Source organism: Synechococcus sp. CB0205 (assembly GCF_000179255.1).
In the GTDB taxonomy this organism is placed as follows: Bacteria; Cyanobacteriota; Cyanobacteriia; order PCC-6307; family Cyanobiaceae; genus Vulcanococcus.
Window position 1 is genome coordinate 55,932 of sequence record NZ_ADXM01000022.1, and the last position, 53,700, is coordinate 109,631.

A 53,700-nucleotide genomic window follows, 5' to 3' on the forward strand; every position below is an offset into this window, starting at 1 on the left:
CCGGTGTTCGTCGTGCAAATCAGCGGTAGGCCGCAGGCCAGGGCCTGCATCTGCACCATCGCCATCCCTTCCTCGATGGAGGCCATCACAAAGCAGTGCGCTGCGGCGTAGTGCTCCACCAGTTCGGCCTGGGGAAGGTGACCGAGGCATCGCACCTGATGGTTTTGCTGCTTCAGCAGACCCTCCAGTTCGGGGGTCTCGCCGCCCACCAGGGTCAAGGTGCCGTTAGCAAGGTTCGCTTGCCTAAACCCCTCAAGCAGATCGGGGATTCCCTTACGTACGGACAGTGAACCCGCGTAGATCACCCTCAAACCACTCACTTCAGGTGGGCGGGGGGCTTGCTCCGTAGCCTTGAAACGGCTGAGGTCGACCCCCAGGGCGTTGCGAAAGAGGCGCTTTGCGGGCCAGCCCCGCTCCAGAAAGCTGCGCTTCACGAACAGGCTCGGAACCGCAACCTGACTGCAGAGCTCGTACTCCCGTAGCTCCATATCTTCGATCCGCGGGTGGGTGGCTGCCCACTTCAGGCCCAGGCGGCGATGTTCTTCGTTCAGCAGCCGGCTCTGCTCAAGGATGTGCGCGGAGGATCTCTCCAGCACTGTTGGGATCCCCCGTTGCTTTGCCCAGGCGAGGCTTGGTTCGCTCCACTGGGACCAGCCGTGGATTAACTCGCTGCCTTCCAGGTGCTTGACCGCCCTTCGGGCAAACCAGCGGTGCACATGCCACTGGCAGCGCATCATCAAGCTCTCGCCGCCAAGCTTGTAGATCGCTTTCACCACCCAGAAGGTCAGCGGCAAGCTGACGACGTTGTCGTTGGGGATTCCCCAGCGCTTTACAAACCAGCGGGGGTAATTGGTGATGAGGCGGTGCAGGTGACCGGCTTGTTGTAGCTCCCGGGCCAGATCAAAGGCATGCCAGCGCCCCCCCACGACGATGGTGATCTTCATGGCTTTGCCTGGCTCCACTCCAGGATCGTCCGCAGCCTGGCGCCGTAGGTGTGCTGTGGCCTGCGCACAGTCTGTGCGCCTCCTTGCCGCAACTGCTCTTGCCGTTCTGGATCCCTGAGCAGAGCCTCGACCCGTGCTCTCAGTTCTGTTGGGTCCTTGAAGAAGCCGCTATCGGGGTAGTTCTGCAGGAGGGCCCGGTGTTCGCTTGTGTCTTGGTAGAGGCCGCAGCCTCCGATGGCCCCGATCTCATAGGAGCGATCCGTCGAGAGGTCACCATTGGCCTGACGTAGTAACCCCAGAACGACCCGGGCTGAACCCATCGCCTTGCAGTAGTCCTCCCCCACCACAGCTGGCCCCTTCTCCCAGCCCGGTGTGCTCAAGCCTTCCCAGCTGCTGCCGTGGATGCGGCGGCGCAGCCCCGGCAGATCAGCCAAGGCCTCGAGCCAGGGCAGGCGTTCTGCAGCGCCTGTACCCACAAACAGCACATCGGCCGCTTCGGGATCGGTGAAGTCGATCGGGTGATGCAGTTCAGGGTCGTAGGCAAAAGGGAGCCAACTGGTGCTCAGGGTGCCCGCCGCTTCTAGCCGCTGCCGCAGCGCTTCTTTGGTGCTGAAGATGTGGTCGTAGTCCTTCAGGTTGCGCAGAAAGCAGCGGCGCCGGTGAATCGGATTCCAGGGATCGTCCGTGAGGTAATTCACGATCCGTCCTCCTGATGCGCGAATGGCTTGGAACACCTGCGGTGCTAGGGGCAAGATGCCCGTGACCAGCACCAGCCTGGGTTTGTGCTGCTCGATCAGTGCGATCAGCTTCCGCTGGAAGCCCCACCACTCCCAGCTGCGCCGATCCGCCAGGCGGTAGAAGACTTTCCCGCGCAACCGCCCCATGCTCGGCGAGAAGGCCGGCGCCGGGGATGTGTAGGCCACTAATAGGTCGCGCTTGGGATCCAGGCCGGCCTGCTGGGCCCCCCGCAGAAACTTGCTGCCCAGCGCCTCCGGGACGCTGGTGTCGGCAATGAGGAGTAGGGGCAGTCGTTTGGCCATCACTGTTCCCAGCGCTCTCGAACCAAATAGAGCGGCCTGGCTTTCACCTCTTCGAAGACCCGGCCGAGGTATTCCCCCAGCATCCCAAGGCCAATGAGTTGAACGCCCCCGAGGAACAGCACGGCGGTCATCAACGAGGCATAGCCAGGGAGATCGATGCCAAAGACTAATGTGCGCAGCACCATCCAGCCGCCGTAGAGCAGCGCCAGGAATGCAATGGCTACGCCACTGCCACTGAGCACCTGGAGGGGCACTCGGCTGAAGGAGGTAATGCCATCGAGGGCGAAGTTCCAGAGCTTCCAGTAGTTCCAGTTGCTTTTGCCGCCCTGGCGGGCATCACGGTCGTAGCTGATGGCGCTTTGGCGGAATCCCACCCAGGCGAACAAGCCCTTCATGAAGCGGCTTCGTTCCGGCAGCTGCAGTAAGGCCTCGACCACGCAGCGATCCATCAGACGGAAGTCGCCGGTGTCTGCGGGGATCGCGGTGCTGCTGAGCCGTCCCATCAGCCGATAAAACCCAAAAGCCGTCAAGCGTTTGGTGTTGCTCTCGCCCGCCCGCCGCCGCCGCACGGCATAGACCACATCAAAGCCTTGCCGCCATTGCTCGAGCATGGCGCCGATCAGCTCGGGGGGGTCCTGCAGGTCGGCATCGAGGGGCACCACCACATCGCCACGGCTGGCCTGCAGGCCAGCGGTCAGGGCCGCCTCCTTGCCAAAGTTGCGCGAGAGGCTGAGCACCGTCGCTTTCAATTGAGGGCGTTGCTCCAGCTGGGAGCGCACCACCTCGAGTGACTCATCGCGGCTGCCGTCATCCACCAACACCAGCTCCCAGGGCAGACCCAGGGCCCCCAGTTGCTGCTCCAGTTCCGCAAACAAGACTGGCAGAGTTGCTGCCTCGTTCAAAAAGGGAACTACCGCGCTGATCAGCGGCCGAGGGGGGCGGGCTGCGGCGGTGTTCATGGCCGGGATCGTACGGGCCCTGATCGCAGCTGGCCGTAGCTCAAGGCCACCTGGGAGCGGCCGGCCGGGAGCTTGATGCTGATCCAACCTTGGCCATCTCGCCCTCCCGCCGGCAGCGGAGCGCTCCAGCCTTGGCCGCGGTTGACCTGGACCCGCCAGCTGGGGTGGGCCCACTGCATGATTCGTAGCCGGCCGGCGCTGGTGGCGTTCACCTGAAGTACCCGGCTGCGGGGCGTGCGTTCCAGCAGTGTCACCCTTCCTTGCCCAGACCATTCAGCCCAACGTGTTTGCGGCCAGGCCGGCAGCCAAAAAATGGCCAGCCGCTTGTTCCAGGACGCCTCAGGCACCTCGGCAGGGCTGTAATCCGGTACACCGCTCAAGGCAATGCGGCCATCGGGCAGGGCCACAAAGCGTTTGGCCAGCTCCCCCTCCTTTGGCAGCCCAGCCACGCCTGCTGAGCAGGGTGTCAGGGGATCACAGCTCAGCAAGGTGCGCAGGGCCATCCGCTCGCTGGCGCTCGGGGCATGGCCCCAGAGATTGCTGCGAAAGCGCCAGAGCCCATCGAACCAGCATCCAGCCGCCGCCAGGCCGGTCACTGCGAGGGCCGCAGATCGGGTTCGGTTGGTGCGCTGGGGTTGCTCGCTGGCCGATGCGAACCAGAGCAGGGCACCAAACCAGCCCAGGCTGAGCCAGCGCCAGGGAAATTGAATGCGCTGTAGCGCTGGGAGCCAGTGATAGATCGGTGCGCTGATCGAGAGGCTCATCAGCAGAGAGACGAGCGCTAATAGAGCACCCCAGCGGGCCAGAGAGGAGGTGCCCCGCCAGCCAAGCCAGCGCCAGAGCAGCAGCAGGGCAATCGCCACCGCTTGGATCCAGAGCAGCGCCGCAAAGCTTCGGTATCCCAGATCGATGTCCGCAAAAAATTCCCCTGGCAACAGGCCCGCAGGGATGGGGGGGCGAACCGATGGCAGAGCCTGAAGCGCTGGCAACCAAAAGGGCATCGCCAGTCCGGCCCCCAGGGCGCCGCTCCAGAGCCAGGTTTTGCGCCTAAGCAGCAAGCCCGCTAGCCCCCAAGCCACCCCGGTCAACAGGGCGGCGTTCCAGTTGCTCAAGGCGATGCCGGCCAGCGCAAGACCCGCGAGCGGCCAGCCCCAGGGCCGCCGTTGCTGCAGCCCTAAAAACCCCAAGGCCAGCCACCAGAGCAGGGCTTGAGCCAGGGCTTCCGGCCAGGCCCCGCGCACATAAATGTTGATAAGGAGGTAGGGATTCAGGCTGGCGGCGATCAGCAGCGCCCAGCGCCAGCGTGACTTCTGTAGCCAGTGGATGGCGAGTGCAGCGACCCCGCCGTTGTGCAGCAGCAGGAGGAGCAGAAGGCCTGTGGCTAGGGCGTCATCGGGGGGAAGCCCCAGCAGTAGTGGCAGCCCCACGAACCAGCGAAACAGGGGTGGGTAGATCAGTAGTGCACTGCTCCCCGCACCGGCCCAGGGCAGATCACTCCAGGTGGGCCAGAGCCAGCCCTGCTGCAGTTGTTTGACCCAGCCCACCGCCCAACCCAGGTGCAAAAAACCGTCTGGGGTGTCCAAGGGGACGCCGGCCAGCCCCAGCGGCAGCCAGATCAGCACGGCCAGTGCCACCGCTGCCCCCATCAGGCCCCTGCAGCGCATGTGCTTTCGGCAGACCCTGCCATTGTGGGGCCTATGCGGCTTGCCTTTTTCCTCGACAACCGGGGCATCGCCGAGCGGGGTGGTCTCAGCGATCCACGGCTGGGTAATCCCGGCATCGGGGGCACCGAGTTTGCCTTCCTGGCCGTCGTGGCTCAGCTCGCAGCAGAGGGTCCGCTGCAGCCGCTGCTGTTGTTGACGGCTACCCAGTCAATCGAGGGCATCCCTACCTCCTGCACGGCAGTGGTCGATTCCTTGGCGACTGCTGTTCAGACCGCAGGGGACGGCGGCCGCCAGGCTTTGGTGTTTCGCCCTGGTTTTACCGATCGGTCCGATTGGCAGGCGCTTGAAACCAGTCCTTTGCCACTGATCGCCTGGTTACACAACCTGGGCTGCCATGACCAGTCCCGCTACGAGGCTCTGCCGGCCCTGTGGTGTTGGGTACTGGTCAGCGGCGCCCAATTGGATTTTTTCCGACACAGCCGGCTGGCCCAAAGGGCGGTCGTTATCCCGAACCCCGTGGCGGTGCCGCCGGCCTGGCGCCAACCCCGGAGTTTGGAGCAGGCCGCGGCGGCTAAGGACCTGGCCTATGTGGGAGCGATCACGCCCTTTAAGGCCTTTGATCGGCTGGCGCAGCAGTGGCCGCGCATCGCCCGCGCCTGCCCGGAGGCCCAGCTGCGGGTCTTTGGTGGAGCGGATCTCTATGGCGGCGCCCGCTCAACCAGTCTGAGTGCCTACGAACGGCACTGCTTGGCCCTGTTGGAGCGGGGCGGCTATGGCGATCGGGTCTCCTTTGAAGGCCGCAGCGGCCTGGAGCGTTACGACGCTTTTGATCAGGTCGCAGTTGGGGTGGTCAACCCCAGTGGCCGCGATGAAACCTTCTGCCTGAGTGCCGCTGAGTTCAACGCCTGCGGCATCCCCGTGGTGGCGCCGCGCCGCCATGCCCTGGCCCAAACCGTTCTGGACGGTCAAAGCGGTTTGCTGGCCAGCAGCGATCAGCAGTTGGCGGATCACTGCATTGCGTTGCTGCAGGAGCCCAGCTGGGCTTGGGAGCTTGGGCAGGGCGGACAGCACAGCTGCCAGGAGCGCTTTGCTGTCCAAGCCGTCGCTGCCGTTTGGCAGGACTTGATGCAGCAACTGGTTTCTGGTGAGGAGCCCGCTCCTCCAGAACCCTCCACGTCTTGGGCCCATGAGCAACGCTTGTTGCGTCAGGTCTGGGGTCAGGGCTTGAGCATCCCGGGCTGGCCCAGTTGGCCCACTCTCAAGAGCTGGCTGAAAGGGGGGCAGGCGCCCCTGGGCCCCAAGGCCGTGGGGGTGCTGGCGGGCCTGATGGCCCTGTTGGTCTGGGCGCTGTTGGTGTTCGGCAAGTACGGAGGCAATCCCACCGGCCTGGCTCGGGTGGGTGATCAGCTGCCGATTTCGCCCCGGTTGGCGGATCAACCCGTGGTGCGCTTGGCGGGAAAGCGCGGCAACGACGGCCAGCAATTTCTCAGTCTCGCCCTGGATCCATGGCAACTGGATGCAGGCAGCAGTCAGGCCTTGGACAATCCGATCTATCGGGGTAAACGCCTGCTCTATCCGCTGTTGGCTTATTTGAGCGGACTGGGGCAACCCCAGCTGATCGTCTGGACCCTGGGCCTGCTGAACGTGGTCTGTATGGGTTGTGCGGCGGCCTTGGTGGCGGCCTGGGCCCAGCTGCAGCAGCGTTCAGCGGGCTGGGGGTTGGCGGTCTTGGCTTTGCCGGGCTACTGGATCACCCTCAGCTTGACCACTGCTGATTTGCTGGCGACGACCCTGCTGCTCGCTGCTGCCCTGACAGCCCGTCAGGCGCGTCTGCTGCCCCACTGGCTCAGTTTGATCGCCGCCAGTCTGACCCGGGAGACCGGTCTAATCGCCTGGGCTGCGAGTGGTTTGACAGCGTTGCGGGAGCGGCGCTGGCGTTGGCTATTGCCGCTGGCGGTGGTGCCGCTGCCGCTGCTGCTCTGGTCTGGCAACTTGACGAGACGGTTTGCTGCCGTGCCCGATGGGGCCCTGGCCCGCGTTCACTTCGGCTTCCCGTTGGAGGGTGCCCTTCAGAAAGGTCTGCAGCTCCTGGGACTGAGGCCGCTGGCCGACCTCCAACCCGGCGGTTTGGAGCGGCTGTTTGACGCCGGTTGCTTTGGCCTTTGGTTGGGCACCCTTGGGGTGCTGGTACTCGCGGCCTGGCGCGGCTGGGGCGGCCGTTGGTTGCGCCTGGCTTCGGCCCTTTATTTGCTCCCGGCGCTCTGCACCTCGACCCAGATCCTGGCGCGCTTCCCCGATTACACCCGGGTCTGGATTGATCTGGCCAGCCTGGCGCTGCTGGCCTTGCTGGCTTCTCGCAGTTGGCTTCTCAAGCTCTGGCTGGCCCTCTCCGCTTTGATGTCGGCGGGGTATTGGCTGGGTTATCTGCTGCTGGCGCCATGAGCTTTGCGGTTCCGGTGTTGCTGATCGCCTTCAACCGCCCGGGGCCCACGGCCCGGGTGCTTGAAGTGCTGAGAGAACTCCAGCCCGAGCGGCTCTATGTGGCTTGCGATGGCCCCCGCGCGACGCGTGCCGGCGAAGACGAGCGCTGCGCTGCGGTTCGCGCCTTGTTAGCGCCGGCGCCTGAGGGGGGCATCGATTGGCCCTGCCAGCTGGAGCGCCTGTTTCAACCGAGCAATCTGGGCTGCCGCTCCGGGGTGACCGCTGCGCTGGATTGGTTTTTTGAGCGCGAGAGCGAGGGGATTGTTCTTGAGGACGACATCCTGGTTGATCCCAGTTTTTTCCCCTACTGCCAGGAGCTGCTGGAGCACTACCGCCATGACACCCGGGTGGGGGCCATTGCAGCCAACAACCATCAGCGCCGGCCCCCGGCCGATGGCAGCAGCTATCGCTTCTCGATCTACAGCCACTGCTGGGGCTGGGCCAGCTGGCGCCGGGCCTGGCAGTGCTACGACCGCGATCTCACAGGCTGGCCGGTGTTTCGGGAGGGCGGCTGGCTCGAGCAGCTGGGGGGCCGCGCCTTCGCTCATAAATGGGGCGGCTGGCTCGAGGCCCTCGCCCAAGGTCAGATCGACACCTGGGACATGATCTGGCAGCTCAGCTGCTGGCAGCAGGGGTTCTTGACCGTGATCCCGGCGCTGGAGTTAGCCGAGAACATTGGCTTTGATGCCGATGCCACCCACACCCTCGATGAGCGTTCCCCCTTGGGACCCCGGGGCACGGTGTCTGTTCCGCTGCGCCATCCAACCGTGATCCAGGCGGACCGGCGCCGGGACGCCGACACCTTTGCGCGCCTGTATCGGCGCAGTCGCCGGGCTGAACTGCTGCGCAAGGGCCGCAAAGCCCTGCGGCTGCTGGGGGTGCGCTGAGATGCGCGTGTTGCACCTTTCCACCTACGACGGCGGCCAGGGGGCAGCCCGCGCCAGCTATCGCCTGCACCAGGCCCTGCGGGCCTCGGGCATCGAGAGCCGCATGCGCGTGGCCCGCGCTAGCCGCGGCGACAGTTGGGTGGATGCGCCCCGATCTAAGCCCCGTCAGGCCCTGGCGCTCTTGCGCAGCACTGCGAGCTGGTGGTTGAGAAAGCCCCAGCGTTCCGCCAATCCGATCACCCATTCGGTGGCTGCCCTGCCATCGCGGTTGGACCTGGAACTCAACCGCCGGCCCCAGGAGCTGCTGCATCTCCATTGGCTGCAGGATGAATTCCTCTCGGTTGAGGCCATCGGTCGGCTGCGGGGACCGGTGCTTTGGACGCTCCATGACTGTTGGCCTTTTTGCGGGGCCGAGCACTATCCCCATGGCCTGGGGGATCAGCGCTTTGCCCAGGGGTACGGCGCGGCGACCAGGCCCAGGGATCACCGCGGCCTGGATCTCGATCGCTGGACCTGGCAGCGCAAACGCCGGGCCTGGCGGTCCCTGTTGCCGCAGCTCCAGCTGATTGCCCCCAGTCACTGGATGGCGCAGCAGGCGGCTGCCTCAGCACTGCTGGCGGGTGTGCCCTGCCGGGTGATCCCCAACGCCTTGCCGGAGGTTTTCCGCCCCTATCCCCGTGCCCAGGTGCGGCGTTGGCTGGGTTGGCCCCAGCACAAGCGCCTGGTGCTCTTTGGCGCCATGGATGGTGTGGCTGATCCGCGCAAGGGCTTTGATTTGCTCGTGGAGGCTCTCGAGCAGTTCAAGCAGCTGGATCCAGGGCTGAGCAAGCACTGCTGCGCTGTCGTGCTGGGCCAGAGCACGCCTGCCGTGCCTAGGGCCCTGCCCTTGCCGGTGCACTACGCCGGTCGCTTGGACGATGACCTGAGCCTGGCCCTGGCCTACGCGGCCGCAGATCTGGTGGTGGTGCCGTCACGCCTCGACAACCTGCCCCAGTCCGCTAGTGAACCGCTGGCCTGCGGCACCCCCGTCGTGGCCTTCCATCAGGGGGGGCTGCCAGATCTGGTGCAGCACCGCCGCAATGGCTGGCTGGCGGCGCCTGAAGACGCCCGCGATCTGGCCCTGGGCCTGCAGTGGGCCTTGGCGCAGCCCGAGGGGTCGCTGCCCCTGGAGATCTGCCAGGCCTGGCGGCCCGAGGCGGTGGCGCGGGCTCACCGGGATCTCTACGCCGAGGTCCTGCAGCGATGAGTTGGCAGTGGCGCCACAGCATCAAGCAGCGGGGTCGCCGTGTCGCCCACCGACTTGAGTGTTGGCGCTATCCGCAGGTGTTTGCAGGGCAGCTCAGTGAGGAGCAGGCGGGTCTTTGGATCGCCGAGGCCATCCGTGAGCAGCGGCCTGTGTTGGTGGGCCGGCTGGGTTCGGTGGAAGCGCGTTTGTTGGCCGAAGCCCAGAGCCCTGGAGCAGCGCCCTTCAGCCGTGTCAGCCTGCGGGAAGCCCACCGCAACGCCGGGATTTTTCCGGTGGAGCCTGGAGCCTTGCGCGCGGCGGCCCTGCGGTTGCAGAGCGCCCTAGAGCGGGTGGATTTGTTGGCCCTCTGGGACAGCCCCCACCAAGCGGCGTTGGTGGCTGGCCTGGAGCCGCTGCCCCAGCGCTGCAGCCTGGCGGCCCTGGAGCCCTGGTGGTGGGCACAGCCCTGGAGTGCGGCCTTGGCAGGTAAGCGGGTGCTGGTGGTGCATCCCTTTGCGCGCACGATTCAGCAGCAATGGCACCGGCGCGATCAGCTGTTCGCTGATCCGGCGGTGCTGCCGGAGTTTGAGTTGATCACCCTTGTGCCCCCTCAGACCCTGGCTGGAGCCACCCAGGGCTACGCCAGCTGGAGTGCAGCGCTCGATCAGCTGCAACGGCAGGTGGCAGCGCTGACCTTTGATGTGGCCTTGCTGGGTTGCGGGGGCTATGGCCTGCCCCTGGCCGCCGCCATCGCTGACTCCGGCCGCGTGGCTGTTCATGTCGGCGGAGCCCTGCAACTGCTGTTTGGCATCCGTGGTCGCCGCTGGGAGGCCAGCCCGCGTTTTCAGCAGCTGATGAACTCCAGCTGGGCTCGCCCCTCCTTGGCGGAAACCCCTGCTGGTGCCGATCAGGTGGACGGGAGGTGTTACTGGTGAAGCGGCTTGGCGACTGGGCCCGCTGGCTCTGGCTGAAGGCGGCGGATACACGCTTGCTGGGTTACCACCATCCCCTCTCGCCCGTGGGGTTTGCGCCGTTACCTGCGGCCCGGGTTGGGCAGACCGTGCTGGATCTCGATCGCTTGACCCTGGCGGCACCCGCCCCGGCGCTCTTGGTCAGCCATCCCTACCGCAGCTCTGCGGTTCCCCACTACCCGAGCATCGAGACCTGGACCCTGCGCGGCGGCAGTAGCCGAGCTCAGGCCGCGGCGCCCCGCACGATCCAGTTCCACACGATCCGCAAGCAGCTGGGCAAAACGAAGCGCCCTTTAGAGGGGCCCTACGCGGTCTTCCCCCACAGCACGAGCCATTTCGGCCATTGGGTAGGGGATTGCCTTGGGGCGATCCTCTGGTTTGCCCGTGAGCCGCGCGTCACCGCCGGCGGCCGCCGCCTGCTCGTCACAGCACCCTCCCCTGAGTGGGCGGCCTTGCTGGAGCAGCTCTGTCCACCGGGGAGCGTGGAGTTGTTCACTCCTGAGCAGCTTTTAGAGGTGAACTGGCAACTCACCGATGCGTTGCTGTTGCCGCGCCTGAGTCCCTGGCAGAACCTCAGCCTGGCCAGGGACCTGTTGGCCCCGGCTGTCGCCGTTGGTGAGAGTTCCATCCGGGGGGAGCGATTGTTTCTTTGTTCGCTGCGGGACGAGCGCATCGTCAACCTGCCGGAGGTGCTCCGTTGCTTTGAGCGCCATCACGTCACGGTGCTCAATCCCCTGGAGATGGCGCCCCTGGCCTTGCTGCGGCGCCTGCGCCAGGCCGGCGAGCTTTGGTGTGAGCACGGTTCGATGGCGTTGAACCCCTTGGTCTGCCGCAGCGAGCCTTATCACCTGCTGGAGCTGGATCCCCGCTGCGCCGCTGGCTATGACCCGGCTCAGGCGGTGCTGGGGGGTGGCCTCTACAACGGGTTCCAACGGGGATTACAGCGGCCGTTCCCTTGCCCACCGGCGGTGGAGTCCGCCCGACTCGATCGGCTGCTGCATCCTTATCAACGCCAGCTGCGGGTTGATCTGCAGGCCCTGGAGCAGGCCCTGAGCTGATGGAAGCCCTTCTCTTTGGCCTGATCGGCCTGCATCTGCCCAAGTCCTTCACGCTCCTCTACGCGGCCTTGGCCCTACTGGCTTGGCGCACCCGTAAGGCCCCTCCCTTGGCGCCCCAACTGCGCTGGTGCCTCGGCGCTCTGCTGCTGTTCTCCATCAGCTACAGCGCCATCTCCGTGCACTACGGGCTCTGGCAGCTGGGGGGGCGGGATCTGTTGGATCTGGTCTCGATGGTTCTGCTGCCAGCTGGCTGCGTCTGGATTGGTGCCCGCGCCGCGGCGGTGCTCTCCTGGCGGCAGAGGAGCTGGCTCTGGCTGGCCTACGGCCTTGGTGCCCTGGCCTACGTCTGGATCGTGTTGCTTCACGCGCGGGTCTTCTGCCCCGATGGGGCTTGGCTCGATTTGTGGCTGCTCCGGCGAGACAGCACCATCGCTGCACCTTGGGGTTCAGATCCTCTCGTCAATGTGCGCTCGGTGGAGCAGAACGCGGTCTTGGCCTGCGCCTGGTTGTTACCCGGGCTCTGGATGCTGCGCCGATTTGCGTTGGCTTGGCTGCTCAGCGCTGCTGGGGTGCTCGGGTGGGCCGCCATGGTCTGCTTCAGCGGGCGGTTGGGTTGGTTGGTGCTCGCCCTCGGAGTTCTGCCCGTCGCCGTGGGCTGGATGCGATCCCGGCGGCGCCAGCAGGTCCTGAGCTTGGGATGTCTCGCCGGAATGACGGCTTTAGCCCTGGCGGTGTGGCGTTTCCCCCGGCTTGGGCTACGCCTCTATGACGAACGTTTCGATCGCTTTGCGGGTTTTGTCCCTGTCGTGCGTCAGTTCCCCTGGGGCGGCAACCGGTTGCACTTCCAAGGCACTGCGTTGGTTTTCGATGCCAGCCAGGGGGAGTTGATGCACAACGTCTTTCTGGATCTCTATGTCCGGGTGGGTTGGCTGCCGCTGTTGCTGTTGCTGCTCGCACTTGTTCCGTTGCTGCTGCGCGCGCTCGCGTGTCTGGGGCTTGTGCTCAGGCAGGAGAAGCTGCAGCTCGATGGCTGTATTGCGGCCGGCTTCCTGGTTTGCCTGAGTGTGCAGTGGTTGTTCCAGCCTCTGCTCTATGGGGATGGCTTGCTCTTCTACGTAGGCTTCCTGGTTATTGGCACTCTCGCGGGAGAGCCGTCGTTGAAAGGTGATGAGCCATGACTTTCTGTCCAGAAGCCGTTGATTGCCGCGGGCGGGTTGCGCTGATCACTGGGATCACCGGCCAAGACGGCAGCTATCTGGCGGACCTGCTGCTGGAGAAGGGTTATGTGGTGCACGGGATTAAGCGCCGCGCCAGCAGTTTCAACACCAGCCGCATCGACCACCTCTATCAGGACCCCCATGAGGCCGACCCGCGTCTGGTGTTGCACTACGGGGACCTGACGGACAGCACCAACCTGATTCGGATCATTGAGCAGGTGCAGCCCGATGAGATCTACAACTTGGGTGCACAGAGCCATGTGGCAGTGAGCTTTGAGGCGCCGGAATACACCGCCAACAGCGATGCCCTCGGCACCCTGCGCATCGTGGAGGCGGTGCGGATGCTCGGCCTCACCCAGAAGACCCGCATCTACCAGGCCAGTACCAGTGAGCTCTACGGCTTGGTTCAGGAAATCCCCCAAAAGGAGACCACGCCGTTCTATCCCCGCAGTCCTTACGCAGTGGCCAAGTTGTATGGCTACTGGATCACGGTGAATTACCGCGAGGCCTATGGCATGTACGCCTGCAATGGCGTGCTGTTTAACCACGAGTCGCCGCGGCGTGGTGAGACGTTCGTGACCCGCAAGATCACCCGTGGTCTGGCGCGCATTGATGCGGGCCTGGATCAGTGCCTCTACATGGGCAATCTTGATTCCTTGCGGGATTGGGGGCACGCCCGTGATTACGTCGAGATGCAGTGGAGGATGCTTCAGCAGCAGACTCCCGAAGACTTCGTGATCGCCACGGGCCGCCAGGAGAGCGTGCGCCGCTTCATTGAGCTCACCGCCCAGCAACTGGGCTGGGGTGCCATGCAGTGGGAAGGCAGCGGCATCGCTGAGGTCGGCCGACGCGCCGATACCGGTGCCGTGGTTGTCCGCATCGACCCCCGCTACTTCCGTCCTGCGGAGGTGGAGACGCTTCTGGGCGATCCCGCCAAGGCCAAAGAGAAGCTGGGCTGGACGCCGACCACAACTTTGGAAGAGTTGGTGGCCGAGATGGTCGCAGCCGACAAGGAAGAGGCGGCCAAGGAAGCGCTACTGCGTCGTAAGGGCTATCAAGTTGTTGGTTCGATGGAAAATCCACCCACCAATCCAGCTGCGATCAAGCCATGAGTGCGCTGATCGCGCCGGACGATCTCATCTTTGTGGCCGGGCACCGCGGCATGGCGGGCAGCGCCATCTGCAGGGCTTTGCAGAGGGCGGGCTACGGCAACGTGTTGACGGCCGATCGCGCCGCTCTTGATCTTGAGGACCCGGCCGCTGTTGCGGCCTGGTTCAGCGCGCAGCGCCCCACGGTGGTGGTCCTGGCCGCCGCGAAGGTGGGGGGCATCCAGGCCAATAACAGCTATCCGGCGGACTTTTTGCTCGCCAATCTCAAGATCCAGAACAACGTGATTGAGGGTGCCTGGCGCTCGGGGGTGCGACGTCTGCTCTTTCTCGGCAGCAGTTGTATCTACCCGAAGTTTGCGGACCAGCCGATTCGCGAGGAAGCGCTGCTCACCGGCGCTCTTGAGCCGACCAACGAGTGGTACGCCATCGCCAAGATCACCGGAATCAAGTTAGGTCAAGCCCTGCGCAAGCAGCACGGTTTTGATGCCATCAGCCTGATGCCCACCAATCTCTATGGGCCCGGCGACAACTATCACCCCACCAACAGCCATGTGTTGCCTGCCCTGATTCGCCGCTTCCACGAGGCCGCCGAGCGGGGCGACGCCAGTGTGACCTGTTGGGGCAGTGGTGCTCCCTTGCGGGAGTTTCTGCATGTGGATGATCTGGGTGAAGCTTGTGTCTTTGCCCTCGAGCACTGGGACCCTGCGGCCCCTGAGGCCCCGATGGATGACACTGGGGGGCCCTTGCCGTTTCTGAATGTCGGCACCGGCGTTGACCTCACGATCCGTGACTTGGCCGAAGCCGTGGCGCAGGCGACGGGTTTTCAAGGAGAGATTGTATGGGACCGCTCTAAACCCGATGGCACACCCAAAAAACAGCTGGATGTGAGCCGGCTGGATCAGCTGGGCTGGCGGGCGCGGATTTCCTTGTCTGAAGGGCTCAGAAGCACAGTGGCCTTGTTCCGCCAGCAGCTTCAGGACAATCTGGTCCGTCTCTAATGCCCGCTTCCATCAGGCGCAATCTGGTGACCGGAGGAGCCGGTTTTGTCGGCTCCCACCTGGTGGACCGCTTGATGCAGGCCGGAGAAGAGGTGATCTGCCTCGATAACTACTTCACGGGCCGCAAGCAGAACATCGAGCCGTGGCTGGGGCATCCTCGTTTTGAGCTGATTCGCCATGACGTCACTGACCCGATTCGCTTGGAGGTGGACCGGATCTGGCATCTGGCCTGCCCCGCCTCGCCGGTGCACTATCAGCACAACCCGATCAAAACGGCCAAGACCAGTTTCCTGGGCACTTACAACATGCTCGGTCTGGCCCGCCGTGTCGGTGCTCGCCTCCTGCTGGCCAGCACGTCAGAGGTGTACGGCGATCCGGAGGTGCATCCCCAACCGGAGAGCTACCGGGGTTGCGTGAATACCATCGGCATCCGCAGTTGCTACGACGAGGGCAAGCGCATCGCCGAAACCCTCTGCTTCGACTACCAGCGCATGCATGGGGTGGAGATTCGCGTGGTGCGCATCTTCAATACCTACGGGCCGCGCATGTTGCCCGACGACGGCCGGGTGGTCAGCAATTTCATCGTTCAGGCGTTGCGTGGTGATCCGCTCACGCTGTATGGCGATGGCTCCCAGACCCGTTCCTTCTGCTTTGTCGACGATTTAGTCGAGGGCATCATCCGTCTGATGAATGGAGCGCACCCCGGACCCATCAACATCGGCAACCCAGGCGAGTTCACCATCCGTCAGCTGGCTGAATTGGTCCGCGCCAAGATCAACCCGTCCCTGGAGCTGATCTGTAAGCCCCTGCCTCAGGATGATCCGCTCCAGCGCCAACCGGTGATCAACTTGGCGCAGCAGGAGTTGGGGTGGCAGCCCACAATTGCTCTTGACCGGGGACTTGATGCAACCATTGCCTACTTCAAGGAGGCATTGGCGTGAGCATCCGCACCATCTGCTGCATTGGCGCTGGCTACGTGGGTGGCCCGACCATGGCGGTGATCGCGGATCGCTGTCCCGAGATCCAGGTCACGGTGGTCGACCTGAACCAGGCCCGTATCGATGCCTGGAACGACCCGGACCTCTCCAAGCTGCCCGTCTACGAGCCGGGGCTCGATGCCGTTGTCGGTCGCTGCCGTGGACGGAACCTCCATTTCACAACGGCTGTCGACGCGGCGATTGCGGCTGCCGACATGGTCTTCCTGTCGGTCAACACCCCCACCAAAACCAAGGGCGTCGGCGCCGGACAAGCCAGTGATCTGCGCTGGATTGAAGCCTCCGCCCGGCAAGTGGCGGCCTGCGCCCAGGGTCACACGATCGTGGTGGAGAAGAGCACCCTGCCGGTGCGCACCGCTGAAACGGTCAAGGCCATCCTGAATGCGGCCCAAGGGGAGGTCGCCGGCGCAGGTGCACCCAAGACCTTTTCGGTGCTCTCCAACCCTGAGTTCTTGGCCGAGGGCACGGCAATCCCCGATCTGGAAGCCCCGGATCGCGTCTTGATAGGCGGGGAAGACGCCGCCTCGATCGACGCCCTGGCGAGCGTCTATGGCCACTGGGTTCCCCAGGAGCGCATCCTGCGCACCAACCTCTGGAGCTCTGAGCTCTCGAAACTGACCGCCAACGCGTTCCTGGCGCAGCGCATCAGTTCGATCAACTCCATTGCGGCGCTCTGTGAGGCCACGGGCGCGGACGTCAATGAGGTTGCCCATGCCATTGGTGCCGATAGCCGTATCGGCGCTAAGTTTCTCAAGGCTGGCCCTGGCTTTGGTGGCAGCTGCTTCCAGAAGGACATCCTCAACCTGGTGTATCTCTGCGGGCACTACGGCCTCCACGACGTGGCGGCCTACTGGCAGAGCGTGGTGGAGCTCAACATTTGGCAGCAGCAACGCATCGCCCAGCTGGTCGTGCAGAAGTTGTTCGGCACCGTGACCGGTAAGCGCATCGCCGTGCTCGGGTTTGCCTTCAAGGCCGACACCAATGACACACGCGAAGCGCCCGCGATTCGCATTTGCCAAGACCTGTTGGAAGAGGGAGCTCAGCTGGCCATCTACGACCCCAAGGTGCCCGAAAGCCAGATCACCTCTGACCTGGGTTGCCACCCCCTCATCTCTCCAATGGGCAGTCCCCTCAGTGGCGACGGCGTGTGGCATCGCGTGACCACGCCTACCGAGGCCGTGGCTCAGGCCGACGCCGTCCTGATCCTGACGGAGTGGGCGAGTTTCGCGGAGCTCAACTGGCAGGAACTGGCTGGGCAGATGCGCAAGCCGGCTTGGTTGTTTGATGCACGCTCGATTGCGGACCTGTCGGCTGCACAGGCAGCTGGACTGCAGGTTTGGCGGGTTGGTTGCGGCTGAACTTGATTAATCGAAATCCCCCTTAAATAAGAACCCCAACTCATTGTGAGTAGGGGCTCTAAATGAATGACTAGTTTCCGTAGAGATTCAGACGAATCAGGCGGAACCCACACCGGTGTAGGAGCCGTAGAAGAAGAGGCCCACCACAAAGATCACGGCCATTCCGCCAGCGGTCGCGACAAGCCAGAGGGGAAGCACACCTTCAGTCCAACGGGATTTCCAGGCCACTGCAGGGCGACCGTCTGGAAGACGGTCGGGAATTCTTCCGTCAGGAAGACCGGATTTCTTGCCGCTCATCTCAGATCCTCCTGATCAGTTGAAGAAGTAGCTGGAGAACAGAATCCCGCAGGTGAAGACGAACAGCAGGCCCAGGTACAGGCTTGTGCGGTTCAGTTCAACCGGCAGGTTGTTCGGGTTGGGGGAGCGTTGCATGGTGTCAGCGGCGAACGAACTGCATGGCAGCCAGGGCGCCCAGGAAAAAGACCGTGGGGATGCCAAGGGCGTGGACTGCAAGCCACCGGACCGTGAAGATCGGGTAGTTGCGAGGGGTGGTGCTAGCTGGAACTTGGGTCATGGCTTATTTCAGGCGCTGGTCGAGCGAAGACTTGGCGTCATAGCGCTGGCTCACCACAGGAGCCTTGGCGTCCTGAGCCTGGAAGTAAGCGTCCGGGCGGGGGTGCCGAAGGCGTCGTAGGCCAGTCCGGTGTTCACGAACAGGAACCCAGCCAGGAAGATCGAAGGCAGGGTCACGGCATGGATCACCCAGTACCGGATGCTCGTGATGATTTCAAAGAACGGGCGTTCACCCGTTGAGCCGGCAGCCATGAGCAGCGAGCGTTCAGTCTGTGGATCTTAAGGGGAAGGCTTGGGCCGCCGATGCCGGGCGGCCCGCTTGGTTACAGAGCGTTGTTAGCCCACCCAGCGCAGCAGGGATCCCCGCTCACCAAGCACAAAACCCTTGCCATCACTGAAAAAGGCGATGTGGCTGAAGTTCGTCGGTTGCTTTTCGCCCACCGGATCCTTCTGCCAGCTCTGGCCGTTGTCGCTGCTCACAAGCAAGGTGCCGCTGCCACCGCCAGCCCAGATCGTGCCGCTTGGATCCCAGGCCATGTCCAGGTAGCCGTAGCCATTGGTGATTGGCACCACCGGCTTGCTCCACTCCTCAGGAGTCGATGCGTCCTCGTTGAAGCGCAGTTGGGCGCCGCGGGCCAGCATCCAGAGGTTGCCATTGGGTTGGAAGCCCATGGATTGCAGGCGCTGGCTGCTTTCTCGCTGGTGCGGGGTCCAGCGGGGCTCCCCTGGAGACCAGGTGGCAAAGAAGTTGCCCAGGCTGCTGACGCTGATGTAGTTGCCCTCCGGGCTGCGGCGTAGGTCGCGCACAGCGCCGACGGCGTCTTCGACTTGGGCCTGCCAGGAGCCGCCCGCGTCGTTGGTGCGGTAGACGGCGCCCACGTTGGTTGCCAATTCAGCGCTGCGCTTGCCCAGGGCCGTCACCATGTAGGGCTCACCGGGAAGCTTGGTGTCGAGGAAGAGGCGGCTCCAGTTCTGACCAGCGTCTTCGCTGTGGAGAAGTAGGCCGGGTTGACCGACGATCCAGCCCTCGTCGCCTGAGAAATCGACGCTGATCAAGCGGAAGTTTTCCTCTTCGGGCAAATCCAGGGCCATCTCGGTCCAGGAGGCACCGGCGTCATTGGTCTCCAGGATCAGCCGGTTGCTGCCCACCAGGAAGCCGTGGCTGCTGTCTGTGAAGGCCAGATCCAGGGGGTTGGATTTGGTGTGGATGTCCACGGGCTGCCACGGGCTGCTCTGGGCCGTGGGCAGGCTGGTGCTGACGCAGCCCGTCAGCACCACAGCGGCGAGCAACGCGCAGAGAGAAGAGAGCAGGCGTTTCATCGATCGATCTCAGCGCAGGGAATAGAGAGAAAGGAAGAAGGCAATGGCCAGGGCAAAGCCGCCGAAGATCAGCACGTTTTTCTGCCCGGGCGTGAGCGTGTTCACTCCAAGCCCGTAGCCGAGATTTTCCTCGAAGCCGCTGGGCTTGTTGCGGGGGCCGATGTCCTTGAAGGCCAGGGTCTTGCTGCGGCAGACCGGGCAGCGGAAGCTCACCGGATCCAGGGCGCTGAAGGGGGTGCCGGGCTCGATCGCCAGCTTTTTCACACCCTCGCCCGGGTCATAGACGAAGCCGCAGCTTCGGCACTCGAAGCGGTGTGTATCGGGATCATCGACCGGTGCCTCAGTCGCCTCGGGCAGCTCTTGGACCTCGTCAGGAAGGGTCTCCTCGCTCATGGGGTGCCCACAGACAGTCTCGAACTGTAAGTAGCCCCCAATCCCATCTGGGATTGCAGCGTGTCAGGCAGTGCCCAGAGGCGGATGCCAGACTGCCCCGCAGGTTGGGCCGCTTTCGCCCTGTGTTCGTTCTCTCCGGTTACGACGCCTTCCTTGGGTTCCTGCTGATCGCAGCAGCTGTGCCCGTGCTGGCCCTCGTCACCAACAAGATCGTCTCGCCGAAGTCGCGGGTTGGTGAACGGGATCTCACCTACGAATCGGGCATGGAGCCCATCGGCGGGGCGTGGATTCAGTTCAACATCCGCTACTACATGTTTGCCCTGGTCTTCGTGATCTTCGACGTGGAGACCGTCTTCCTCTATCCCTGGGCCGTGGCCTTCCACCGCCTTGGGCTGTTGGCGTTTATCGAAGCCCTGGTCTTTATCGCCATCCTGGTGGTGGCCCTGGCCTACGCCTGGCGCAAGGGCGCCCTCGAGTGGAGCTGATCTGAGATGACCCCCTCCTCTGCCACCTCTGGCATTGCTGAAGCCCTCTCCCTGAGCGCCCTCCGCGATCAGCGCGAATCCAGCTGCAACCCGGTCGGCGCCCCCAGCGTGACCTCGGATCTCTCCGAGAACGTCATCCTCACCACCCTGGATGATCTGCACAACTGGGCGCGTTTGAGCAGCCTCTGGCCGCTGCTCTACGGCACCGCCTGCTGCTTCATCGAGTTCGCCGCCCTGATTGGCTCGCGTTTCGACTTCGACCGTTTCGGCCTGGTGCCCCGCTCAAGCCCGCGCCAGGCGGACCTGCTGATCGTGGCCGGCACTGTGACCATGAAGATGGCACCTGCGCTGGTCCGTCTCTATGAGCAGATGCCCGAGCCCAAGTACGTCATCGCCATGGGCGCCTGCACGATCACCGGCGGCATGTTCTCAGCGGACTCAACCACCGCCGTGCGCGGTGTCGACAAGCTCATCCCCGTTGATCTCTATCTCCCCGGCTGCCCTCCCCGGCCCGAGGCGATCTTCGATGCGGTGGTCAAGCTGCGCAAGAAGGTGGGCAATGAGGCCCTGTCAGAACGCGGCAACCTGCTTCCTACCCACCGTTACTTCACGATTTCGCATGCGATGAAGCAGGTGGAGCCCATCGTCGATGGCCGCTACCTGCGCGCCGAAACCCAGCAGGCGGCCTTGAAAGCTGCCGCTGGTCTTCCGGTCGCTGCAACGGCCAAAGCTTCTGTTCCCGCTGAGCAAGCCTGAGTTCGATGCCTGAAGACACCGCCGTTGTCCCCGCGCCTCAGCCGGGTCCCGTCAGCCAGTGGCTCACCGGCCAGGGCTTTGAGCATGAGCAGCTTGAGCCTGATCATCTCGGAGTAGAGGTCTTAGGCATCGAAGCGCCCTTCCTGCCGGTGATCGCCGCTGCTCTGAAGGCCTCGGGCTTTGATTACCTGCAGGTGCAGGGCGGTTACGACGAAGGCCCGGGCGGCCGGCTCGTCAGCTTCTACCACCTGCTCAAGCTGGGTGCCCTGGCGGAGCAATCCGCAACCTCCACGCACCATCCGCCTGAGGAGGTGCGGCTGAAAGTCTTCCTCTCCCGCGATGGCGACCTGACGATCCCCAGCCTCTATCCGCTCTATCGCGGTGCCGACTGGCCCGAACGCGAGACCTTTGACATGTTCGGCATCGGCTTTGAGGGCCACCCCCAACCCAAGCGTCTGCTGATGCCAGAAGACTGGAAGGGTTTCCCGCTGCGCAAGGACTACGTGCAGCCTGACTTCTACGAGATGCAGGACGCCTACTGATCTCCCAGCCCGTGAAACGTCCGGTTTTGGTGACCGGTGCGGCCGGCTTCATTGGAGCCGCTGTTGCTCTGCGCCTGTTGGAGCGTGGCGAGCGTGTTGTTGGCCTCGACAACATCAACACCTACTACTCGCCTGAACTAAAAGTTGCGCGACTGCAGCGCCTCGAGGATGCGGCTGGGGATTGGCTTTTCAAGCAACTCGATCTCGAAAATGGAGCCGAGATCGCTGATCTGTTTGCGGCCCACCAACCGCGCGCTGTCGTGCATCTCGCGGCTCAGGCCGGAGTGCGCTACTCGATCGAGAACCCGGCGGCCTACATCCAGAGCAATCTCGATGGCTTTGGGAATGTGCTCGAGGGCTGCCGTCACCAGGGCGTGGAGCATTTGGTCTATGCCTCCAGTAGCTCGGTCTATGGCGGCAACCGTCAGATGCCGTTTTCCGAGCAGCACGCAGTGAATCACCCGGTGAGCCTCTACGCAGCCACCAAAAAGGCCAACGAGCTGATGGCCCATACCTACAGCCATCTCTACGGGCTACCCGCCACGGGCCTGCGCTTTTTCACCGTCTACGGCCCCTGGGGGAGGCCTGACATGGCACCGATGCTGTTCGCCAAGGCCATCCTTTCGGGGCAGCCCATCAGGGTGTTCAATCAGGGTCAGATGCAGCGGGACTTCACCTACATCGACGACATCGTCGAAGGGGTGATCCGCTGTCTTGATCAACCCGCCACCGCTGATCCCAACTTCAATCCGCTGGATCCGAATCCCGCAACTGCCGCAGTGCCGCACAGGCTGTTCAACATCGGCAACTCACAGCCCACCCCTTTGCTCCGCTTCATTGAACTGCTGGAGCAGGCCCTCGGCGTCGAGGCGATCAAGGACTTCCAACCCATGCAGCCGGGTGATGTGGTGGCAACGGCTGCCGATACTTCAGCCCTTGAGGCCTGGGTTGGCTTCCGGCCGAATACTCCCCTTGAGGTTGGTCTGAGGCGTTTTGCGGCCTGGGTGCAGCTGCATCCTCATTTGTTGGGCTGACTGCTTAGGTCGACTTCTCTTTGTCTCTGCGCTGTTTCTTGTAGAAGCGCATCACTGCTAGGCCAACGCTTCGGGGGTCATGCCGCAGCGTTGAGGTCGGACGTGCCCCCTGCAGCGGTGCAATGGTGACGTCGTATCCCTCACTACGCAGTTTGCGGCTGTCGCATTCGACAGGTTCTGCACCGCGCTGGCGGTAGTAGTCCACCAGGCTGGACTCGCCGAGGTCCTCTTGGGCCAGGACCGAAGAGAACAGACGCTGCTGAATGCCCAGGCTGGCGAGCTGGGATTCGATTGCCCGCAGGTGTCCCTCGACATCCAACCCATCGGTCTCGCCGGGCTGGGTCATCAGGTTGCAGATGTAGAGGCGGGGCGCCTTGCTCCGGCTGATTGCCTGTACGAGCTCGGGCACCAGAAGATTGGGCAACAGCGAGGTGTAGAGGCTCCCTGGACCGAGCACGATCAGATCGGCATTGGCGATGGCTTCGAGGGCCTTCGGAAGAGCCGGCGGTCGCTCGGGGATGCAGCCCACCCGCACGATCGGGCTGGTGGCATGGCCGATCTGGGATTCGCCTTCAATGCGCCGTCCATCGGCCAGCTCGGCCCAAAGTTTGACGTCGGCGTTGGTGGCCGGAACCACCGTGCCCTGCACCGCCAGAACCCGGCTGCTGGCGGTGATGGCCCCCTCCAGGCTGCCGGTGATGGCCGTCAGGGCAGAGAGGAAGAGGTTGCCGAAGCTGTGGCCTTCGAGGCCAGTGCCCGCGCGGAAGCGGTACTGGAAAAGCCGCGTCAGGAGCGGTTCCTCTGTGGCTAGGGCCGCCAGGCAGTTGCGGATGTCTCCCGGAGGTTGCACGCCGAGTTCGCGGCGCAGGACCCCCGAGCTGCCGCCGTCATCGGCGACGGTGACGATGGCGGTGAGGTTGCTGCTGTAACGCTTGAGCCCGCTTAGCAGGGTAGAGAGCCCGGTCCCGCCGCCGATGGCCACGATCGAGGGGCCGCGGTTCAGGCGGCTCTTGGCAGCCAAGGCATCCACCAGCAGGGTGTCGCGATCGGGTGCCAGCGCCTGCTGGATCGCCCCAAAGCTGCGGCTTTGCCCGAGCCAGATCAGTCCGCCGCCCACCACCAGCACCAGTGGTCCGGTGATCTCGCGGGGGAGGACCGTGGTGATGTTGGCCAGGGACCAGCGTATGAACTCCAGCAGCCAGTAGATCGGCTGCAGGTCGGCCCAAACGGCTCCCCCCAGGAACAGCAGGAACAGGCCAATGCCGGAGGTCAGCATCCAGCGCTTGACCACTAGCCCGGGCTGCAGCCAGCGTGCGGCGCGCTTGGAGCGGCTGACCAGGTCTTTCTGGCGCAGATCTCCCTTGCCGACCCAGCTCGGGCGAGGTCTCGAGCGATTCCCCCTGCGCTGTCCTCGAGCCGGCATGGGGCCAGGTTAAGGAGAAACCGCCAAGATGCCCCCATTCGTGAAGGATCCGGTGCAATCCACCCCAGTGGTCCAGATGGACGACGTCAGCGTGCGTTGGGGCCGTAACACCGTGCTGAGCGACGTCGACTTGACCCTGAACGCGGGCGAGCGCCTGGCGGTGGTGGGTCCCTCGGGTGCCGGTAAATCGACGATCCTGCGTCTGCTCTCGGGTTTGCTTCTGCCCAGCAGCGGTCGCCTGAAGATCCATGGGGTGCAGCAGACCTATCTGCGGCTGGATCAGCGCAACCCCCCCGACGTCCGCACGGTCTTTCAGAACCCGGCGCTTCTGGCGTCCTTGACCGTGCGCCAGAACGTGGGCTTTTTGCTGGATCGTTTCAGTCGCTTGAATGAACGGGAGATCCGCCAGCGGGTGGCCGAGGCCCTGGAGGCTGTGGGGCTTTCTGGTACGGAGGACCTCTATCCCGGCGAGCTCAGTGGCGGCATGCAGAAGCGGGTCAGCTTTGCCCGCGCTGTGATCAGTGATCCCAGTCAGCCCGTGGGAAAGGTCCCCTTGCTGCTCTTCGATGAGCCGACGGCAGGTCTGGATCCAGTGGCCTGCACGCGGATTGAAGATTTGATCGTTCACACGACTCAAATCGCGGGTGGGAGTTCTGTGGTGGTGAGCCACGTGATGAGCACGATTGAGCGCACCGCCGATCGGGTGGTGTTGCTGTACGACGGCCTCTTCCGCTGGCAAGGAACTGTGGAGGACTTTCGGACCACAACCAATCCCTATGTGCTTCAGTTCCGCACGGCTAGTCTCAGCGGGCCGATGCAACCCGCGGAGCTCTAAACCCGATGCGCCGCAGTGTCAAAGAAGCGATCGTTGGCTTCACGCTGCTGGCGGCAGTGAGCTCGGCTGGGTTGTTCTGGCTCTGGCTCAAAGGGGTGTCGGTGAGCAATCGCACCTGGCGCTTCCAGGCGAACTTTGCTGATGCCGCTGGATTGGCGCCCCGCTCGGCTGTGACCTATCGCGGGGTCACCGTCGGTCATGTTCAGCAAGTCACGGCCACGGCCACGGCTGTGGAAGTGCAGATCGACATCAATCAACCCAACCTTCAGCTTCCTCAACCCTTGGATGCACGGGTGGAGGCGGCTTCGCTGCTCGGCGGGGATGCGGTGGTGGCTCTCACGGCGCCGATCAAACCACTGCCGAAGGGGACCCCTGGGCCTAAAGCGATCAACTGCAACCGCGCTTTGACGGTCTGCAATGGCTCAGTGATTCAGGGCAAGAGCGCGGCGACCTTGAGCCAGGTGACGGCCACGCTGCAGCAGTTGCTGGATCAGGCGGAGAAGGAAAAGCTGATTCCCAAGCTCGCCACCACGATCAGCAGCATCGAAACCACGGCCAAGGAAGCCACCGAATTCATGGAGGACGGTCAGGTCTTGATCGGAGATCTACGAACCGCGGTCCGTTCCGTCCAACCCACGATCAACAACCTCAACGATTCCACGGCCCATATCCTCAACTTCGTGCGGGTTCTGGATAACCCCAAGACCCTGAGCGAGCTCAAGGGGACCGTCTCCAACCTGCAGGAGCTCACCGCGACCCTGGATCGCGTGGGAGGTGACATCAACAAGCTCACCTCCGACAAGCGCTTCATGGATGGCCTGCGCAGCGTGGCGATCGGCCTGGGGGCCTTCTTTGATGAGGTCTACCCCGAGAAGACCGAAGCCAAACGCTGATCAGACCCCGCTGATGGCCTCCATCGCGATTGCGGCAATCGCTTGATCGCTGGCCTTGGGTAGCTGGACGTACTTGCCGCCGGCGGAGTCGGCCAGGTCCTTGCCCATGCCGCTGCCGATGAACTTGCGCTCGGTGTCGATCACCAGCAGCTTGATGCCAAGGGAGCGGTACTTGCTGGCCACCTGCTTGACCTCTTCCTTGAGATCTACGGGCTCTTCCCCATCCAACTGGGGCTGACCGAGGGAGCGGCTGAGGGGAACGTTGCCCCGGCCATCGGTGATGGCGACAACCACGACCTGGCCCAGTTCCCCGGTCGCCATGGCGTTGGCACCCACCCGAGCGGCCTGGGAGAGGCCATGGGCCAGGGGTGAGCCGCCGCCGCAGGGCATGGACTCCAGGCGCCGCCGTGCGGCGGTGATTGAGCGGGTCGGTGGCAGCAGCACTTCCGCGGCTTCGCCGCGGAAGGGAATCAAAGCCACTTCGTCGCGGTTCTCGTAGGCCTCGGTCAGGAGGCGAATCACGGCGCCCTTGGCGCTTTGCATCCGGTTGAGGGCCATCGATCCACTGGCATCCACCAGGAAGATCACCAGGGCACCGGCCTTGCGCTGCAGTTGCTTGGCCCGCAGGTCCCCGTCCTCCACCACAACCTTGCGGTGCGGTTCCCGCTCACGCCGGGTTTTTTGGTAGGGCGCTGCGGCCCGCAGCGTGGCGTCAACGGCAATGCGCTTCACCGGGCCACGGGGCAGCATCGGTTTGACGTAGCGGCCTCGGGAGTCGCTGAAGACCACGGCTCGGCTGCCGCTGCCACCGGTCTTGGCCTTGCCGGCGTTGAAGAGCAGCAGATCCGGATCGATCGCGATCGCCTCGGGATCGAGCATGAACTCCTCGGGGATCGAAGGCGGAGCTTGATCTTCCGGTGTGTCCTCTTCGTCCTGCTCGTCTTCTTTCTCGTTCTCGTTGTCCTCGGGCTCCTCCGGCTCTTGCTCTTGGTTGTCCTCGCCCTGCGGCGGGGGTGGCGGCGGAGGGGGCTCCATCTGTTGGTCGGGATCTTGGGGCGGCAGTTGCATCGCCCGCGGTGCGATCACCAGGCGCACGGCGACCTGTAGGTCCTCCGCTTCCACCCGGTCTCGTCCACTGAGGGCGGCATGGGCGCGGGCAACCCGCACGGCATAGAGCTCGCTGCGGTGGCCTTCCACGCCGCCGCGCAGGGCTTCGTTTACCAGATAAGCGATTTGCTCCCGCGTGATCTGGACATCGGGTAGCCATTGGCGCGCCAGCAGCAGCTGGGTGGAGAGGGCGTCGGTTTCCTCTTGCCAGCGCTGGCGGAAGGATTCGCTGGATTCGGCGTGGCCGATGGCACTGCGGGTGATCTCGACCCGTTGATCGAGCTCCAGGACCTGGTTGGCCGAGAGGGCAATGGCGAAGCGATCCAGCAGGTGATCGCGGATGGCCCCCTCTTCGGGGTTATAGGTGGCGATCAGTAGGCAGCGGCAGGGGTGCGAGAGGCTCAGGCCTTCGCGCTCGACCCGGTTCTCACCGCTGCCAATGGCGGCCAGCAGCAGGTTGGTGACGTTGTCATCGAGCAGGTTCAGCTCATCGACGTAGAGCACGCCGCGGTGCGCTTCGGCCAGTAGGCCCGGTTGAAAGACCGCTTCACCGCTGGCGAGGGATGCCGTGACATCGACCGAGCCCACCAGGCGGTCTTCGGTGATGCCCAGTGGGACCTGCACAAACGGTGCCGGGATGACCTTGGTGGGCAGTAGGGCTTGCTTGTCGGCGCCTGTGGGGTCCGCCCCGAGTTCCGTCAGCCGCGCCCGCGTCGGCGCATCCCAGTCTTCCGGTGCCTGGGGGTCGGTGTTGAGGCCATGGCCGCCGACATCGAGGACGTCGATCGGCGGCAGCAGGGCATGCAGACCCCGCGCCAGAACGGATTTGCCGGTGCCGCGCCCGCCGGCGATCACCACCCCACCCAGGCCGGGGTCGACGGCTGCCAACAGCAGGGCCAGCTTCAGGGTTCCGTGGCCGGTGATGGCGGCAAGGGGGAAGGCCCGAGCGGCTGTACCACTTGCAACCATGGAAACGCCGGAGAAGTTCGTCGTGGGCGCCAGTCTCGCTGATCAGGGCCTGGCAATTGGGCTTGGGGCCAATTTGCCCAGCGCAGTGGGCGGTCCGATTGAGACCCTGATCGCTCTGCGGCCTGAACTTCAGGTTTGTTTGGGCGAAGCGGAGCTGCGCTGGTCTCCGCTCTTTCGAACGGCTCCCGTGGGCGGCCCGCCGGATCAGCCGGACTACATCAATGCTGTGGTGGTTTTGGATCAGCCACCTGAGCCCACTCCTGCGGCGGCGTTGGAGCTGTTGCGACGGCTGCAGGCTCTGGAGTCGCAATTCGGCCGCCTGCGCAAGGAGCGCTGGGGGCCCCGGACGTTGGATTTGGATTTGCTCTGGTGGGGGACGTTGCAGCTCCAGGGCTCCGAGCTGCAGCTTCCCCACCCCCGTTGGGTGGAACGGGCCTTTGTCTTGGCGCCCTTGGCCGTTTTGGATTCCAGCTTCGAGTTGCCACTGCAGCAGGTCTTGGCGGGACAGCCGCCGCCGTTGCGGTTGGCGCCTAGGGCCGGATGGCTTGAGTAGTTGCAACTGCCATGCTGATTGCCATCGATCGGTGATCAGATTCCATGGCGCCACTGCCCTCTCCCGAGCCCGCGCGCCAGCTTGAGACCACCGCCAGCCTGGATGTGCGCAAGCTGCGCTTCGAGGTCAATCGGATGCAGTTGCCGATGGGCGTCGAGGGGACTTTTGGGATGGTCAAGCACCCGGGGGCGTCCCTAGCGGTGCCGGTGCTTGCCGATGGCCGGGTGGTGGTCCTGCGCCAATACCGCTTTGCTGTGGCGACCCGGTTGCTGGAGTTCCCGGCCGGGACCCTGGATCCAGGCGAGACCCCGCTGAGCACGATGCAGCGGGAACTGCAAGAAGAAGCCGGCTACTCGGCCACCCGTTGGGACGAACTCGGAGCGCTGTTGCCCTGCCCGGGCTATTCCGATGAGGTGATTCACCTTTTCTTGGCCCGTGATCTCACGGAGCTGAGCGAGCGTCCGCCAGGGGATGACGATGAGGACCTGGAGGTGGTCCTGATGACGCCGGCGGCACTCGATCAGCTGATCGCCAGCGGCGATGAGTACCTCGATGCCAAGAGCGTGACGGCCTGGTTCCGCGCCAAGCAGGTGCTGGGGATCTGATGGCAGCGGAGCGTTGGCTGTTCTGGCATCGCCGTGACCTGCGTCTGGTCGACAACCTGGGTCTGGCGGCCGCCGCTGCAGCGACCCTGGCGGTCACGGGGGTGTTCGTGCTGGATCCGGCGATCCTCTCGGCGGCGGATATGGCTCCGGCGCGGGTCTGGTTTCTGCTCGAGAGCCTCAAGGAACTCCAGGCCAGCTGGCGCAAGGCCGGCAGTCAGTTGTTGTTGCTCCAGGGGGATCCCGCTGAGGTCTTGCCGCAGTTGGCCAAGGCGATCGGAGCGGGTGTGGTCGCCTGGAACCGTGATGTTGAGCCCTACGGACGCGAGCGTGATCGGCGGGTGGCCGCGGCGCTGCAGGCCCAGGGCCAAAAGGTCCTGGTGGACTGGGATCAGCTCCTGGTGGCTCCAGAGGCTCTCAAGACCGGCGGCGGAGATCCGTACAGGGTGTACGGACCGTTTAAGCGCAACTGGTTCGGCCAGGTAGAGCGGAGGGCTGAGGCCGGAGAGCTGGCCCCGAGATCTGCCCCCCAGGGCTTGCTGGCCTATGACGGCGAGCTGCCAGTTCTCGCCGAGCTCCCCAGCCTGGAGTCCCTCGGTAAAACCTTCTTAGGTGCAGAACTCTGTCCCTGCCGTCCAGGAGAGGCCGCGGCCAAGCAGCAGCTGGAGGCCTTCTGTGATGGCGGTCCGCTCTTGTCCTATGAGCCCGGCCGGAACATGCCGGGCGAGGCAGGGACGTCGGGCCTCTCGGCGGCCCTGAAGTTTGGGACCCTCAGCCCGCGTCAGGCCTGGGATGCGGCGCAGCAGGCCAAGGCCCTGGCGCGTAGTGATGAGCAGCGCGAGTCGATTCAGGTCTGGGAGCAGGAGCTGGCTTGGCGGGAGTTCTATCAACAGGCGCTTTTTCACTTCCCGGAACTCGCCGATGGTCCGTATCGGCCCCAGTGGAAGCTTTTCCCCTGGGAGAACGACCCTGATCGCTACCAGGCCTGGTGCGATGGGCTGACAGGCATGCCGATCATTGATGCGGCGATGCGCCAACTCAATGAGAGCGGCTGGATGCACAACCGCTGCCGCATGATCGTCGCCTCCTATTTAGTGAAGGACCTGATCTGCGATTGGCGCCTAGGCGAGACCGCTTTCATGGCCCGCCTGGTGGATGGCGATCTGGCAGCTAACAACGGCGGTTGGCAGTGGAGTGCTAGCAGCGGGATGGACCCCAAGCCCCTGCGGATCTTTAATCCAGCCACCCAGGCCAGCAAGTTTGATCCGGAGGGTGATTACATCCGCCGCTGGCTACCGGAGCTCAGTCACGTCAACACCAAAGACTTGTTGAGTGGCGAGATCACCCCGATGGAGCGCCGCGGCTACCCCGCGCCAATCGTGAGTCACAAGAAGCAGCAGGCCCATTTCAAGGCGCTCTATGCCTCGCTGCCGAAGGCCTAGGCCGCAACCGATGCAGGTGTTTTGGCCGTCACCTGCTGCAGCACCTCGATCACTCGGCTCTGCTGCTCAGTGCTGAGTTCCGGGAAGATCGGAAGGCTGAGGACTTCGGAGCAGAGGCGCTCGGTGATGGGCAGCGAGCCGGGCCCGTAGTTCAGGTGGGCATAAGCCGGCTGGCGGTGGATTGGAATCGGGTAGTAGATGATCGTTGTGACGCCGGCCTCCTGGAGCTGCTGTTTCAGCCAGTCGCGGCAGCAGGCTTCTGGGAGGCCAAAGTTGGCGCTGTCAGCGGACGGGGTGCAGGTGGAACCGCAGGCGGGCGTGGGGCTGCAGGCGGGGACACGAACGACGAACTGGTTCCAGCTGTGGCCGGAGGGACCTGCCTCGGGCAAGGCGAAGCCGCTGCTGCCGCTGAGTTCGGCGCGGTAGCGCTGGGCGATGGCCGTGCGCTTCTGGACCCAGTCGCTCAGGTAGGGCAGCTTGACGCCCAGAACGGCGGCCTGGATCGCATCGAGGCGGCTGTTGTAGCCGAGTTCGCTGTGGAGGTAGCGGCGGGGCATGCCGTGCACTGCCAGCTCCCGCATCCGTTGGGCCAGCGCCTCGTCTTTGCAGGTCACGGCGCCGCCGTCCCCGGCACCACCGAGATTTTTGGTGGGGAAGAAGCTGAAGCAGCCCACATCGCCCCAGCTGCCCACGGGGACCCCAGCCCAGCTTGCGCCGCTGGCCTGGGCGCAGTCCTCAACCACCTTGAGGTTGTGGCCTGCGGCGATGGAGCAAACGCGCTCCATGTCGACTGGCCGGCCAAACAGATGCACTGGGATCAGAGCCTTCGTGGCGGGGGTGATTGCGGCTTCCACCTGCTCCAGGTCGATCAGGTAGGAGCTCTCCTCGACATCAACGAAGACCGGTGTGGCACCCACGGCGCTGATGGCTTCCGCGGTGGCAAAAAAGCTGAAGGAGGCGGTGATGACCTCATCGCCCGGACCGATGCCCAGGCCCCGCAAGGCCAGGATCAGGGCGTCGGTGCCGCTGTTGCAGCCCACGGCAAAGGGGCTCTGCAAGCTCTCGGCAAAGGCCTTCTCGAACGCGGCGATGACCCCGCCACCGATGTATTGACCACTACGGAGGACCTCCAAAACCGCTGCATCCAGCTCAGGTCCGAGCTGCGCCAGCTGTTCCGTGAGGCTGAAGGGGGGCACCTGCATGAAGGGAACCTTAAGGCCCCCACTCGGTTCTCGGCCTTCTAGGGCTCCTGCGGGTGCCACTTGATGTTGCAGCCGATCGATGGCGTTTGCTCGGGGCTGATCGCTTGACCGCTCAATAGGGCGTCGATGGCCGCCCTCAGGTCGGCGCCATTGAGCGGTTGGTCGTTGCCGGGGCGGCTGGCATCGAGCTGGCCGCGATAGACGAGCTGGTGCTGGCTGTCGAACAAAAAGAGATCGGGGGTGCAGGCGGCCTGGAAGGCCTTGGCTATCGCTTGGCTGGCATCAAAGAGATAAGGGAAGCCCCAACCTTGTCGTTGGGCCTGCGCGCTTAAGCCTTGGGGGCCGTCCTGGGGGTGGGTGATGGTGCTGTTGCTGGAGATCGCCACGATCTGCAGCTGCTGGCCGTAGTCGCGCTCCAGGCGCCCCAGTTCTGGCTCGATGTGGATCACGTAGGGGCAGTGGGCGCAGATGAACAGCACCAACACCGGTTGGGCTTCCAGCGATGCTGTGCTCCAGCTGCCGCCTGCGGCCCGCTCCAGCGCGAACGCCGGCAGGGGCGTTCTCAGGGGCAACATTTCAGACGGGGTGAGCACCATGACAACGCCACCAGAATGGGGCTGATTGTGCCCTGAACTGCCTTGGGTTGGCCCCGTCCCGCAGCGGCTCTCCTGGCCCTGGCTCTGCTGGGTTGTGTGCCCGCTCACCGCAGCGCCACCTGGACGATCTATCCCCTGCAGCGCGCCCAGCCCCATGACGGCTTGGCGGTGGTGAATCAGCCCGACGGCTACGGGCTGCACATCTGGCTCTCCACCGACACCCGGGAGGCCGGCGTGTGCAAACCCCGCTGGCTGGTGGATCCGGCTCGACTGTTTAACGGCAATGGCAGCAGGCCCTTCAGCACGGGCCTGGCGAGCCGTCAGGAGTTTTTTGAAGCGGCCAACCGCCAGGACGTGCAGCGGGCCCTCCGGCAGGAGCTGAAAGCGCTCTGCCGTGAGCGCGCTCCCAAGGCCCGCTGGCAGTGGACGGTTCCGCCCCGCAGCGCCGCTGAGGTCTCGGCTCCAACCTTCCCGATGCTCGAGGAGCGGGACCTGCTCAGTCCCCCAGAGGAGAACGCAGCTTCTTAAGCCTGCGGTGCCCAGTCGGCCCAGACCTCCCGTTCGGCTTGCCGCCAGTAGCGGCTAAAGCGCCCCAGATTCAATCCCTCCTCCAGCTCGACGAAGGGCGTGGGTTCGAGCTGTACCACCGGCAGGGATTGCTCGAGCGTGCGGCAGATGCTCCCCACGCGGGGATCCACGCTGGAGCTGGTGACGATGCCATCGGCGCCATGGGCTTGGGCAAAGCGCAGCACCTCGCTGGCCACATCCCCCTGGCGCAGGGTCACGGGGAGCTCCAGCAGGCACTCGTAGAGGAAGCCGATGCGCTTGAGGCTGACCGGCTCGGCCGCCCCCTGGGGATCGGCGGTGGTGGGACTGTTGCCCCTCAGCAGTTCTCGGTCAAACACGAATACCGCTGGCTGACCGGGGTGGGACAACAGGGCAGGGTTGCTGGGGCCCAGCGCGTCCCCGTGTAGCCAAAGGATCGGGTTCTTCATCGGTTGGGCTTGGCGGGACGGCTGAAGGCGGAGGCCTTGGAGTTCGAGGGGCGCTGACGGCGGCTTGTGCGATCGCCCGTCTCTCGGATCGCGGCTTGCTGCTGGAACAGCTGCTGCTCGAGCTGCTCGTAGCTGGCTTCAAACGGACAGCCCTTGGCGCTCAGGCTGCAGTCCTGGCAGTAGCGGCCATCGCTGTAGCGCTCCAGGTTGGAGCGGTTGAAGAAGTAGGGCTTGTGGCTGAAGCTGCTGGCCACCCACTGCCAACTGAGGTTGTTGCTAGCCGGGTCCCCATCCAGCAGGTGGCGCAGGAACCACTGGGCGCCCGCCTGCCAGCGGATGCGCCGCCAGTGGACGACGTAGGCCGCCAGCCACATCCGGGCGTGATTGTGCAGCCAGCCTGTCTGCTGCAGCTCCTGGCTGAAGCCATCCATGCAGGCCAGCCCCGTGCGGCCTTCGGTGATGTCGGCGGGGAGCTCCGGTGCATAGGCACCGGGGTGATGGCCGGTCTTGAGCGGTTCCTGGTCGCTCCAGATCCCATCGCCCAGTTGCTCCCAGAGCCGCTGCCAGTAGTCCCGCCAGCCCAGCTCATTGATCAGTTTCTCGCTGGCCTGCCGCTGCTTGGTGCGGGCGAAAACGGCATCGCGCACCTCCGCCAGGCTGATGGCCCCGTGGCGGATGTAGGGCGAGAGCCGGGTGACGGGGCCGCTGAGGAAGTTGCGGGCCTTGGCGTAGCGCTCGGGTTGGACTCTGCGCAGGAGAGCATCCGCCTGGCTGCGTCCGCCCTGGATCGGGCTGAGGCTGCCACTGGCTTCGGGGAAGAGCTGCTGCAGCGTGCACTCGAGTGCGCTGCGGTCGCTGAATTGACGAGGGAGATCACCGGGGTGCTCCTCCCAGTTCAGGGGCACTCCGCGCGGGGTGGGGCTGGCCAACGATGGCGACTTGGGGTCCAGTGATCCTGGCGTCTGGCGCCTTCTGGGTGAGAATCACCGCAACGCAAGCGCCCGTTTCATGCTCCTCGATCTGCGCGGTAAGAAGGCCCTGGTCACCGGCATCGCCAATAACAAGTCGATCGCCTGGGGCATCGCCCAGCAGCTGCACGCCGCTGGCGCCGAGCTCGGGGTCACCTATCTGCCTGATGACAAGGGGCGCTTTGAAGGGAAGGTGCGTGAGCTGACCGCTCCCCTGGCCCCCACCCTGTTCGAGCCCCTGAACGTGCAGGACCCCGCTCAGATCGAAGCGGTCTTCGCCAAGGTCAAGGAGCAGTGGGGCCAGATCGATGTCCTGGTGCACTGCCTGGCCTTCGCCGGTAAGGACGAGCTGATTGGTGACTACTCGAACATCTCTCCCGAGGGCTTTGCCCGTGCCCTCGAGGTGAGCGCCTACTCCTTGGCACCGCTCTGCAAGCACGCCAAGCCGCTCTTCAGCGAAGGCGGCAGTGTGATCACCCTCAGCTACCTCGGTGCTGAGCGCGCGATCCCCAACTACAACGTCATGGGCGTGGCCAAGGCCGCCCTGGAAGCCTCAGTGCGCTACCTGGCCGCTGAGCTGGGCGAGAAGCAGGTGCGCGTGAACGCCATCAGCGCCGGCCCGATCCGCACCCTGGCCAGCTCGGCCATCGGCGGCATCCTCGACATGATCCACAACGTCGAAGAGAAGGCTCCCCTGCACCGCACCGTCACCCAGGACGAAGTGGGCGGGACCGCGGCTTTCCTCGCCAGCAACCTGGCCTCCGGCATCACCGGCCAGACCATCTATGTCGACGCCGGGTACTGCATCACCGGCATGTGAGCGGCAGACTGAGCTGAGGAGGGCATGACCATGCGCACGGGCGAGATCCATCGCGTCACCGGTGAAACCGATGTGCGCGTCAAGTTGAACCTCGATGGCACGGGCCAGTGCAGCGCCAGCACGGGCGTGCCCTTCCTCGATCACATGCTTCATCAGATCAGCAGCCACGGGCTGGTGGATCTGGAGATCAATGCCGTGGGTGACACCCACATCGACGATCACCACACCAATGAGGACGTGGGGATCGCCGTGGGTCAGGCCCTGGCCCAGGCCCTGGGGGACCGGCGCGGGATTCATCGCTTCGGTCACTTTGTGGCGCCCCTGGATGAGGCCTTGGTGCAGGTGGCCCTCGATTGCAGCGGCCGCCCGCACCTGAGCTTTGGCCTGCAGCTCCCCGCTCAGAAGATCGGCAGCTACGACACCGAGCTGGTTAAAGAGTTCTTTGTGGCCGTGGTGAATAACTCCGGCCTCACCCTGCACATCCGGCAGCTGGATGGGGTGAATTCACACCACATCGTTGAGGCCTGCTTCAAGGCGTTTGCAAGGGCGCTGCGCCAGGCCACCGAGGTGGATCCGCGCCGCGCCGGAGCGGTGCCCAGCAGCAAGGGCGTGCTGGAGCGCGCGGGCGCCTAGGCCCGCTTAACACTCCGTTACGCGATGATGGTGGCGTCGCTCAGCGTCTTTGCCCATGACCGTCGCCCCCGCTCTCGGCTACGACCGCTCCGATTGGGCCAGCGCCTTCCGCAATGTTGGCGTCGAGCTTGATGGCGTCGCGCTGACCGCAGCCCGGGGCGCGATTCCAGCTGAGCTCGAGGGCACCTTGTATCGGAATGGTCCCGGTCGGTTGGAGCGGGGTGGTCAGTGGGTGCATCACCCTTTTGACGGGGACGGCATGATCACCGCCCTGCGGTTTGAGGGTGGTCAGGTCCAGCTGCGCAATCGCTTTGTGCGCACCGAAGGCTTTGAGGCCGAGGAGCAGGCGGACAAATTCCTCTACCGAGGTGTCTTTGGCACCCAGAAGCCAGGAGGCATTGCCGCCAATGCCTTTGACCTGCGTCTGAAAAACATCGCCAACACCCATGTGGTGCGGCTGGGAGATCAGCTGTTGGCCCTGTGGGAGGCCGCCGAACCCCATGCGCTTGACCCTGAGACCCTGGAAACCCGCGGCCTCAGCCGGCTGGATGGCTTGCTCAAGCCCGGTGAGGCCTTCAGTGCCCATCCCCGCTTTGACCCAGGTCACCATGGCGAGCCTCGGATGGTGACCTTTGGCGTGAAGGCCGGCCCCCGCAGCACGATTCGGCTGATGGAGTTCTCCAGCACCGGAGCACTCTTGGCCGATAGCCGCCACAGCTTCAAGGGCTTTGCCTTCCTGCATGACTTCGCGATCACCCCGAACTGGGCGGTCTTCCTGCAGAACGCCGTTGCCTTTAATCCGACGGGCTTTGTCATCGGCCAGAAGGGCGCGGCCCAGTGCCTCAGCTCAAAGCCTGGCGAGAAAGGCCAGTTCTGGCTGATCCCCCGCAGCGGCGAGGGCAAGCCGCTGCAGATCCCTGCTCCCGAGGGCTTTGTCTTCCACCACCTCAATGCCTTTGAAGACGGCGAGGAGTTGGTGGTGGATTCGATCTACTACGACGACTTCCCCTCGATCGGTCCCGATGTGGACTTCCGCCAGGTCGACTTTGAGTCGATTCCAGAGGGGCAGCTGGTGCGCTGCCGTATCCATCTCGAGAGCGGTGCGGTCAGCACCGAGGTGCTCGAAGCGCGCACCTGCGAGTTCGCGATGGTCAACCCCGAGCGGCAGGGCCTGGAGGCCCGCTACAGCTGGATGGCCGTGGCGGAGCGGGAGCGCGGCAACGACCCCCTGCAGGCGATCAAAAAGCTGGATCTCAGCAGTGGAGCTGGCCGGGTCTGGAGCGCGGCGCCCCGTGGCTTTGTCAGCGAGCCACTGATGGTGCCCCGCCCCGGTGCCACGGCTGAGGACGACGGTTGGGTGCTCTGCCTGGTCTGGAACGGTGCCCGCTGTGCCAGTGATCTGGTGATCCTGGATGCAGCCAGCTTGGCGCAGGTGGCGGTGCTGGAGCTCCCTCTCGCAGTGCCCCACGGCCTGCATGGGAGTTGGGCCCAGGCCTGATGCCCTGGTTTGTCAAAACCGAGCGCTTCCTGCGGCCCTACGTCGAGATGAAACCCCATCTCGAGGCCCATCGCCGCTGGGTCGAGCAGCTGCGTGGCGAAGGTCAGGTGCTTAGCAGTGGCTACTTGGTGGATGGTGAGGGTCGGCCTGGCGGCGGTGGGCTGTTGTTGCTGCAGGCCGGGGACTACAGCGAAGCCGAAGCGTTGATCCAGCAGGACCCGATGGTGCTCAGCGGCGGGGTGGAGTGGACCCTGCAGCAATGGCGCCCTGCGGTGGGTGATCTGGGGGTGATCTGAGCGGCCAGTTGGATTTGGTCGCAGGTGTGGCTTGATCCGGTTGTTGCTGCCTCGTGGATTGCCCGTAGACAGGAGTGATCAGCCCCCTGAGCCATGTTCAGCCTTCGATCCGCCGCCCTGGGCTTCTGCCTGATTCCTGCCCTCTCCCCTCTGGCGCTGATCCAACCCGCCCAGGCAGGGGGTGGTGATCGCTGCGGCGGCACCCTCTATCAACTGCAGGTCAGCCAAAGCGGCACCACCGCCTTTGACCGTTTTCGCTTCAACCTCGGCCTTGATGCCGAGGCAGGAACAAAGGCCGAGGCGATGGAGCAGATCAGTTCCCGACTTGAGCGGTTGCGCACAGCCTTGACCCCACTGGTGAGCGGGCCGATGACGATTCCTGCACCGCGCACCTATGCCATTGGTGGCGGCAGCGCTGGGCCTCGGCGGCAGCGGGCCAGCACCAGTGTCTCGGGAGAGGTCAGTAAGGGCAACTACGACGCCCTGATCAAGGCAGCAGGCACCTTGCCTGGGGTGAGCCTGCGTGGCTTCACGTCGCTGGCGGCGAGCGGTAGTGCGGAAACAGTGCAGGCTCAGTTGATGCGCCAGGCCTTGGCCGACGGCAAGCGCCAGGCCCAGGCCACGGCCGATGCCCTTGGGCTGCGCAGGGTTCAGTTGCTGCGGATTAATCAGCGTGGCGGCTATGGGCCAAGGCCGATGCCCTACAACCGCGCCCTCTCGGCCAGCTTCAACCCAGAGGAAGCCCCGGCTCCTCGCAACTCGGTGAGCCTGGCGTTGGATTACTGCCTCTCTTGAGCCAGCAGGGCCTGCAGTTGGGGTTTTAGGGCTGAGAAGGCGCGGCCCCGATGCCCCACGTCGGCCTTGAGCGCTTTGGGCATCTCCGCAAAGCTGAGCTGTACTTCCGGCACATAGAAGACGGGGTCGTAGCCAAAGCCGCCATCGCCTCGGCATGCCATCAGGATTTGGCCTGGGCAGTGACCTTCCACTTCAAGGACCACACGACCACTGGGGTCAGCGAGCGCCAAGGCGGCGGTGAAGCGTGCGGAACGGGCCGCCGGGTCGAGGGCGCCCGCGTCATTCAGCTCCTGTAGGAGCCGTTCAATGCGCGCTGCATCGGTGGCGGCGTAGCGGGCTGAGTGCACGCCGGGGACGCCGCCGAGGGCATCGACGCTGAGGCCGGAATCGTCGGCCAGGGCCCACTGCCCTGTGGCTTGTGCCACCGCCTCGGCCTTGAGGCGGGCGTTCGCCGCAAAGGTGTCGCCGGTTTCCTCTACCTCAATGCCCTCGGGCTGGGGTTGGGTGTCGAGGCCCAGGTCCTTCAGGAGTTGAGCGAACTCACGCACCTTGCCGGCGTTGCCGCTGGCGATCACCAGGGTGGTCATCAGATTCCTTCAGCCAGTTGGCGCGCCCAGGAGAGCACTTCAGCCACACGCGCTTCGCTCGGGGCTTCGCAATAGAGCCGCAGTAGGGGCTCGGTGCCGGAGAAGCGCAGCATCAACCAGTGGCTGGGACCGAGGCGCAGTTTTACGCCGTCGGTGGTGATCACCTCTTGAACAGGGGATCCGGCGACCTCCTTTGGCGGGGTGCTGGCGAGGAAGTCCTCCAGCCGCTGCCGGGTGGCCATGTCCTTGAGGCGTAGGTCCAGGCGGTCGTAGGCCGCGGCACCGCCGCAGCGCTCCTGCAACGCACTGACTCGTACGCCCAAGGGCTCTCCCCCCTCCACCAACGCCTCAATCAAGAGCAGCGCGGCGTAGAGGGCATCGCGCTCCGGCAGGTGGCTTCCGAAGCCAACACCGCCTGATTCCTCGCCGCCCACCAGCACGTCACTGCTGAGCATTTCAGCGGCGATGTATTTGAAGCCCACGGCCTTCTCGAGCACCGGCTGGCCCAGGTCTTCGGCCACCAGTTGCATCAGATCGGAGCCGCTCACGGTTTTCACCACCGAACCGCTCAGACCCTTGGCCCGGGCCAGGTGATCAATGAACAGGGGCATCAGCAGCTGGGTGCTGCAGAAGCGTCCTTGTTCATCCACCGCCGCAATGCGATCGCCATCCCCGTCAAAGACGATGCCGACGGCCGGCCGACCAGCCAGGGTCGAGGCCCGCACCTCTGCGATCAGTTGCTGCAGGTAGGGGGCCAGGGGTTCGGGCGGGTTGCCGCCAAAGAGGGGGTCGCGGTTGGAGCGGATTTCGCACAGGTGATCGCTTTTCGCTGCACCTGCGAGCAGGCGGCTCAGTCCACCGGCCGCGGAGCCGTGCATTGGATCGACGATCACCTGCAGGCCTAGGCGCTCGAGTCCGGCGCTTAGAGCTGCGGTGTCCACCTTGGCTTTGAGGCCCGCGAGGTAGGTCCCCATGGCGTCAAAACGCAGGGTCTCGCCTTGGATCGGCACGGAGATGCCGCCTGCCTGCAGCCGCTGCTCCACCCGCTTGGTGAAGTCGCCTTCCACTGATCCACCGAAGGGGCCTTTGATCTTCAGGCCCAGCCATTCCGGGGGGTTGTGGCTGGCGGTGATCACCAATGCACCGAGGGCCTGGCGTTCCACCACGGCCCAGCTGGCGGCCGGAGTGGGGATGGGTGCTTCCGCCAACACCGGCACCAAATCGGCGCCGCGCACCGCGCTGCAGATCGCTTCAGCCAGTTCCGGTGCGAGGAAGCGGCGGTCGTAGCCGACCACAATCTCGCGGCTGTTCAGTCCGGCGGGTGCTGAGGCCTCCAGTTCCCGGGCGGACGCGGCAGCAACCGGCAGGAGCCTCTCGACCGTGATGTCCACGCCGAGGATGCCGCGCCAACCGTCGGTGCCGAAGGCAATGGGGCTGGCCTCCAGAGGCAGGGGCGTTGAAGCCATCGGAGCAGGGCAGGGGCGACTTCCACGTGCTAGCAGCCTGCGGCGGCCACCTAGCGTCAGGGGGTGCCAGCTCAGATCCTGCTCAACGACCGGCTCTTGCGCAGTTGGTTGCGCTGCAAGCGCCGCGCCTGGCTGGATTGCCATGGCGATAGCGACCAGCGGCTCTGGACGTCCCACCGCGAACTGCAGCTCGATGAGCAGCGCCGCAGTTTCGCGACCTTGTTCCCTGAGCGCCCCGGCCACGGGGAGGCGGCAGCCCAGGCCGGAGTTCCGGCGGTGGTGGGCCTGCGCCTGAAGGGTGAAGGCGTCGAGGCCCACCCGCCCCTGCTCCAGAGGGTCAAAGGCGAAAGCCGTTGGGGGCCTCACAGCTATCGGCCGGTGTTGTTTCGGCCGGGACGGCGGACGACGCGTGAGCACCGCTACGTCCTGGCCCTCTGGGGGCGGTTGCTGGCGGAGGTGCAACAGGCACCGGTTCGAACCGCCTTGGTGCTCTCGGGATCAGGCCGGGGGTTGCAGCAGGAGACCGTCCCCTTGGCTGGCAGCCTGCCGCGACAGCTGGATGAAGCGCTGGAGCGCCTGGCCGAGGATCTGCGACGGCCCACGCCGCCTCCCTTGGTGGCCGATCGCAAGAAGTGCGTGCTCTGCAGTTGGAAGGCCAGCTGTGACCAAGTGGCCGCGGAGGAGGGACACCTCAGCGAAGTCAGTGGGATCGGCGCCAAGCGGCGCGACATGTTGATGGAGCTGGGGATCGATCGTCTCGGTGCCCTGGCTGAGGCCGATCCAGGCGACCTGGCGGATCGCCTGATGACCTATGGCGAGCAGCACGCCGAGATTGCGCCGCAGCTGGTCACCCAAGCCCAGGTGCAGGCCAGGGGCGAACCGTTGCGGCGCGACCCTCTGGCGGCCCTGCCGGAGTTGGCGAAGGCACCTGGGGTGCTCATTTACGACATCGAATCGGATCCCGATGCCCGTGACGATTTCCTGCATGGCTTTGTGCGGCTGCCGCGCAATCCCGATGGCAGTTGGCCGGATCTGACCCAGGCCTCCGCTGCGCCTTATCACCCGGTTCTGGCCCTGCTGGAGCACGGCGAAGAGCGGCTCTGGCAGCGCCTGATGCGTTTGCTCGAGGCCTATCCCGATTGGCCGGTCTTGCACTTCGGCGAAACGGAGGTCTTGGCCCTGGTCAAGATGGGCCAACGCCTGGGCGTGCGCGAGCGGGAGCTCAAGGCCCTACGGGCCCGGATGCTGGATGTTCATCAGCGCGTGCGCCAGCACTGGTGGATGCCCACCAACAGCTACGGGCTGAAGGCAGTGGCCAGTTGGCTTGGCTTCCGTTGGAGCCAGCAGGGTGTCGATGGCGCTCGGGCCCTGCTCTGGTGGCGGCGCTGGCGCCTGGGGGGAGCCGGCACCGATGGCCGTGGTTCTCGCCAGAACCTGCGCCGGATCTTCCGCTACAACCACGACGATGCCCTGGCGACCTGGGTAGTCGCCCGTTGGCTTCTCGATCAGCCCTGACCGCCAGCGCTGATTGGAGGCGCGATAAAGGCCAGGGGTGTGCTGATGGTCACCTCGGTGCCGCCTGCGTGCAGGGTGCTGGCTTCGAGCTGAGAGCGGCGGATCAGCGCCAGCCCCCGGCCGCCCTGAGAGGAGGTCACCACTCCAGCCCGCTCGCCGCCGGCGCTGCTCAGGGTTGTGCCGGGCTCGAGGGCTTCGCTGCTCTCCCAGTAGCGCAGCTGTTGCTTGACCCCGTCGTAGGTGGCGAGTTTCGCCAGGGTCTCCTGGCCCACGTAGCAACCCTTGTTCAGGCTCACCCACTGGGCCAGTCCGAGTTCAAATGGATTGGTGTCGTCGTTGAGTTCGCTCGGTTCGGCGGGCAGGCCATGGCGGAGGCGGTTGGCTTCCACCTGCTCGCCGGACCATTCCGGAAGGTCAGCGAGCCATGGCGGCAGCTCCTCGTCAGATCGCTGCAAGACAACGGCAGCATTTGGACCGCTGCCGAGGTCGACGCCGGGACGCAGCAGCACGCTGTCTTCGGTTTGGGCGTCGCCCTGCCACTGCCAGAGGGTGGCCGGCTCAATCGCACCCAGCCGCACGTTGTCGGCGGGGAAGAGCACGCGATCCAGGTCGGCCCGGATGGCCTCACCATTTCCTGCGATGACGATCAGGTCAGCGCCTGCGTCATCGACGCAGACCAGCGCCAGGCCGCGCATTCGGGCCGTGGGACTGATCAGGCAGGTCGGCAGGCAGTCTCCGGCTTTGGCCAGTTCAATCGCTTGACTGCTCTGGCCGTGGAGAAAGCGGCGGGTGTCGCTGCCCTCCAGGCGGATCAAGCTGACGGGAGTGCCCCAGCGGCTGGCTGCGCTCATGCCTGGTGTGCGGCTGCGACTTCATCCAGCTGGAACAGGCTGCGCAGTTCCAGACCGGCCTCCTGCATGGCAGCGAGACCGCCTTCCTGGCGATCAACGATCGTCACGACGCGCTCGACGACATACCCCGCTTCGCGCAACTGCTTCACCGCTTTGAGGGAGGAGCCACCAGTGGTGACCACGTCCTCGAGCACGGTGATCCGGCTGCCCGCTTCCGGCAGGGGCCCTTCCAGCCAGGCACCGGTGCCATGGCCTTTGGCTTCCTTGCGGACGATCAGGGCATCCAGGGCTTGACCAGCCAAGGCTGCGGCTTGGGCCACGCCGCTGACCAGGGGGTCGGCGCCGAGGGTGAGGCCCGCGACGGCCACAGCGCCGGGCTCCACCAGTTCCAGCATTTGGGCCGACAGCAGCGCGAGGCCTAATCCGCTGAGGCTGACGGGCTTGCAGTTGACGTAGTGATTGCTGGTGCGACCGGAGGCCAGGGTGAAGTTGCCGTGGCGGTAGGCCCGCGTGGCCAGCAGTTCCAGCAGCAGTTGCCGCTGTTCGGTGCTGGTGGAAGGCAGGGAAACGGTGGTAGTCACTCCGCTGGCGTCGAGCTCTCGGTCTGTCTAGTTTGCGCCTAGAGCCCAGAGCCCCAAGGGATGCAGCTGCTCCGCGCACTCGCCATTGCTGCCGCTGCGGCGGGATCGCTGATCCCGGCTGCTTCAGCCGGCCCCGTTGTCTGCCGCACCAGCATCGAGGCGCCCCTCGATGGTTCTCCCTTGGTGGAGGTGAGTCGCTGCGGGCCGGTGACGACCACGGCTGAGCTGATGGAGCAGCGCTTCTTCAGCTACACCGCCCCCTATGCCCGCGGGGTCAGCGTCTTGAATCAGATCACCGATGTTCTCGGCATTGCCATGGGCGGCCGCGAGGGCAACCGGGTGATGGGTCTGGGTTTCCCCGATCAGACGATCGTCTGGGACGGTTCGGCGGTCGAGAACACCTATCAAGTGCTGCTGGATCAGCAGAGCACCCCGCTGCCTTGGCGCACGGCCGATGTCTCCAATGGCTTCTGCCAGGGGTTGCCCCAGGGCGGCTGCAGCAACCTCTCTGCTCCCGTGCGCGGCCTGTGGTAAACCACACCCGCTGGGGGTCTAGCAATCTGGTGAATGCAGCGGACTCATAATCCGCCTTAGGCGAGTTCGATCCTCGCGACCCCCATTCTTCGGCGATGCGATTTCTGGCTCCGGCGGCCCTGCTGATCCTGCTGGCCTTTTTCGCCGCCTCCGAATTTTCCCTGATTCGCCTGCGCCCGACCCGGGTGCAGTTGCTCGAGGAGGACGGCCACGCTGGTGCGACCGCCGTGGCACGCCTGCAGCGGCGTTTGCGCCGGGCCCTGGTGGCGACGCAGCTCGGCATGGCCATGGCCCTGTTGGCGCTGGGCTGGAGTGGCCGCGCCCTGGCGGAACGGCTCTCCGCTGCCGCGGGCCAGCAGGTCTGGTGGGACATCGCTGTCTTTGCGGTCCTCGTGCTCTTGGCCACTCTGTTGGGCGGCTTGGTGCCGAAGGCATGGGTCTTGCATCGCCCCGAAGCCACCGCCCTTCGGCTGGCCCCGGTGCTCGAGAACCTGATTCGCACCCTGGCGCCGTTTTTGGCGGTGGTGGAGCGTCTGGGTGATGGGGTGCTGCGCCTACTGGGTTTGCCGCGCAACTGGGATCAGTTGGTGCCGGCCCTCTCAGCGGGTGAGCTCGAAACCCTGATTGAGTCCAACAGCGTCACCGGCTTGATGCCCGATGAGCGCGACATGTTGGAGGGTCTCTTTTCTCTGCGCGATACCCAGGTGCGGGAGGTGATGGTCCCCCGTTCGGGCATGGTCACTTTGCCTTTGGAGGTGCGCTTTGGTGAGCTGATGGAAGCCGTCCATACGACCCACCACGCCCGCTTCCCGGTCTTGGGCAGTTCCCTCGATGACGTGCGCGGGGTGCTGGACCTCAGGCGTTTGGCGGAACCGATTGCCAAGGGACTTCTGCAGCGCGACACACCGTTGGCTCCCTATGTCACCCCGGTCACCAAGGTTCAAGAGACCACGCCAGTCGCTGAATTGCTGCCCTTGATTCGCAGTGGTCAACCGCTTCTCCTGGTGGTGGATGAGCACGGAGGCACCGAGGGTCTGGTCACGATCTCCGACTTCACCAGCGAGATCGTCGGCGAAGAGGAGGATCCAGAAAATCCCGAGGAGGATCTCCAGCAGCTCCAGGACGACAGCTGGCTGGTGGCCGGAGATCTGGAGATTTATGAGCTGAACCGGGAGCTCAACCTCCAGTTGCCTGAATCCGACGAACATCACACCCTCGCCGGCTTTCTCTTGGAGCGCCTGCAGCACATCCCTTCACCCGGAGAAAGTGTGTTCTGGAAGGGGCATCAATTTGAGGTCCTCGCGATGGATGGTCCCCGGATTGACCGTGTAGAGATCAGTCGCCGTTTGGCAGAGCCCGTCAGCGATGACGACCTTTGATCCCTGATAATTACTGCGCCGGAACACCAACGCCATGAAGCCAGTCCGCGTTGGGGTCATCGGGATCGGAAACATGGGCTGGCACCACGCCCGGGTGCTCAGCCTGCTCAAGGATGCGGAGCTTGTCGGGGTTGCGGACCCAGACCCCCATCGCGGTCAGCTTGCGGTCGAGCAGTTTGGCTGCCGCTGGTTTGGGGAGTACACCGAGCTGCTGAAGGAAGTCGAGGCGGTTTGCATCGCGGTGCCGACACTCCTGCACCACCGCGTCGGCATGGCCTGCTTTGACGCGGGCGTCCACGTCCTGATCGAGAAGCCAATCGCAGCGACCCAAGACGAGGCCTCCGATCTGATTCGAGCGGCGAAATCCTCCGGCCGTCTGCTGCAGGTGGGGCACATCGAGCGCTTTAACCCGGCCTTCCGCGAGTTGGTCAAGGTGGTAGCTGGCGAGGAGGTTGTTGTGCTGGAGGCCCGCCGCCACAGCCCCAACCCGGACCGCGCCAATGACGTCTCGGTGGTGCTGGATCTCATGATCCATGACATCGATTTGGTGCTGGAACTGGCGCAGGCCCCTGTTATTCGCCTTGCCGCTGCCGGCGGCCGCAGCGCCGATGGTCCGATCGATTACGTCAATGCCACCTTGGGCTTTGCCAATGGTGTCGTCGCCAGCCTGACCGCCAGCAAGATGGCGCACCGCAAAATCCGCAGCCTCTCCGCCCACTGCCGCAGCGCCCTGGTGGAGACCGATTTCCTCAACCGCAGCCTGCAGATCCACCGGCGGACCCACCAGTCCTTCAGCGCTGACCACGGTGAATTGCTGTATCGCAACGATGGATTCATCGAAGAGGTCAGCACCTCGCCGGTGGACCCCCTGGTCGCTGAGCTGGAGCATTTCCTCCAGTGCGTTCGCGGTGAGGAGAAGCCCGCCGTCGACGGCCCTCAGGCGTCGCGGGCCCTGCTGCTGGCTGATCTGATCGAGCAGTGCGTCGAGCAGGCCAACATCTGCATGACCCTGCCGGAGCCGATCTAACTCAGGCCATCTCCGCCAGTTCTTTCAGCGCCAGCAGCTGCCAGCGGCGGCAGTCAGCTGGTGAGGCGCGATAGAAGGCATCCCAGGCATCGCCTTTGTGGCTGCCGTACTCCGCGGGATCGGTCTCCGGATGGCGCTGCTGCCAGCCGACGCGGACCGCGTGGCCAATCACCACATCCAGCACCAGGTCGTCAGCGACGCTGACCTCCGGGTTGGCATCGACGAAGGCAATCAGGGTGACCAGGGTCTCGATGCAGAGGCGGCGGTATTCGGGCGCCTCAATCTTGCTGAGCAGGTGCTCGACGTGGACCGCAAAGTTGCGCTCGCCGGGAGTCTTCTCCTTGAGCAGCGGCGCGCTCTCGAGCCGGTTGCGGCGCTCGAGCTTGTCGCCGATGACCAGACCGCGGCAGTGGTGCAGCAGGCTCCAGATTCCGGGGTGGAAGTCCCGGGGCACGTTCTGCAGCGCACCCATGCGCTCCCGGTGTTTCAGCCAGTTTTCACCCTTTTCGAGCTCCTCCAAGGGTTCAGGAGCCTCCCAGCTCACCCGGCCACTGAGGTGCAGTTGCTCCTTGCGTTGCAGGGCGGCCTTGGCGTGCTCCACATCGCTGAGCACCTGCTTGAGCCGCCGTCCGATGGCGTGGGGCGGCGTGTCGCAGAGGGCCTCGAAGGCTTCACTCGGTGAGAGGTTCTGCTCCCCGGCCACTTCACTGGTGAGCAGCAGCAGCAGTTGCCCCAGCTGCAGGGTCAGGCTGCCGCTGAGAAGGGCGGGATCACGTCGGGCCAGACCATCGAGGGCCAGCAGGAGTTCCTGCTGCAGCACCCATTCGCGGCTGTCCTCGCCGCTGTAGAGGCGGATCATGGCTGCAATCGCCTTGCTGCTGAGGGGCTGGGTGATCAGGGAGTCGTTGGTGTAGTTGCGTCCAACAACGACCTGTTTCTGGCGCACCAAGAGATCGGTGAGGGCATCTTCAAGCTGGGGATGAACCAAGCCCAGGACTCCAGCGCAGCGCCGCACTACGTTCCAGTCCCCATCCTTGAGGGCGCGGCGGTAGGCCTCCTCCAACAGGGCCTTGGGTGTTGCATGGCCCTTGGGTCCGGTCAGGACGGCCGAGAGGCCGAGCCGGCGGACCAAGAGCTCAAGTAGCTCGGCTTGCTCCTGTAGGGAGGCGCTTTGCCAGAGCCGCTCCAGCAGCGCATCTAGGCTGGATTCCTCCAGCTCTTGCTCTTGTTCGGCGGTCAGCGGTTTGTCCAGGCCGCTGCTCTGCAGTCCTTGGATGGGCTCCGCAGCGCTGACGGCAGCCTCCGGTTGCGCATTGGGCAGTTCCGCCCAGCAGGCTTGGTTGGCCAGGTCGTCCAAGCTGCCGAGTTGCACCGCGGTTCCACTCAGCACGCCGCTCCGCAGGGTCTCCCCAAGCCGCAAGAAGGTTTCAGGGCTGCGCTGGAAGGGTCCTTCTTCGACAGGGATCAGCAGCAGCGGTAGCCCGCTGCCGCGCCAGTGGCGTTGCAACTGACTGATTTCGTTGGTGACCGCATCTACCAGTTGCTCGGGGTCATCGGAGAGATAGAAGGTGTCCTCCTCCAGCACCGCTGGCAAAAAGGCCAGGGTTTGGCCGTCTTGGCGGTAGAGCCGGGCGGTGGCCATGGTCTCCATGCGCAGCCGCGGATGACCGCTCAGGCCCAGTCGCGCATTCGCGCCCACCTGGGCCATCCGCCGGCCGAGCTCTTGGGAGCTGGCGATGTTGCTGGGCCCTGGGCGGCTGACGGCCAGTCCCGCCTGCTCCAGGGCCGCTGCGATGTGCTCGCGGGCGGGGACGAAACTCACCAGGACCTGAGGCGCCCCCAGACTGCGGCTGCGGCGCCTTTCGCTGGGGTCCAGTTGCTGCGGCTCCAGTAGGCCCAGCAGCATCAGGTCGCTGAGCCAGGTCAGGCTTTGCGTCCAGAGGAGGGGAACGTTGTCGTTGGCAATGCGCTCCTGGCTTCCTGGTTGCTTGCGCTCAGCCTCGATGCTGGCTTTCGGGACCAGATAGACCTCCGGCAGCAGCTCGATGCCGTCCACGTCGACGGCAACCTTGCGCAGCCGCTCCCGCCAGCTCCAGGCCTCACTCCAGCGTTCTTCGCAGCAGGCCGTGATCAGCTCATAGGCCAGGAACAGGGGCCATTCGCATTCGATGTGCTCGAACTGGGCCAGTTCCTCCCGTTCGTAGTGCAGTCGGTTGTGGTCCTCGACGACGGTTTGGTGGCCGTCCCGGCGGAAGCGCTTGTAGCCGTAGGGTCCGCCCAATTCGGTGCGGATCTTGTTGCGGGTGCGCTCCACCAGGGCGCTGTCTTCCACGGCCCAGGCCGGGTAGCCAATCACCGAGAGGCAGGCCGCATCGACTTCTTTGCTGGCTGATTCCCGGGGCAACAGGCCGCTGAGGGCGCGCCGCAGCCGCACGATGGCGTCGTGGGGAATGTGCAGGTGGCACTGACCATTGCCGTGGGGGCCATAGAGATCCAGGGCTTCCAGGGCCTCGAGGGCAGCCTTAACCAGACCAATGGAGCTGGCGTTGCGCTCTGGGAGGCCGTGGTTGCCTTTGTCCCCGCGCTCCCAGATGCCGTAATCGCGCACCCGGTAGGCGCGAGCCACGTAATAGACGAGGTTTTGCAGGAAGTCCCGTTCGTGGCTCGTTTGAACCACCACCAGTCCCGAACGGGTCAGCTGGGCGAGCTGCAAAAGGAATAGTGCCGTGGCATCGAGCTGCAGGTGCCCCCAGCCGTCATCGGGGACCACCGGATCGCCACTGCCGGTGTCGTATTTGGCATGCAGGCAATCGAGCGGGGAGAGGGTCTGCTTGAAGCGCTCGACCTTGTGGGCCTGGCGCAGCATCGCGTTGAGTAGACCCCGCATCAGTTGCAGCACCCGCTGCTCCAGCTCGTAGACGCGGGCGGTGGCGCCACTCAGACGCCGATGGGCCAGGGCGAGGCCCCAGACGCATTGGATTGAGTAGACGCAGTCCCGCACCCAGGCATCGCCGTAGTTGCCGTGGACGTTGTTGGCGGTGCTGGCGGGGAGCAGGCCGGTGATCGGGTGTTGGCGCTGCAGCACCACCTGATCGATCTGCCGGTCCAGTTCTTGGAGGCGCTGCCAAGCCTCAGCGGCACTCAGCTGCAGCGGTGCGGCGCTGTTCGCAACCGGGGCGCTGCTGAGGGTCATGGGCGAGCACTGCCTGAAGGCAAGCCATAGATTCTCCCGTGCGGCCTATCCACGACGGCATCAATGGCGACTCCCGCCAGCCCCAATGCGTTTGATCAGCCCGCCTGGGAGACCGCCCAGGTCTTGGGTGTGCAGGTGGCCGTGGCCGCCGATGTGCTCGAGGCCGCCCTGGCCTTGAAGCAACGGGGGGCGGTCAGATCGTCACCTTGAACGCCGAGATGACGATGTCGGCCCTAGCCGATCCCGCCCTAGGTGGGGCGATCGCGGCGGCGGATCTGGTGATCCCTGATGGTGCCGGTGTGGTCTGGGCTCTCAAGCGCCAGGGTTACCGGGTGCGCCGCAGTCCAGGTATTGAGCTCGCCCGTCAGCTCCTGGTCGAGGCGGCTTCCCGCAGCTGGCGTGTGGCTTTGGTGGGCGCTAGCCCCGAGGTGATGGCGCTGGTCTCGGCCCGGCTGAAAAAAGAGATTCCTGGCCTGAACCTGCAGTTCAGCATCCACGGCTATCAAAGCCCGGAGCAGTGGCCTGGCATTGAGCAGCAACTCCGCGAGGCCAGGCCGGATCTGGTGCTCGCGGCCTTGGGTGTGCCGCGCCAAGAGACCTGGATCCAGCGCATGCATGCCGATCAGCCCGGTATTTGGATGGGAGTTGGCGGCAGTTTTGACGTCTGGTCGGGCGCGAAACAGCGTGCTCCCCAGTGGATGTGCCGTTTGCAGATCGAATGGCTGTATCGCCTCGTTCAAGAGCCAAGCCGTTGGCGCCGGATGTTGGCGCTGCCGGAATTTGCCTGGGCCGTCTTGCGCGGGTGCTAATCCCGGATGGCAAGCAAAAAGCGGTGGAGACCCAATGGGCCCCCACCGCTTTTTTTGTTTCGCTCTTCAGCTCAGCTTGGAATCAGCGGAAGCCGACGGAGGCTTGCCAGACAAAGGCCAGCAGCAGGAAGAACAGGGGAATGATCGGCAGGATGTCAATCAGAGGACCGAAGGCTTGGTAGGCCTCGGGCAGCTGGGCCAGGGTCTGCAGGGCGTAGGCGGCCATCCTGGTTTCGTCGTTGGCTAGGGACGGAAGCTACCACGTGTGGGCGGCCGGAGAGGCTGGTTCCCACGGAGCGAAATCCTCTGAAAAACAGCCGTCGCGGATGGCCTGTCCCATCGCTGTGCTGAAGCGCACCAGTTGGGTGATGTTGTGCAGGCTCAAAAGAATCTTTCCGAGCAGTTCATCCGTTTTGATCAGATGGTGGAGGTAGGCGCGGCTGTGGACCGTGCAGGCCGGGCAGCTGCAGCTGGGATCCAGTGGGCTGTGGTCATGGCGGAAGCGGGCGTTTTTCAAGTTCCAGCGCTCGCCGCCCACCAGGGCCGCTCCGTGGCGTCCCAGGCGGGTGGGCAGCACGCAATCAAAGAGATCGAAGCCGTTGGCCACGGCGATGGCCATTTCGGGGAGGGTGCCAACGCCCATCAAGTAGTGGGGCTTGTCATCGGGCAGTAGGGGGCCGACCTGGCGCACGATCCGATGCATTTCCTCGGCGGGCTCGCCCACGCTCACGCCACCGACGGCGATGCCGGGCAGGCCCATGGCGCTGATGACGCGTGCCGATTCTTCGCGCAGGTGCGGGAAGCAGCCCCCCTGCACGATCCCGAACAGGGCCTGATCGTCCTTGGTGTGGCTCGTGATGCAGCGCTCCAGCCAGGCATGGGTGCGGCGGCAGGCGGTCTCCACCTCGCTTTCGGTGGCGGGATAGGGCGGGCACTGGTCAAAGGCCATTGCCACATCGGCCCCCAGGGCCATTTGGATCGCCATGGATCGCTCTGGAGTGAGATCGATCCGGGCCCCATCGCGAGGGGAGCGAAAGACCACGCCGCGGTCATTGATGGTGTTGATGTCTCCCAGGCTGAAGACCTGAAAGCCGCCGGAGTCGGTGAGCATTGGTCCGTCCCAGGCCATGAAGCGGTGCAAGCCGCCGCCATCCGCCACGATCTGCTCACCGGGTTGAAGGTGCAGGTGGAAGGTGTTGGAGAGCACCATCTCTGCCCCGGTCGCTTTGAGTTGCGCCGGCGTGACGCCCTTCACCGTGGCCAGCGTCCCCACGGGCATGAAGCGCGGGGTGGTGACGACGCCATGGGGGGTGTGAAAGCAGCCGCAACGGGCGGCGGTGCGCGTGCAGCGGGCCGTGATCTCGAAGTGGAAGCTCATCGAGGCGGCAGGATCATCTAGCCCCATCGTTGCTGGCCGCCTGCATGCTCAGGGATTGGGCTGGAGCTTGGATTTTTTACAGCGTCCTTCCGCTGCCGCCCGGGGTCACGCCGCGCTTTGAGCGCATTGCCCGCTTTGCCCCTTGGGTGGGTCTGGCGATTGGGCTGCTGGAGGCAGCGCTGTGGCAGCTGCTCGCGCCCGCGGGTCCGCTGGTCCAGATCCCCATGGTCTTAGCCCTGGGCATCAGTTTGAGCGGCGGGCTGCATCTCGATGGGCTGATGGATACGGCCGATGGCCTGGCCGCCCCTGCTGAACGCCGTCTGGAGGCCATGGACGACAGCCGGGTTGGGGCGAGCGGGGTCCAGGCGCTGTTGGTGGCTCTTTTGCTGCGCGCCGCGGCGTTGGCTTGGCTTGGCCCCCTGGCGCCTCTCGCCCTGGTCTGGGCTTCGATTTGGGCGCGGGTTTCACCGCTGTTTGCGATGCAGTGGTTTCCCTATCTGCGCCAGAGCGAGGGAACGGCGGCTTTTCACCTCCGCCATTGGCAGGGTCTGCTGGCTGAATTGATGCCCTCGTTGTTGTTGGCTTTTGCCCTCAGCGGCCTGCTGCTGGGACTCGGCCTCAGTCCATGGGCCGGGTTGGGCTGGCTCGGTGTGCTGCCGGCCATGTTGATTCCTTGGGTTTTGGGCCGGCGCTTGGGCGGTCACAGCGGCGACAGCTACGGAGCCTGCGTGGAGTGGAGCCTTAGTTGGATCCTGTTGCTGTTGGCCGTTTCGGCAGGCTGAGTTGGAAGGCATTGCCAGCGCTGGGCAGTTTGGGATCGAGACCGGAGGGCGGCACCCGTAGCTCCAGTGCACCGCCGATGCGTTCCGCGAGGTCCCGGCCGAGCGCCAGCCCCAGACCGCTGCCGTCGAAGGCAAGGCCGGTGCTGCCCCGTTCCCCTTTGCGGAAGATCTGCTCCCGTTCGGCGCTGGGGATTTCGGGCCCTTCGTCCCAAACCGTCAGGACGAGCTGATCGCCCTGCTCCTGACAAACCAGGCCGACGCCGCCACCAGGGCGGCTGTAGCGGAAGGCGTTCTCCAGCAGGTTGGCCACGATTTCGGAGACGGCTGCGGCATTGCACGCTTGCGTCGGAAGCTCTCCAGGTGGCACCCAGCGCCGGCCTTGCAGGGCGGCGGTTCCAGCGGCGCGCTCCAGCAAGGGCTCCAGCACTTGGTTGAGGGAGTGCAGGTCCTCACTGCTGAAGGCTGGCGGCAGCAGCAGTGGTTGCAGGCCGTCTTGGGCGGGGGGCAGCAGCGGAGTTTGGGTGAGTTGATCGATCGCTTCGAGATAGCGATTGATCTGGTGCTGCTCGCTCAGCAGGTTGTCCACCAACGCTTGATTGGCGCTATCGCCCTCGAGTCGACGCCTGAGCAGTTGTCCAAAGGTGCGCAGGGCCGCCAGGGGATTGCGCAGTTGATGGACCAGCAGCTTGAGCTGGTCGTCCCGCAGGGCCAGTTGACGGCCAAGTCGTTGTTGCTCCAGATCGAGCTTGAGCGCTTCGGTGAGGCAGAGCGCTGTTGCTTCCAGCCGATCACTCAGGGGCGTGGGCCAGGGCCAGCAGTCGGTGTCGATTCGCAGGGCTCCAAGTAGGAGCGGCCCATCTCGCAGGGCGAGCCAACGGCGCGTGCTGCGCTCGTCTGGCGACGGCCTACTGGCATCGCTTTCGAGGGCCAAGACTTGCTTGGGCCAGCCGCCAATCGAGAGCAGGGAGGGTTCTCCAGTGGCGCTGGGTAGGGCCACGTACACCACCAATGACCGCAGATCAGGACGATCCGCGAATTGGGCAAGTTGCTGTTTCAGCAGCGCGAGAAACCGCTTGGAGACTTGCATCTAGGCGGCGTTCTGGTGGTGGTCCACGGCCTTAAACGGAACTTTTTTCGGAGACTTGGTTCAAATCCGAGAAAAAGTCTTAAGATTTTGGGTATCGACCAATACCGAGCGGCCTGACGCAGGCAGCACGGCGATGGCTTCTGCCTTTGCTTGCAACTTTGTTGCATCGAGGTTACAGCAGGAGAGACACGTCTCTTTGCTGGTTGAACGCCAACGCTCGCTTTGCTGTCAGTTTGGGCTGTCAGACGTTTGGGCGTTGTTGAAGGTCTCTTGCCTTCGTCTCTTCGTCCCCTCCGCCCTTCGGGGTTCCTGAACCATGTCCAAAAAGCGCAAGCGCATCAGCCGCCGCCGGCTTGCTGGCCAGCGAGTCCTGGCCCATGTCGGTGTTCACAACATCGAGACCGGTGAATACAAGCCTGTGACGGCTGCCCGTCGCTACATCGCCGAGTCAGGGATCGTTCCTCCCGCTCTGGTGAACGTGCGTCGTAACGAGCACACCACGGACCGCTTCTTCTGGGGCGAAAAAGGTCTGTTTAGTGCCCAATACGCTGAGGAGAATCACTTCCTCTTCCCTTCCCTGCGAGAGATCGTCGATCGCATTGGCGAGGACAACCTCTTTGCTGGTCTCGAGGCGATGGCCGCCGACGACTGGGAAGAAATGGAAGAGTACGAATACGCCTTCGTCTGATTCTCAGACTCTGCTTTCAGAAGGGCATCAGCCGGCCTCCCGATGGGGCCGGCTTTTTTGTTGCTCACTCAGGCAGGCCTTGGCTGGGCGCGATCCGCTCAGTGATGAAGCGTTTGAGCTCAGGGAAGAGCGATTCACCGATGCCATGGCCGCCGTCAAAGGCCAGCAGTTGCGCTGACTGTCCGCT

General features: G+C 64.7%; 55 protein-coding genes, 1 tRNA gene and 2 pseudogenes (2 of these 58 running past the window's edge). 33 read left to right on the forward strand and 25 right to left on the reverse strand.

Features of this window, described 5'->3' with window-relative positions; all coding sequences use genetic code 11:
* The 4 genes in view from CB0205_RS0103410 to CB0205_RS0103425 are tightly spaced (each overlapping or abutting the next) and all read right to left on the reverse strand, a layout consistent with a single transcriptional unit that may run on beyond the window.
* On the reverse strand, positions 1 to 944 hold the 5' portion of the coding sequence (locus CB0205_RS0103410; RefSeq protein WP_010314347.1) for a glycosyltransferase family 4 protein. It extends 262 nt beyond the left edge of the window; only the first 944 of its 1,206 coding nucleotides appear in the window; it begins with the start codon at positions 942 to 944; its stop codon lies off the left edge, out of view.
* On the reverse strand, positions 941 to 1,984 hold the full coding sequence (locus CB0205_RS0103415; RefSeq protein ID WP_010314349.1) for a glycosyltransferase: 1,044 nt from the start codon (positions 1,982 to 1,984) through the stop codon (positions 941 to 943). Before CB0205_RS0103415 ends, CB0205_RS0103410 begins: the two co-directional genes overlap by 4 nt.
* Positions 1,984 to 2,943 (reverse strand): glycosyltransferase family 2 protein, encoded by a 960-nt coding sequence (locus tag CB0205_RS0103420; protein ID WP_010314351.1) that lies wholly within the window; start codon positions 2,941 to 2,943, stop codon positions 1,984 to 1,986. Before CB0205_RS0103420 ends, CB0205_RS0103415 begins: the two co-directional genes overlap by 1 nt.
* Complete coding sequence (locus CB0205_RS0103425; RefSeq protein WP_010314353.1) at positions 2,940 to 4,589, reverse strand: hypothetical protein; 1,650 nt, start codon at positions 4,587 to 4,589, stop codon at positions 2,940 to 2,942. Before CB0205_RS0103425 ends, CB0205_RS0103420 begins: the two co-directional genes overlap by 4 nt.
* 51 nt (positions 4,590 to 4,640) lie before the next feature.
* On the opposite strand from CB0205_RS0103425, the gene CB0205_RS0103430 reads away from it, so the two are divergent.
* The 10 genes from CB0205_RS0103430 to CB0205_RS0103475 are packed head-to-tail and all read left to right on the forward strand — an operon-like array spanning position 4,641 to position 16,906.
* Complete coding sequence (locus CB0205_RS0103430; RefSeq protein ID WP_010314355.1) at positions 4,641 to 7,049, forward strand: glycosyltransferase family 4 protein; 2,409 nt, start codon at positions 4,641 to 4,643, stop codon at positions 7,047 to 7,049.
* Entirely contained in the window at positions 7,046 to 7,975 is a 930-nt protein-coding gene (locus tag CB0205_RS14205; RefSeq protein WP_010314358.1) for a hypothetical protein, read from the forward strand. The genes CB0205_RS0103430 and CB0205_RS14205 overlap by 4 nt, the downstream gene beginning before the upstream one ends.
* A gap of 1 nt (position 7,976) precedes the next feature.
* A complete protein-coding gene (locus CB0205_RS0103440) occupies positions 7,977 to 9,221 on the forward strand; it encodes a glycosyltransferase (protein ID WP_010314360.1) in 1,245 nt (414 codons plus the stop codon).
* Entirely contained in the window at positions 9,218 to 10,135 is a 918-nt protein-coding gene (locus CB0205_RS14210) for a hypothetical protein (RefSeq protein WP_010314362.1), read from the forward strand. Before CB0205_RS0103440 ends, CB0205_RS14210 begins: the two co-directional genes overlap by 4 nt.
* Positions 10,132 to 11,229 (forward strand): glycosyltransferase 61 family protein, encoded by a 1,098-nt coding sequence (locus tag CB0205_RS0103450; RefSeq protein WP_010314364.1) that lies wholly within the window; start codon positions 10,132 to 10,134, stop codon positions 11,227 to 11,229. Before CB0205_RS14210 ends, CB0205_RS0103450 begins: the two co-directional genes overlap by 4 nt.
* On the forward strand, positions 11,229 to 12,407 hold the full coding sequence (locus CB0205_RS0103455) for a hypothetical protein (protein ID WP_010314366.1): 1,179 nt from the start codon (positions 11,229 to 11,231) through the stop codon (positions 12,405 to 12,407). Before CB0205_RS0103450 ends, CB0205_RS0103455 begins: the two co-directional genes overlap by 1 nt.
* Positions 12,404 to 13,558, forward strand: a complete 1,155-nt coding sequence (gene gmd, locus CB0205_RS0103460) for a GDP-mannose 4,6-dehydratase (protein ID WP_010314368.1) — start codon at positions 12,404 to 12,406, stop codon at positions 13,556 to 13,558. Before CB0205_RS0103455 ends, gmd begins: the two co-directional genes overlap by 4 nt.
* A complete protein-coding gene (locus CB0205_RS0103465) occupies positions 13,555 to 14,553 on the forward strand; it encodes a GDP-L-fucose synthase (protein ID WP_010314370.1) in 999 nt (332 codons plus the stop codon). Before gmd ends, CB0205_RS0103465 begins: the two co-directional genes overlap by 4 nt.
* Positions 14,553 to 15,494: a UDP-glucuronic acid decarboxylase family protein gene (locus CB0205_RS0103470; RefSeq protein WP_010314372.1), complete on the forward strand. Its 942-nt coding sequence runs from the start codon at positions 14,553 to 14,555 to the stop codon at positions 15,492 to 15,494. The genes CB0205_RS0103465 and CB0205_RS0103470 overlap by 1 nt, the downstream gene beginning before the upstream one ends.
* Before the next feature lie 50 nt (positions 15,495 to 15,544).
* Complete coding sequence (locus CB0205_RS0103475; protein ID WP_232197231.1) at positions 15,545 to 16,906, forward strand: nucleotide sugar dehydrogenase; 1,362 nt, start codon at positions 15,545 to 15,547, stop codon at positions 16,904 to 16,906.
* A 96-nt stretch (positions 16,907 to 17,002) separates the two neighbouring features.
* On the opposite strand, the gene CB0205_RS0103480 is transcribed toward CB0205_RS0103475, so the two are convergent.
* From CB0205_RS0103480 to CB0205_RS0103505, 6 genes and pseudogenes are all read right to left on the reverse strand, one after another.
* Positions 17,003 to 17,203, reverse strand: coding sequence for a photosystem II reaction center protein J (locus tag CB0205_RS0103480; protein WP_010314377.1), 201 nt, complete (start codon positions 17,201 to 17,203; stop codon positions 17,003 to 17,005).
* A gap of 15 nt (positions 17,204 to 17,218) precedes the next feature.
* Positions 17,219 to 17,338 carry a photosystem II reaction center protein L gene (locus CB0205_RS0103485; RefSeq protein ID WP_010314380.1) on the reverse strand — a complete coding sequence of 40 codons (120 nt, stop codon included), beginning with the start codon at positions 17,336 to 17,338 and terminating at the stop codon, positions 17,219 to 17,221.
* A gap of 4 nt (positions 17,339 to 17,342) precedes the next feature.
* On the reverse strand, positions 17,343 to 17,480 hold the full coding sequence (gene psbF / locus CB0205_RS0103490; protein WP_010314382.1) for a cytochrome b559 subunit beta: 138 nt from the start codon (positions 17,478 to 17,480) through the stop codon (positions 17,343 to 17,345).
* A gap of 3 nt (positions 17,481 to 17,483) precedes the next feature.
* A pseudogene (psbE, locus tag CB0205_RS14215) lies at positions 17,484 to 17,731 on the reverse strand (cytochrome b559 subunit alpha).
* An 84-nt stretch (positions 17,732 to 17,815) separates the two neighbouring features.
* Positions 17,816 to 18,799 (reverse strand): photosynthesis system II assembly factor Ycf48, encoded by a 984-nt coding sequence (locus CB0205_RS0103500; RefSeq protein WP_010314385.1) that lies wholly within the window; start codon positions 18,797 to 18,799, stop codon positions 17,816 to 17,818.
* A 9-nt stretch (positions 18,800 to 18,808) separates the two neighbouring features.
* Positions 18,809 to 19,192, reverse strand: a complete 384-nt coding sequence (locus CB0205_RS0103505; RefSeq protein WP_010314387.1) for a rubredoxin — start codon at positions 19,190 to 19,192, stop codon at positions 18,809 to 18,811.
* Positions 19,193 to 19,314: 122 nt separating this feature from the next.
* Between CB0205_RS0103505 and CB0205_RS0103510 the strand changes: the two genes are divergently transcribed.
* The 4 genes from CB0205_RS0103510 to CB0205_RS0103525 are packed head-to-tail and all read left to right on the forward strand — an operon-like array spanning position 19,315 to position 22,009.
* Positions 19,315 to 19,677, forward strand: coding sequence for an NAD(P)H-quinone oxidoreductase subunit 3 (locus CB0205_RS0103510; RefSeq protein WP_010314389.1), 363 nt, complete (start codon positions 19,315 to 19,317; stop codon positions 19,675 to 19,677).
* Positions 19,678 to 19,683: 6 nt separating this feature from the next.
* Positions 19,684 to 20,433 carry an NADH-quinone oxidoreductase subunit NuoB gene (locus CB0205_RS0103515; RefSeq protein WP_010314391.1) on the forward strand — a complete coding sequence of 250 codons (750 nt, stop codon included), beginning with the start codon at positions 19,684 to 19,686 and terminating at the stop codon, positions 20,431 to 20,433.
* A 5-nt stretch (positions 20,434 to 20,438) separates the two neighbouring features.
* Positions 20,439 to 20,975, forward strand: a complete 537-nt coding sequence (locus CB0205_RS0103520) for an NAD(P)H-quinone oxidoreductase subunit J (protein ID WP_010314393.1) — start codon at positions 20,439 to 20,441, stop codon at positions 20,973 to 20,975.
* An 11-nt stretch (positions 20,976 to 20,986) separates the two neighbouring features.
* On the forward strand, positions 20,987 to 22,009 hold the full coding sequence (locus CB0205_RS0103525; protein ID WP_010314396.1) for an NAD-dependent epimerase: 1,023 nt from the start codon (positions 20,987 to 20,989) through the stop codon (positions 22,007 to 22,009).
* Positions 22,010 to 22,013: 4 nt separating this feature from the next.
* Here the strand turns inward: CB0205_RS0103525 and yvcK are convergent, their stop codons facing one another.
* Entirely contained in the window at positions 22,014 to 23,432 is a 1,419-nt protein-coding gene (yvcK, locus tag CB0205_RS0103530; RefSeq protein WP_010314398.1) for a gluconeogenesis factor YvcK family protein, read from the reverse strand.
* A gap of 28 nt (positions 23,433 to 23,460) precedes the next feature.
* Between yvcK and CB0205_RS0103535 the strand changes: the two genes are divergently transcribed.
* Together CB0205_RS0103535 and CB0205_RS0103540 are read left to right on the forward strand one after the other, a co-directional pair.
* Entirely contained in the window at positions 23,461 to 24,267 is an 807-nt protein-coding gene (locus CB0205_RS0103535) for an ABC transporter ATP-binding protein (protein ID WP_010314400.1), read from the forward strand.
* Positions 24,268 to 24,272: 5 nt separating this feature from the next.
* Positions 24,273 to 25,160, forward strand: a complete 888-nt coding sequence (locus CB0205_RS0103540; protein WP_010314402.1) for an MlaD family protein — start codon at positions 24,273 to 24,275, stop codon at positions 25,158 to 25,160.
* Here CB0205_RS0103540 and bchD read toward each other — a convergent pair whose 3' ends face one another.
* Positions 25,161 to 27,236, reverse strand: a complete 2,076-nt coding sequence (gene bchD, locus CB0205_RS0103545) for a magnesium chelatase ATPase subunit D (protein WP_010314405.1) — start codon at positions 27,234 to 27,236, stop codon at positions 25,161 to 25,163. It lies immediately after the preceding gene.
* Between bchD and folK the strand changes: the two genes are divergently transcribed.
* Genes folK through CB0205_RS0103560 form a run of 3 tightly spaced genes read left to right on the forward strand, consistent with a single transcriptional unit; the run spans position 27,235 to position 29,833 of the window.
* Positions 27,235 to 27,789 carry a 2-amino-4-hydroxy-6-hydroxymethyldihydropteridine diphosphokinase gene (gene folK / locus CB0205_RS14220; RefSeq protein ID WP_010314407.1) on the forward strand — a complete coding sequence of 185 codons (555 nt, stop codon included), beginning with the start codon at positions 27,235 to 27,237 and terminating at the stop codon, positions 27,787 to 27,789. The genes bchD and folK overlap by 2 nt on opposite strands.
* A 44-nt stretch (positions 27,790 to 27,833) precedes the next feature.
* The gene (locus CB0205_RS0103555) at positions 27,834 to 28,394 is read left to right on the forward strand and encodes an NUDIX hydrolase (protein WP_010314408.1); all 561 of its coding nucleotides are present in this window, start codon (positions 27,834 to 27,836) and stop codon (positions 28,392 to 28,394) included.
* Positions 28,394 to 29,833, forward strand: coding sequence for an FAD-binding domain-containing protein (locus CB0205_RS0103560; RefSeq protein ID WP_010314410.1), 1,440 nt, complete (start codon positions 28,394 to 28,396; stop codon positions 29,831 to 29,833). The genes CB0205_RS0103555 and CB0205_RS0103560 overlap by 1 nt, the downstream gene beginning before the upstream one ends.
* Here CB0205_RS0103560 and CB0205_RS0103565 read toward each other — a convergent pair.
* Both CB0205_RS0103565 and CB0205_RS0103570 read right to left on the reverse strand, forming a co-directional pair.
* Positions 29,830 to 31,035, reverse strand: a complete 1,206-nt coding sequence (locus tag CB0205_RS0103565; protein ID WP_010314413.1) for a DegT/DnrJ/EryC1/StrS aminotransferase family protein — start codon at positions 31,033 to 31,035, stop codon at positions 29,830 to 29,832. The two genes, CB0205_RS0103560 and CB0205_RS0103565, sit on opposite strands and share 4 nt — an antisense overlap.
* Before the next feature lie 38 nt (positions 31,036 to 31,073).
* Positions 31,074 to 31,631 (reverse strand): thioredoxin family protein, encoded by a 558-nt coding sequence (locus tag CB0205_RS0103570; protein WP_010314415.1) that lies wholly within the window; start codon positions 31,629 to 31,631, stop codon positions 31,074 to 31,076.
* A gap of 42 nt (positions 31,632 to 31,673) precedes the next feature.
* Between CB0205_RS0103570 and CB0205_RS0103575 the strand changes: the two genes are divergently transcribed.
* Complete coding sequence (locus CB0205_RS0103575) at positions 31,674 to 32,159, forward strand: hypothetical protein (RefSeq protein ID WP_010314416.1); 486 nt, start codon at positions 31,674 to 31,676, stop codon at positions 32,157 to 32,159.
* On the opposite strand, the gene CB0205_RS0103580 is transcribed toward CB0205_RS0103575, so the two are convergent.
* Together CB0205_RS0103580 and CB0205_RS0103585 are read right to left on the reverse strand one after the other, a co-directional pair.
* Positions 32,156 to 32,626: a hypothetical protein gene (locus tag CB0205_RS0103580; protein WP_010314418.1), complete on the reverse strand. Its 471-nt coding sequence runs from the start codon at positions 32,624 to 32,626 to the stop codon at positions 32,156 to 32,158. The genes CB0205_RS0103575 and CB0205_RS0103580 overlap by 4 nt on opposite strands.
* Positions 32,623 to 33,555, reverse strand: a complete 933-nt coding sequence (locus CB0205_RS0103585; RefSeq protein WP_369791651.1) for an FAD-binding domain-containing protein — start codon at positions 33,553 to 33,555, stop codon at positions 32,623 to 32,625. Before CB0205_RS0103585 ends, CB0205_RS0103580 begins: the two co-directional genes overlap by 4 nt.
* Positions 33,556 to 33,634: 79 nt before the next feature.
* On the opposite strand from CB0205_RS0103585, the gene fabI reads away from it, so the two are divergent.
* The 5 genes from fabI (at position 33,635) to CB0205_RS0103610 (ending at position 37,636) form a co-directional block, all read left to right on the forward strand.
* Positions 33,635 to 34,414: an enoyl-ACP reductase FabI gene (gene fabI / locus CB0205_RS0103590; protein WP_010314422.1), complete on the forward strand. Its 780-nt coding sequence runs from the start codon at positions 33,635 to 33,637 to the stop codon at positions 34,412 to 34,414.
* A 24-nt stretch (positions 34,415 to 34,438) separates the two neighbouring features.
* A complete protein-coding gene (gene hisB / locus CB0205_RS0103595; protein ID WP_010314425.1) occupies positions 34,439 to 35,047 on the forward strand; it encodes an imidazoleglycerol-phosphate dehydratase HisB in 609 nt (202 codons plus the stop codon).
* A gap of 55 nt (positions 35,048 to 35,102) precedes the next feature.
* Positions 35,103 to 36,545: a carotenoid oxygenase family protein gene (locus CB0205_RS0103600; protein WP_010314427.1), complete on the forward strand. Its 1,443-nt coding sequence runs from the start codon at positions 35,103 to 35,105 to the stop codon at positions 36,543 to 36,545.
* Positions 36,545 to 36,841, forward strand: coding sequence for a YciI family protein (locus CB0205_RS0103605; protein ID WP_010314429.1), 297 nt, complete (start codon positions 36,545 to 36,547; stop codon positions 36,839 to 36,841). The genes CB0205_RS0103600 and CB0205_RS0103605 overlap by 1 nt, the downstream gene beginning before the upstream one ends.
* 93 nt (positions 36,842 to 36,934) lie before the next feature.
* Positions 36,935 to 37,636 (forward strand): SIMPL domain-containing protein, encoded by a 702-nt coding sequence (locus tag CB0205_RS0103610; RefSeq protein WP_010314432.1) that lies wholly within the window; start codon positions 36,935 to 36,937, stop codon positions 37,634 to 37,636.
* On the opposite strand, the gene rdgB is transcribed toward CB0205_RS0103610, so the two are convergent.
* Positions 37,621 to 38,223: an RdgB/HAM1 family non-canonical purine NTP pyrophosphatase gene (rdgB, locus tag CB0205_RS0103615; protein WP_010314434.1), complete on the reverse strand. Its 603-nt coding sequence runs from the start codon at positions 38,221 to 38,223 to the stop codon at positions 37,621 to 37,623. The genes CB0205_RS0103610 and rdgB overlap by 16 nt on opposite strands.
* Positions 38,223 to 39,689, reverse strand: a complete 1,467-nt coding sequence (locus CB0205_RS0103620; RefSeq protein WP_010314437.1) for a phosphomannomutase — start codon at positions 39,687 to 39,689, stop codon at positions 38,223 to 38,225. The genes rdgB and CB0205_RS0103620 overlap by 1 nt, the downstream gene beginning before the upstream one ends.
* A gap of 63 nt (positions 39,690 to 39,752) precedes the next feature.
* On the opposite strand from CB0205_RS0103620, the gene CB0205_RS0103625 reads away from it, so the two are divergent.
* Positions 39,753 to 41,204: a TM0106 family RecB-like putative nuclease gene (locus CB0205_RS0103625; RefSeq protein ID WP_010314439.1), complete on the forward strand. Its 1,452-nt coding sequence runs from the start codon at positions 39,753 to 39,755 to the stop codon at positions 41,202 to 41,204.
* On the opposite strand, the gene CB0205_RS0103630 is transcribed toward CB0205_RS0103625, so the two are convergent.
* Both CB0205_RS0103630 and pyrE read right to left on the reverse strand, forming a co-directional pair.
* The gene (locus tag CB0205_RS0103630; RefSeq protein WP_010314441.1) at positions 41,195 to 42,055 is read right to left on the reverse strand and encodes a folate-binding protein YgfZ; all 861 of its coding nucleotides are present in this window, start codon (positions 42,053 to 42,055) and stop codon (positions 41,195 to 41,197) included. The two genes, CB0205_RS0103625 and CB0205_RS0103630, sit on opposite strands and share 10 nt — an antisense overlap.
* A complete protein-coding gene (gene pyrE, locus CB0205_RS0103635) occupies positions 42,052 to 42,636 on the reverse strand; it encodes an orotate phosphoribosyltransferase (protein WP_010314443.1) in 585 nt (194 codons plus the stop codon). The genes CB0205_RS0103630 and pyrE overlap by 4 nt, the downstream gene beginning before the upstream one ends.
* A gap of 60 nt (positions 42,637 to 42,696) precedes the next feature.
* On the opposite strand from pyrE, the gene CB0205_RS0103640 reads away from it, so the two are divergent.
* The 4 genes from CB0205_RS0103640 to CB0205_RS0103655 all read left to right on the forward strand — a co-directional run bounded on the left by CB0205_RS0103640 (position 42,697) and on the right by CB0205_RS0103655 (position 45,576).
* Complete coding sequence (locus CB0205_RS0103640) at positions 42,697 to 43,170, forward strand: hypothetical protein (RefSeq protein ID WP_010314447.1); 474 nt, start codon at positions 42,697 to 42,699, stop codon at positions 43,168 to 43,170.
* Positions 43,171 to 43,182: 12 nt separating this feature from the next.
* Positions 43,183 to 43,255 (forward strand) — tRNA-Ile (locus CB0205_RS0103645).
* Between the two features lie 10 nt (positions 43,256 to 43,265).
* Positions 43,266 to 44,549, forward strand: a complete 1,284-nt coding sequence (locus CB0205_RS0103650; protein ID WP_010314448.1) for a hemolysin family protein — start codon at positions 43,266 to 43,268, stop codon at positions 44,547 to 44,549.
* 34 nt (positions 44,550 to 44,583) lie between these two features.
* Entirely contained in the window at positions 44,584 to 45,576 is a 993-nt protein-coding gene (locus tag CB0205_RS0103655) for a Gfo/Idh/MocA family protein (RefSeq protein ID WP_010314452.1), read from the forward strand.
* 1 nt (position 45,577) lies between these two features.
* Here CB0205_RS0103655 and CB0205_RS0103660 read toward each other — a convergent pair whose 3' ends face one another.
* Complete coding sequence (locus CB0205_RS0103660) at positions 45,578 to 48,769, reverse strand: glycoside hydrolase family 15 protein (protein WP_010314454.1); 3,192 nt, start codon at positions 48,767 to 48,769, stop codon at positions 45,578 to 45,580.
* 63 nt (positions 48,770 to 48,832) lie between these two features.
* On the opposite strand from CB0205_RS0103660, the pseudogene CB0205_RS0103670 reads away from it, so the two are divergent.
* Positions 48,833 to 49,578, forward strand: a pseudogene (locus CB0205_RS0103670) (WecB/TagA/CpsF family glycosyltransferase).
* An 82-nt stretch (positions 49,579 to 49,660) separates the two neighbouring features.
* Here the strand turns inward: CB0205_RS0103670 and CB0205_RS0103675 are convergent.
* On the reverse strand, positions 49,661 to 49,804 hold the full coding sequence (locus CB0205_RS0103675; RefSeq protein WP_010314460.1) for a photosystem II reaction center protein K: 144 nt from the start codon (positions 49,802 to 49,804) through the stop codon (positions 49,661 to 49,663).
* Between the two features lie 30 nt (positions 49,805 to 49,834).
* Positions 49,835 to 50,956 carry a tRNA guanosine(34) transglycosylase Tgt gene (gene tgt, locus CB0205_RS0103680; RefSeq protein ID WP_043705370.1) on the reverse strand — a complete coding sequence of 374 codons (1,122 nt, stop codon included), beginning with the start codon at positions 50,954 to 50,956 and terminating at the stop codon, positions 49,835 to 49,837.
* Positions 50,957 to 51,000: 44 nt separating this feature from the next.
* On the opposite strand from tgt, the gene CB0205_RS0103685 reads away from it, so the two are divergent.
* Positions 51,001 to 51,738 carry an adenosylcobinamide-GDP ribazoletransferase gene (locus tag CB0205_RS0103685; RefSeq protein ID WP_043705372.1) on the forward strand — a complete coding sequence of 246 codons (738 nt, stop codon included), beginning with the start codon at positions 51,001 to 51,003 and terminating at the stop codon, positions 51,736 to 51,738.
* Here CB0205_RS0103685 and CB0205_RS0103690 read toward each other — a convergent pair.
* Positions 51,698 to 52,825, reverse strand: a complete 1,128-nt coding sequence (locus tag CB0205_RS0103690; protein ID WP_010314466.1) for a sensor histidine kinase KdpD — start codon at positions 52,823 to 52,825, stop codon at positions 51,698 to 51,700. The two genes, CB0205_RS0103685 and CB0205_RS0103690, sit on opposite strands and share 41 nt — an antisense overlap.
* Before the next feature lie 316 nt (positions 52,826 to 53,141).
* Between CB0205_RS0103690 and CB0205_RS0103695 the strand changes: the two genes are divergently transcribed.
* Positions 53,142 to 53,513 (forward strand): DUF3155 domain-containing protein, encoded by a 372-nt coding sequence (locus CB0205_RS0103695; protein ID WP_010314468.1) that lies wholly within the window; start codon positions 53,142 to 53,144, stop codon positions 53,511 to 53,513.
* Positions 53,514 to 53,577: 64 nt separating this feature from the next.
* Here CB0205_RS0103695 and CB0205_RS0103700 read toward each other — a convergent pair whose 3' ends face one another.
* Positions 53,578 to 53,700 carry the end of an alpha/beta hydrolase gene (locus CB0205_RS0103700; protein ID WP_010314470.1) on the reverse strand. 498 nt of this gene lie beyond the right edge of the window, so 123 of the gene's 621 nt are visible here — the last part of the coding sequence; its start codon lies beyond the right edge, outside the window; the stop codon is at positions 53,578 to 53,580.

Coding starts and splice junctions, on each gene's coding strand:
- CB0205_RS0103415 (WP_010314349.1), bottom strand. CDS start 1,984: ATGGCCAAACGACTGCCCCTACTCCTCATTGCCGACACCAGCGTCCCG.
- CB0205_RS0103420 (WP_010314351.1), bottom strand. CDS start 2,943: ATGAACACCGCCGCAGCCCGCCCCCCTCGGCCGCTGATCAGCGCGGTA.
- CB0205_RS0103425 (WP_010314353.1), bottom strand. CDS start 4,589: ATGGGGGCAGCGGTGGCACTGGCCGTGCTGATCTGGCTGCCGCTGGGG.
- CB0205_RS0103430 (WP_010314355.1), top strand. CDS start 4,641: ATGCGGCTTGCCTTTTTCCTCGACAACCGGGGCATCGCCGAGCGGGGT.
- CB0205_RS14205 (WP_010314358.1), top strand. CDS start 7,046: ATGAGCTTTGCGGTTCCGGTGTTGCTGATCGCCTTCAACCGCCCGGGG.
- CB0205_RS0103440 (WP_010314360.1), top strand. CDS start 7,977: ATGCGCGTGTTGCACCTTTCCACCTACGACGGCGGCCAGGGGGCAGCC.
- CB0205_RS14210 (WP_010314362.1), top strand. CDS start 9,218: ATGAGTTGGCAGTGGCGCCACAGCATCAAGCAGCGGGGTCGCCGTGTC.
- CB0205_RS0103455 (WP_010314366.1), top strand. CDS start 11,229: ATGGAAGCCCTTCTCTTTGGCCTGATCGGCCTGCATCTGCCCAAGTCC.
- gmd (WP_010314368.1), top strand. CDS start 12,404: ATGACTTTCTGTCCAGAAGCCGTTGATTGCCGCGGGCGGGTTGCGCTG.
- CB0205_RS0103465 (WP_010314370.1), top strand. CDS start 13,555: ATGAGTGCGCTGATCGCGCCGGACGATCTCATCTTTGTGGCCGGGCAC.
- CB0205_RS0103470 (WP_010314372.1), top strand. CDS start 14,553: ATGCCCGCTTCCATCAGGCGCAATCTGGTGACCGGAGGAGCCGGTTTT.
- CB0205_RS0103475 (WP_232197231.1), top strand. CDS start 15,545: ATGGCGGTGATCGCGGATCGCTGTCCCGAGATCCAGGTCACGGTGGTC.
- CB0205_RS0103480 (WP_010314377.1), bottom strand. CDS start 17,203: ATGAGCGGCAAGAAATCCGGTCTTCCTGACGGAAGAATTCCCGACCGT.
- CB0205_RS0103485 (WP_010314380.1), bottom strand. CDS start 17,338: ATGCAACGCTCCCCCAACCCGAACAACCTGCCGGTTGAACTGAACCGC.
- psbF (WP_010314382.1), bottom strand. CDS start 17,480: ATGACCCAAGTTCCAGCTAGCACCACCCCTCGCAACTACCCGATCTTC.
- CB0205_RS0103500 (WP_010314385.1), bottom strand. CDS start 18,799: ATGAAACGCCTGCTCTCTTCTCTCTGCGCGTTGCTCGCCGCTGTGGTG.
- CB0205_RS0103505 (WP_010314387.1), bottom strand. CDS start 19,192: ATGAGCGAGGAGACCCTTCCTGACGAGGTCCAAGAGCTGCCCGAGGCG.
- CB0205_RS0103515 (WP_010314391.1), top strand. CDS start 19,684: ATGACCCCCTCCTCTGCCACCTCTGGCATTGCTGAAGCCCTCTCCCTG.
- CB0205_RS0103520 (WP_010314393.1), top strand. CDS start 20,439: ATGCCTGAAGACACCGCCGTTGTCCCCGCGCCTCAGCCGGGTCCCGTC.
- yvcK (WP_010314398.1), bottom strand. CDS start 23,432: ATGCCGGCTCGAGGACAGCGCAGGGGGAATCGCTCGAGACCTCGCCCG.
- CB0205_RS0103535 (WP_010314400.1), top strand. CDS start 23,461: ATGCCCCCATTCGTGAAGGATCCGGTGCAATCCACCCCAGTGGTCCAG.
- CB0205_RS0103540 (WP_010314402.1), top strand. CDS start 24,273: ATGCGCCGCAGTGTCAAAGAAGCGATCGTTGGCTTCACGCTGCTGGCG.
- folK (WP_010314407.1), top strand. CDS start 27,235: ATGGAAACGCCGGAGAAGTTCGTCGTGGGCGCCAGTCTCGCTGATCAG.
- bchD (WP_010314405.1), bottom strand. CDS start 27,236: ATGGTTGCAAGTGGTACAGCCGCTCGGGCCTTCCCCCTTGCCGCCATC.
- CB0205_RS0103555 (WP_010314408.1), top strand. CDS start 27,834: ATGGCGCCACTGCCCTCTCCCGAGCCCGCGCGCCAGCTTGAGACCACC.
- CB0205_RS0103560 (WP_010314410.1), top strand. CDS start 28,394: ATGGCAGCGGAGCGTTGGCTGTTCTGGCATCGCCGTGACCTGCGTCTG.
- CB0205_RS0103565 (WP_010314413.1), bottom strand. CDS start 31,035: ATGCAGGTGCCCCCCTTCAGCCTCACGGAACAGCTGGCGCAGCTCGGA.
- CB0205_RS0103570 (WP_010314415.1), bottom strand. CDS start 31,631: ATGGTGCTCACCCCGTCTGAAATGTTGCCCCTGAGAACGCCCCTGCCG.
- CB0205_RS0103580 (WP_010314418.1), bottom strand. CDS start 32,626: ATGAAGAACCCGATCCTTTGGCTACACGGGGACGCGCTGGGCCCCAGC.
- fabI (WP_010314422.1), top strand. CDS start 33,635: ATGCTCCTCGATCTGCGCGGTAAGAAGGCCCTGGTCACCGGCATCGCC.
- hisB (WP_010314425.1), top strand. CDS start 34,439: ATGACCATGCGCACGGGCGAGATCCATCGCGTCACCGGTGAAACCGAT.
- CB0205_RS0103600 (WP_010314427.1), top strand. CDS start 35,103: ATGACCGTCGCCCCCGCTCTCGGCTACGACCGCTCCGATTGGGCCAGC.
- CB0205_RS0103605 (WP_010314429.1), top strand. CDS start 36,545: ATGCCCTGGTTTGTCAAAACCGAGCGCTTCCTGCGGCCCTACGTCGAG.
- CB0205_RS0103610 (WP_010314432.1), top strand. CDS start 36,935: ATGTTCAGCCTTCGATCCGCCGCCCTGGGCTTCTGCCTGATTCCTGCC.
- rdgB (WP_010314434.1), bottom strand. CDS start 38,223: ATGACCACCCTGGTGATCGCCAGCGGCAACGCCGGCAAGGTGCGTGAG.
- CB0205_RS0103620 (WP_010314437.1), bottom strand. CDS start 39,689: ATGGCTTCAACGCCCCTGCCTCTGGAGGCCAGCCCCATTGCCTTCGGC.
- CB0205_RS0103630 (WP_010314441.1), bottom strand. CDS start 42,055: ATGAGCGCAGCCAGCCGCTGGGGCACTCCCGTCAGCTTGATCCGCCTG.
- CB0205_RS0103640 (WP_010314447.1), top strand. CDS start 42,697: ATGCAGCTGCTCCGCGCACTCGCCATTGCTGCCGCTGCGGCGGGATCG.
- CB0205_RS0103650 (WP_010314448.1), top strand. CDS start 43,266: ATGCGATTTCTGGCTCCGGCGGCCCTGCTGATCCTGCTGGCCTTTTTC.
- CB0205_RS0103655 (WP_010314452.1), top strand. CDS start 44,584: ATGAAGCCAGTCCGCGTTGGGGTCATCGGGATCGGAAACATGGGCTGG.
- CB0205_RS0103660 (WP_010314454.1), bottom strand. CDS start 48,769: ATGACCCTCAGCAGCGCCCCGGTTGCGAACAGCGCCGCACCGCTGCAG.
- CB0205_RS0103675 (WP_010314460.1), bottom strand. CDS start 49,804: ATGGCCGCCTACGCCCTGCAGACCCTGGCCCAGCTGCCCGAGGCCTAC.
- tgt (WP_043705370.1), bottom strand. CDS start 50,956: ATGAGCTTCCACTTCGAGATCACGGCCCGCTGCACGCGCACCGCCGCC.
- CB0205_RS0103685 (WP_043705372.1), top strand. CDS start 51,001: ATGCTCAGGGATTGGGCTGGAGCTTGGATTTTTTACAGCGTCCTTCCG.
- CB0205_RS0103690 (WP_010314466.1), bottom strand. CDS start 52,825: ATGCAAGTCTCCAAGCGGTTTCTCGCGCTGCTGAAACAGCAACTTGCC.
- CB0205_RS0103695 (WP_010314468.1), top strand. CDS start 53,142: ATGTCCAAAAAGCGCAAGCGCATCAGCCGCCGCCGGCTTGCTGGCCAG.